This is a genomic window from Rhizobium sp. CF142 (assembly GCF_000281145.1).
Classification (GTDB): Bacteria; Pseudomonadota; Alphaproteobacteria; order Rhizobiales; family Rhizobiaceae; genus Rhizobium.
The window spans coordinates 1-57,671 of the sequence record NZ_AJWE01000102.1 but is presented as its reverse complement, the minus strand read 5'-3'; the positions used below and the strand labels follow the sequence as shown (position 1 = coordinate 57,671).

At 59.1% G+C, this 57,671-nt stretch carries 52 protein-coding genes and 1 pseudogene (1 of these 53 running past the window's edge); 23 read left to right on the top strand and 30 right to left on the bottom strand.

Going from position 1 to position 57,671, the window contains the following annotated elements; genetic code table 11:
• The 7 genes from PMI11_RS23420 to PMI11_RS23390 form a co-directional block, all read left to right on the top strand.
• Positions 1 to 1,482 carry the 3' portion of an arabinosylfuranosidase ArfA gene (locus PMI11_RS23420; RefSeq protein ID WP_007822067.1) on the top strand. The gene continues 27 nt to the left of window position 1, outside the view, so only the last 1,482 of its 1,509 coding nucleotides appear in the window; its start codon lies off the left edge, out of view; the stop codon is at positions 1,480 to 1,482.
• Between the two features lie 196 nt (positions 1,483 to 1,678).
• Positions 1,679 to 3,583, top strand: coding sequence for an ABC transporter substrate-binding protein (locus tag PMI11_RS23415; RefSeq protein WP_007822066.1), 1,905 nt, complete (start codon positions 1,679 to 1,681; stop codon positions 3,581 to 3,583).
• Positions 3,584 to 3,692: 109 nt separating this feature from the next.
• A complete protein-coding gene (locus PMI11_RS23410; protein WP_007822065.1) occupies positions 3,693 to 4,697 on the top strand; it encodes an ABC transporter permease in 1,005 nt (334 codons plus the stop codon).
• A 3-nt stretch (positions 4,698 to 4,700) separates the two neighbouring features.
• Positions 4,701 to 5,558 (top strand): ABC transporter permease, encoded by an 858-nt coding sequence (locus PMI11_RS23405; protein ID WP_007822063.1) that lies wholly within the window; start codon positions 4,701 to 4,703, stop codon positions 5,556 to 5,558.
• Positions 5,559 to 5,560: 2 nt separating this feature from the next.
• The gene (locus PMI11_RS23400) at positions 5,561 to 6,550 is read left to right on the top strand and encodes an ABC transporter ATP-binding protein (RefSeq protein ID WP_007822062.1); all 990 of its coding nucleotides are present in this window, start codon (positions 5,561 to 5,563) and stop codon (positions 6,548 to 6,550) included.
• The gene (locus tag PMI11_RS23395) at positions 6,547 to 7,359 is read left to right on the top strand and encodes an ABC transporter ATP-binding protein (protein WP_007822061.1); all 813 of its coding nucleotides are present in this window, start codon (positions 6,547 to 6,549) and stop codon (positions 7,357 to 7,359) included. Before PMI11_RS23400 ends, PMI11_RS23395 begins: the two co-directional genes overlap by 4 nt.
• 185 nt (positions 7,360 to 7,544) lie before the next feature.
• The gene (locus tag PMI11_RS23390; RefSeq protein WP_007822060.1) at positions 7,545 to 8,801 is read left to right on the top strand and encodes an arsenic transporter; all 1,257 of its coding nucleotides are present in this window, start codon (positions 7,545 to 7,547) and stop codon (positions 8,799 to 8,801) included.
• A 565-nt stretch (positions 8,802 to 9,366) separates the two neighbouring features.
• Here the strand turns inward: PMI11_RS23390 and PMI11_RS23385 are convergent.
• Positions 9,367 to 10,599, bottom strand: coding sequence for a GGDEF domain-containing protein (locus PMI11_RS23385; RefSeq protein WP_007822059.1), 1,233 nt, complete (start codon positions 10,597 to 10,599; stop codon positions 9,367 to 9,369).
• 82 nt (positions 10,600 to 10,681) lie between these two features.
• Positions 10,682 to 11,560: an alpha/beta fold hydrolase gene (locus PMI11_RS23380; RefSeq protein WP_037071986.1), complete on the bottom strand. Its 879-nt coding sequence runs from the start codon at positions 11,558 to 11,560 to the stop codon at positions 10,682 to 10,684.
• Positions 11,561 to 12,337: 777 nt separating this feature from the next.
• Between PMI11_RS23380 and PMI11_RS37430 the strand changes: the two are divergent.
• A pseudogene (locus PMI11_RS37430) lies at positions 12,338 to 12,424 on the top strand (IS21-like element helper ATPase IstB); the annotation flags it as partial.
• 42 nt (positions 12,425 to 12,466) lie between these two features.
• Here the strand turns inward: PMI11_RS37430 and PMI11_RS23370 are convergent.
• The 3 genes from PMI11_RS23370 to PMI11_RS38425 form a co-directional block, all read right to left on the bottom strand.
• Positions 12,467 to 13,381: a phosphotriesterase family protein gene (locus tag PMI11_RS23370; RefSeq protein ID WP_007822056.1), complete on the bottom strand. Its 915-nt coding sequence runs from the start codon at positions 13,379 to 13,381 to the stop codon at positions 12,467 to 12,469.
• 444 nt (positions 13,382 to 13,825) lie between these two features.
• Positions 13,826 to 15,619: an ABC transporter ATP-binding protein gene (locus PMI11_RS23365; RefSeq protein WP_007822055.1), complete on the bottom strand. Its 1,794-nt coding sequence runs from the start codon at positions 15,617 to 15,619 to the stop codon at positions 13,826 to 13,828.
• Positions 15,620 to 16,072: 453 nt separating this feature from the next.
• Positions 16,073 to 17,014 (bottom strand): LysR family transcriptional regulator, encoded by a 942-nt coding sequence (locus PMI11_RS38425; RefSeq protein WP_037071984.1) that lies wholly within the window; start codon positions 17,012 to 17,014, stop codon positions 16,073 to 16,075.
• A 124-nt stretch (positions 17,015 to 17,138) separates the two neighbouring features.
• Between PMI11_RS38425 and PMI11_RS23355 the strand changes: the two genes are divergently transcribed.
• The gene (locus tag PMI11_RS23355) at positions 17,139 to 18,116 is read left to right on the top strand and encodes a zinc-dependent alcohol dehydrogenase family protein (RefSeq protein WP_244430663.1); all 978 of its coding nucleotides are present in this window, start codon (positions 17,139 to 17,141) and stop codon (positions 18,114 to 18,116) included.
• 208 nt (positions 18,117 to 18,324) lie between these two features.
• Here the strand turns inward: PMI11_RS23355 and PMI11_RS23350 are convergent, their stop codons facing one another.
• Positions 18,325 to 19,218, bottom strand: a complete 894-nt coding sequence (locus PMI11_RS23350) for an NAD-dependent epimerase/dehydratase family protein (protein ID WP_007822050.1) — start codon at positions 19,216 to 19,218, stop codon at positions 18,325 to 18,327.
• A gap of 109 nt (positions 19,219 to 19,327) precedes the next feature.
• Between PMI11_RS23350 and PMI11_RS23345 the strand changes: the two genes are divergently transcribed.
• Positions 19,328 to 20,140: a helix-turn-helix domain-containing protein gene (locus PMI11_RS23345; protein ID WP_007822049.1), complete on the top strand. Its 813-nt coding sequence runs from the start codon at positions 19,328 to 19,330 to the stop codon at positions 20,138 to 20,140.
• A 279-nt stretch (positions 20,141 to 20,419) separates the two neighbouring features.
• Complete coding sequence (locus tag PMI11_RS23340) at positions 20,420 to 21,205, top strand: MipA/OmpV family protein (protein WP_348257864.1); 786 nt, start codon at positions 20,420 to 20,422, stop codon at positions 21,203 to 21,205.
• An 18-nt stretch (positions 21,206 to 21,223) separates the two neighbouring features.
• Here the strand turns inward: PMI11_RS23340 and PMI11_RS23335 are convergent, their stop codons facing one another.
• From PMI11_RS23335 to PMI11_RS23275, 13 genes are all read right to left on the bottom strand, one after another.
• Positions 21,224 to 21,580, bottom strand: coding sequence for an EamA family transporter (locus tag PMI11_RS23335; RefSeq protein ID WP_007822046.1), 357 nt, complete (start codon positions 21,578 to 21,580; stop codon positions 21,224 to 21,226).
• A 5-nt stretch (positions 21,581 to 21,585) separates the two neighbouring features.
• Positions 21,586 to 22,689 carry a GNAT family N-acetyltransferase gene (locus PMI11_RS23330; RefSeq protein WP_051034636.1) on the bottom strand — a complete coding sequence of 368 codons (1,104 nt, stop codon included), beginning with the start codon at positions 22,687 to 22,689 and terminating at the stop codon, positions 21,586 to 21,588.
• Between the two features lie 52 nt (positions 22,690 to 22,741).
• Positions 22,742 to 23,557 (bottom strand): alpha/beta hydrolase, encoded by an 816-nt coding sequence (locus tag PMI11_RS23325; RefSeq protein ID WP_007822044.1) that lies wholly within the window; start codon positions 23,555 to 23,557, stop codon positions 22,742 to 22,744.
• A complete protein-coding gene (locus PMI11_RS23320; protein WP_007822043.1) occupies positions 23,547 to 24,422 on the bottom strand; it encodes a fatty acid desaturase family protein in 876 nt (291 codons plus the stop codon). The genes PMI11_RS23325 and PMI11_RS23320 overlap by 11 nt, the downstream gene beginning before the upstream one ends.
• Entirely contained in the window at positions 24,419 to 24,769 is a 351-nt protein-coding gene (locus PMI11_RS23315; protein ID WP_007822042.1) for a hypothetical protein, read from the bottom strand. The genes PMI11_RS23320 and PMI11_RS23315 overlap by 4 nt, the downstream gene beginning before the upstream one ends.
• The gene (locus PMI11_RS23310) at positions 24,766 to 25,719 is read right to left on the bottom strand and encodes an arginase family protein (protein WP_007822041.1); all 954 of its coding nucleotides are present in this window, start codon (positions 25,717 to 25,719) and stop codon (positions 24,766 to 24,768) included. Before PMI11_RS23310 ends, PMI11_RS23315 begins: the two co-directional genes overlap by 4 nt.
• A gap of 4 nt (positions 25,720 to 25,723) precedes the next feature.
• Positions 25,724 to 27,136 (bottom strand): aspartate aminotransferase family protein, encoded by a 1,413-nt coding sequence (locus PMI11_RS23305; RefSeq protein WP_007822027.1) that lies wholly within the window; start codon positions 27,134 to 27,136, stop codon positions 25,724 to 25,726.
• Positions 27,137 to 27,148: 12 nt separating this feature from the next.
• Positions 27,149 to 27,835, bottom strand: a complete 687-nt coding sequence (locus PMI11_RS23300) for an MtnX-like HAD-IB family phosphatase (RefSeq protein ID WP_007822026.1) — start codon at positions 27,833 to 27,835, stop codon at positions 27,149 to 27,151.
• 87 nt (positions 27,836 to 27,922) lie between these two features.
• Positions 27,923 to 29,290 (bottom strand): sensor histidine kinase, encoded by a 1,368-nt coding sequence (locus PMI11_RS23295; RefSeq protein ID WP_007822024.1) that lies wholly within the window; start codon positions 29,288 to 29,290, stop codon positions 27,923 to 27,925.
• Positions 29,287 to 29,949, bottom strand: a complete 663-nt coding sequence (locus PMI11_RS23290; protein WP_007822022.1) for a response regulator transcription factor — start codon at positions 29,947 to 29,949, stop codon at positions 29,287 to 29,289. Before PMI11_RS23290 ends, PMI11_RS23295 begins: the two co-directional genes overlap by 4 nt.
• 328 nt (positions 29,950 to 30,277) lie before the next feature.
• On the bottom strand, positions 30,278 to 31,408 hold the full coding sequence (locus PMI11_RS23285) for an NAD(P)/FAD-dependent oxidoreductase (protein WP_007822020.1): 1,131 nt from the start codon (positions 31,406 to 31,408) through the stop codon (positions 30,278 to 30,280).
• A 195-nt stretch (positions 31,409 to 31,603) separates the two neighbouring features.
• The gene (locus PMI11_RS38420) at positions 31,604 to 33,112 is read right to left on the bottom strand and encodes an amino acid ABC transporter permease/ATP-binding protein (RefSeq protein WP_007822018.1); all 1,509 of its coding nucleotides are present in this window, start codon (positions 33,110 to 33,112) and stop codon (positions 31,604 to 31,606) included.
• Between the two features lie 60 nt (positions 33,113 to 33,172).
• Positions 33,173 to 34,006, bottom strand: coding sequence for an ABC transporter substrate-binding protein (locus PMI11_RS23275; protein ID WP_007822016.1), 834 nt, complete (start codon positions 34,004 to 34,006; stop codon positions 33,173 to 33,175).
• A gap of 227 nt (positions 34,007 to 34,233) precedes the next feature.
• On the opposite strand from PMI11_RS23275, the gene PMI11_RS23270 reads away from it, so the two are divergent.
• Entirely contained in the window at positions 34,234 to 35,313 is a 1,080-nt protein-coding gene (locus PMI11_RS23270; RefSeq protein WP_007822015.1) for a LacI family DNA-binding transcriptional regulator, read from the top strand.
• Positions 35,314 to 35,509: 196 nt separating this feature from the next.
• On the opposite strand, the gene PMI11_RS23265 is transcribed toward PMI11_RS23270, so the two are convergent.
• From PMI11_RS23265 to PMI11_RS23255, 3 genes are read right to left on the bottom strand one after another with little or no spacing between them, the layout of a single operon-like run.
• Positions 35,510 to 36,229, bottom strand: a complete 720-nt coding sequence (locus PMI11_RS23265) for a GntR family transcriptional regulator (protein ID WP_007822014.1) — start codon at positions 36,227 to 36,229, stop codon at positions 35,510 to 35,512.
• 35 nt (positions 36,230 to 36,264) lie between these two features.
• On the bottom strand, positions 36,265 to 37,695 hold the full coding sequence (locus PMI11_RS23260) for an MATE family efflux transporter (protein WP_007822013.1): 1,431 nt from the start codon (positions 37,693 to 37,695) through the stop codon (positions 36,265 to 36,267).
• 11 nt (positions 37,696 to 37,706) lie between these two features.
• Positions 37,707 to 38,342 (bottom strand): cysteine hydrolase family protein, encoded by a 636-nt coding sequence (locus tag PMI11_RS23255; protein WP_007822012.1) that lies wholly within the window; start codon positions 38,340 to 38,342, stop codon positions 37,707 to 37,709.
• Between the two features lie 302 nt (positions 38,343 to 38,644).
• Here PMI11_RS23255 and PMI11_RS23250 point away from each other — a divergent pair, with 302 nt between their 5' ends.
• The 8 genes from PMI11_RS23250 to PMI11_RS23215 all read left to right on the top strand — a co-directional run bounded on the left by PMI11_RS23250 (position 38,645) and on the right by PMI11_RS23215 (position 45,993).
• Positions 38,645 to 39,760: an ABC transporter substrate-binding protein gene (locus PMI11_RS23250; RefSeq protein WP_007822011.1), complete on the top strand. Its 1,116-nt coding sequence runs from the start codon at positions 38,645 to 38,647 to the stop codon at positions 39,758 to 39,760.
• A gap of 83 nt (positions 39,761 to 39,843) precedes the next feature.
• Complete coding sequence (locus PMI11_RS23245; RefSeq protein ID WP_244430659.1) at positions 39,844 to 40,827, top strand: ABC transporter ATP-binding protein; 984 nt, start codon at positions 39,844 to 39,846, stop codon at positions 40,825 to 40,827.
• 2 nt (positions 40,828 to 40,829) lie between these two features.
• The gene (locus tag PMI11_RS23240) at positions 40,830 to 41,702 is read left to right on the top strand and encodes an ABC transporter permease (RefSeq protein ID WP_007822008.1); all 873 of its coding nucleotides are present in this window, start codon (positions 40,830 to 40,832) and stop codon (positions 41,700 to 41,702) included.
• On the top strand, positions 41,699 to 42,499 hold the full coding sequence (locus PMI11_RS23235) for an ABC transporter permease (RefSeq protein ID WP_007822006.1): 801 nt from the start codon (positions 41,699 to 41,701) through the stop codon (positions 42,497 to 42,499). The genes PMI11_RS23240 and PMI11_RS23235 overlap by 4 nt, the downstream gene beginning before the upstream one ends.
• Positions 42,500 to 42,515: 16 nt before the next feature.
• Positions 42,516 to 43,136 (top strand): cysteine hydrolase family protein, encoded by a 621-nt coding sequence (locus PMI11_RS23230; RefSeq protein WP_007822003.1) that lies wholly within the window; start codon positions 42,516 to 42,518, stop codon positions 43,134 to 43,136.
• Positions 43,137 to 43,149: 13 nt separating this feature from the next.
• Complete coding sequence (locus tag PMI11_RS23225) at positions 43,150 to 44,523, top strand: amidohydrolase (RefSeq protein WP_244430658.1); 1,374 nt, start codon at positions 43,150 to 43,152, stop codon at positions 44,521 to 44,523.
• 45 nt (positions 44,524 to 44,568) lie between these two features.
• Entirely contained in the window at positions 44,569 to 45,456 is an 888-nt protein-coding gene (locus PMI11_RS23220) for an MBL fold metallo-hydrolase (protein ID WP_007821996.1), read from the top strand.
• Between the two features lie 207 nt (positions 45,457 to 45,663).
• Positions 45,664 to 45,993 (top strand): helix-turn-helix domain-containing protein, encoded by a 330-nt coding sequence (locus tag PMI11_RS23215; protein WP_157179678.1) that lies wholly within the window; start codon positions 45,664 to 45,666, stop codon positions 45,991 to 45,993.
• Between the two features lie 52 nt (positions 45,994 to 46,045).
• Here the strand turns inward: PMI11_RS23215 and PMI11_RS23210 are convergent, their stop codons facing one another.
• The 5 genes from PMI11_RS23210 to PMI11_RS23190 all read right to left on the bottom strand — a co-directional run bounded on the left by PMI11_RS23210 (position 46,046) and on the right by PMI11_RS23190 (position 50,111).
• A complete protein-coding gene (locus PMI11_RS23210; RefSeq protein ID WP_007821992.1) occupies positions 46,046 to 46,954 on the bottom strand; it encodes a homocysteine S-methyltransferase family protein in 909 nt (302 codons plus the stop codon).
• Between the two features lie 119 nt (positions 46,955 to 47,073).
• Positions 47,074 to 47,763, bottom strand: a complete 690-nt coding sequence (locus tag PMI11_RS23205; RefSeq protein ID WP_007821991.1) for an ABC transporter permease — start codon at positions 47,761 to 47,763, stop codon at positions 47,074 to 47,076.
• Positions 47,764 to 47,775: 12 nt separating this feature from the next.
• Positions 47,776 to 48,501 (bottom strand): ABC transporter permease, encoded by a 726-nt coding sequence (locus PMI11_RS23200; RefSeq protein ID WP_007821989.1) that lies wholly within the window; start codon positions 48,499 to 48,501, stop codon positions 47,776 to 47,778.
• Between the two features lie 12 nt (positions 48,502 to 48,513).
• Positions 48,514 to 49,287 carry a transporter substrate-binding domain-containing protein gene (locus PMI11_RS23195; RefSeq protein WP_007821987.1) on the bottom strand — a complete coding sequence of 258 codons (774 nt, stop codon included), beginning with the start codon at positions 49,285 to 49,287 and terminating at the stop codon, positions 48,514 to 48,516.
• A 44-nt stretch (positions 49,288 to 49,331) separates the two neighbouring features.
• Complete coding sequence (locus tag PMI11_RS23190) at positions 49,332 to 50,111, bottom strand: ABC transporter ATP-binding protein (RefSeq protein ID WP_007821985.1); 780 nt, start codon at positions 50,109 to 50,111, stop codon at positions 49,332 to 49,334.
• A 162-nt stretch (positions 50,112 to 50,273) separates the two neighbouring features.
• Between PMI11_RS23190 and PMI11_RS23185 the strand changes: the two genes are divergently transcribed.
• Positions 50,274 to 50,738: an Lrp/AsnC family transcriptional regulator gene (locus tag PMI11_RS23185; protein ID WP_007821983.1), complete on the top strand. Its 465-nt coding sequence runs from the start codon at positions 50,274 to 50,276 to the stop codon at positions 50,736 to 50,738.
• A gap of 389 nt (positions 50,739 to 51,127) precedes the next feature.
• Here the strand turns inward: PMI11_RS23185 and PMI11_RS23180 are convergent, their stop codons facing one another.
• Positions 51,128 to 51,349, bottom strand: coding sequence for a hypothetical protein (locus PMI11_RS23180; protein ID WP_007821980.1), 222 nt, complete (start codon positions 51,347 to 51,349; stop codon positions 51,128 to 51,130).
• 300 nt (positions 51,350 to 51,649) lie between these two features.
• On the opposite strand from PMI11_RS23180, the gene PMI11_RS23175 reads away from it, so the two are divergent.
• Positions 51,650 to 52,042 carry a YciI family protein gene (locus PMI11_RS23175; RefSeq protein WP_007821979.1) on the top strand — a complete coding sequence of 131 codons (393 nt, stop codon included), beginning with the start codon at positions 51,650 to 51,652 and terminating at the stop codon, positions 52,040 to 52,042.
• Positions 52,043 to 52,073: 31 nt separating this feature from the next.
• The gene (locus tag PMI11_RS23170) at positions 52,074 to 53,345 is read left to right on the top strand and encodes an RNA polymerase sigma factor (RefSeq protein ID WP_007821977.1); all 1,272 of its coding nucleotides are present in this window, start codon (positions 52,074 to 52,076) and stop codon (positions 53,343 to 53,345) included.
• Positions 53,346 to 53,449: 104 nt separating this feature from the next.
• Here the strand turns inward: PMI11_RS23170 and PMI11_RS23165 are convergent, their stop codons facing one another.
• Positions 53,450 to 56,344 (bottom strand): patatin-like phospholipase family protein, encoded by a 2,895-nt coding sequence (locus tag PMI11_RS23165; RefSeq protein ID WP_007821976.1) that lies wholly within the window; start codon positions 56,342 to 56,344, stop codon positions 53,450 to 53,452.
• The coding region (locus PMI11_RS23160) for a GMC family oxidoreductase (RefSeq protein WP_007821975.1) at positions 56,344 to 57,671 on the bottom strand (1,328 nt) is incomplete at its 5' end. The genes PMI11_RS23165 and PMI11_RS23160, both read right to left, overlap by 1 nt.

Below are 57,671 nucleotides of genomic sequence, written 5' to 3'. Positions count from 1 at the left end.
GATTTTCGGGTCGCGAGCATTGATCCCAGACTTTACAGTTCGTTTCTCGAGCACCTCGGGAGAGCCGTTTACGGCGGCATATACGAGCCAGGGCATCCGACAGCCGATGCGGACGGTTTCCGCCGAGACGTCATTGATCTCGTACAGCAACTCGATACTCCCTATTGTCGTTACCCCGGCGGTAATTTCGTTTCCGCCTACGATTGGCAAGATGGCATCGGTCCGCGTTCGGAGCGTCCTGTACGTCTCGACCTTGCCTGGCGCACCCGTGAAAGCAATCAAATCGGCGTCAACGAATTCGTCGACTGGTGCAAGAAGGCGAAGACCGAGCCGATGCTCGCCGTCAACCTGGGCTCCCGCGGGCTGGATTCGGCCCGCAATTTCCTCGAATATTGCAACCATCCCGGCGGCACCTACTGGTCGGACCTGCGTCGCAAGCATGGTTGGGAAGCGCCCCATAACGTGAAATTATGGTGCCTCGGCAACGAAATGGATGGCCCCTGGCAGGTAGGACACAAGTCTGCGCACGAATATGGCCGGCTTGCCGACGAAACGGCAAAGGCCATGCGGAATTTCGACAAATCGCTGGAACTCGTGGTCTGCGGCTCCTCACATTCCGATATGAAGACCTATCCGAACTGGGAAGCGGAGGTCCTCGACGAGTGCTATGACAGCGCCGACTATATTTCGCTGCATATGTATTTCGCAAATCGCGAGAAAAATACGCTCAATTACCTTGCCCGCACGACCAAGCTTGACCGTTACATCACCACGATCGGCGGCGTAATCGACTATATCAAGGCGAAGAAGCGGTCGAAGAAGACGATCGGCATTTCCTTCGACGAGTGGAATGTCTGGTATCATTCCAACCAGCAGGACAAGGATATCCTCGCCAAGAATGAATGGCCTGATGCCCCTCATCTTCTCGAAGACGTCTATAATTTCGAGGACGTGCTGCAGGTCGGCGGTATTCTCAATACTTTCATTCGCCGTTCGGATCGCGTGCGCATTGCCTGCATCGCCCAGCTCGTCAACGTCATTGCTCCGATCATGACCGAGAATGGCGGCCCGGCCTGGCGTCAGACAATCTACTACCCCTTCTATTTCGCATCAAAATACGGCCGTGGATCGGCCCTGCAGCTCATCACCGACGTGCCGACCTATGACTGCGAAGAAGCGGACGACGTCCCCTATCTCGATGCATCAGCGGTCCTTTCCGATGACAGCCAGACGCTGACCTTCTTTGTCGTCAACCGTCATCCGCAAAACGCGCTTGACCTCGACGCTCGGCTGGATGGCTTTGCCAACGCCCGCGTGCTGGAACAGGTGGAGATGACGCATCCGGACCTGCAGGCCGTCAACACGGCGCGGCAGCCGGAGACAATCGCCCCCGTCAAAGTCGAGAACGCGAAAATCGAGGATGGCAGATTGCGCGCAACGCTAAAGCCCCAGTCTTACAGCGTCATCCGGCTGTCGGTCTGACACCTTCCCGGCCATCACACTCGTGCTGGCCTGGAGAATATCCGCTCGCTGCGAGGAGGCAGCCGAGCCGGAGGAATGGTTCGCAGACGCATCGGACCTGACAAGTGCAAGTCCCAATGCTGCTATGAACCCAAAACCGCGACGTCTCATGCGTCCATTGCGGCCGCGCGCTCGTCGCATTCAAAGGGAGGAGATTATGCAGCATTGGAAGAAGCTTGCATTCGGCGTCGCCTTGGCAACGCTCGGCCTGATGGCCGCGGCTAAGGCTGATGACTATAAGTCCTTGCCTCGCAAGGACACCCTCATCGTCGAAAATCCGGAAGGCACGATCAAGAATCCCGGCTGGTTCAATATTTGGGTCAACGGCGGCGGCGGCGTTTCAACCGGCCTGCAGCAGTTGACCATGGACACGCTCTGGTACATCGATCCGGAAAAAGGCCTCGGCGGCTCGACCTGGGACAATTCCCTTGCCGCCGACAAACCGCAATATAATGCCGACTTCACCGAGATGACGGTGAAGCTGCGCAAAGGGCTCTATTGGAGCGACGGCGTGGAATTCACCGCCGACGACCTCGTCTATACGGTCAAGACGCAGATGGACCATCCCGGCATGGTCTGGAGTGCTGCCTTTTCCGTGCAGGTGGCTAGCGTCGAAGCGACCGATCCCTATACGGTCGTCTTCAAGCTGAAGAAGCCCAATTCGCGCTTCCACGCCATTTTCACCGTGCGCTGGAACGGTGCCTGGATCATGCCCAAGCACGTCTTCGAAAAGGTGGCCGATCCGCTTCGCTATGATTTCGCCAATCCGGTCTCACTCGGCGCCTACAAGCTCAAGGCCTACGACCCTCAGGGCCAATGGTATACCTGGGAGAAGCGTGACGACTGGCAGCGAACATCGCTTGCACGCTTCGGCGAGCCGGCCCCGAAATACGTGACCTATGTCGATCCCGGCCCGCCGGATAAACGCACCATCGCGCAGCTCGAGCATAATCTCGATATCATTCACGACAACACGCCCGAGGGCATGTTCACCCTCAAGGAGAAGTCCAAGTCGGTCGAGACCTGGTTCCCGGGCTTTCCTTTCGCCCATCCGGATCCGACACTTCCGGCGGTGATCTTCAACACCCAGGATCCGGCCTTTGCCAATCCCGATGTACGCTGGGCGCTTGCCCTTTTGATCGACATCAAGGCCGTAGACATGGCGAGCTACCGCGGCGCTGCCACGCTGTCGGCGCTCGGCGTACCGCCCACGGCGGGCACCATGAAAGACTACCAGGCGCCGATGCAGGATTGGCTGAAGAATTTCGAGGTCGATACCGGCAAACGGAAGATCAAACCCTATGATCCGACAGTCGGACAACAGGTTGCCGATATCCTGCGCAAACAGCCGAAGTTCAAGGACCAGATCCCGACCGATCCGGCAGCGATCAGCACGGCATTCGGCTACGGCTGGTGGAAACCGGATCCGCAGGCAGCAGCCGAACTTCTGGAAAAAGCCGGCTTCAAGAAAACCGGCGGCAAATGGATGACGCCGGATGGCCAGCCGTTCAAAATCCGGATGACGGTTGAGGGCGACACGCGCTCCGTCTTCACCCGGGCAGGCACCCTGATCGCGCAGCAATGGGCCTCTTTCGGCATCGACGCCAAAGCCGTGCCTGCCGCGAAACTGTGGCAGGTTGCACTGCAGCCCGGCGATTTCCAGGTAGCGATTGCCTGGAGCGTCGAAACCTGGGGCGGCGATCCCGACCTGTCGTTCTTCCTCGACAGCTGGCACTCGCAATTCGTGGCAAAGAAGGGTGACAATCAGCCGCCGCGCAACTGGCAGCGTTGGAGCAATCCGGAGCTCGATAAGATCATCGAAAGCATCCGCGGCATCAGCGCCGACGATCCGAAGGGCATCGAGCTCGGCAACGATTATCTGAAGCTGGTCGCCCGCGAAATGCCGACGATCCCGCTGATGTCCTATAACGTCTTCACCTCGATGGATACGACGTATTGGACCGGTTATCCGACGATATCAGACCCCTATACCGACCCGGTTCCGAATTGGGCGAATTCCAGGCTCATGATGGTCAAATTGAAGCCGGCACAACCGAAATAATCCTCCCAACGCCGGCGCGATCATGTCGCGCCGGCCCCCTATTGACGGGCATGCGCCCCATGTCCGTCAATCCTTTCGAAAAAGGGAACCAGAGAGGAACCACTGCTCTATGACGTCCTATCTGATCTTTGTGCTGAAGCGGTTCGGTCAGTTTCTGCTCGTCGTATTTCTTGGCGTGACCATAACATTCTTCGTCACCCACCTGACCCCGATCGATCCGGTCGAAGAAAGCATAGGTGCCATCACGCAGATGGGGCAATCCGATCCAAATGCGATTGAACTGATGCGTCAGTCGCTGCGAGAGCTCTACGGAATGGAGGGGTCGATCTGGCAGCAATATCTGCACTTTTGGCTGCGGCTTGCGACCGGTGATCTCGGCCCCTCGCTCTCGGCTTTTCCCACACCTGTTTCCACCATCATTCTGCGGTCCCTGCCCTGGACCATCGGGCTGATGACAGTTTCCACCCTGATCACCTTCGTGCTCGGAAATGCGATAGGCGCGCTCGCCGGCTACTACAGGAAGGATATGGTGCTGAAGGCCGTCAGCCTCGTCTTCATCGCCCTGCTTCCCATTCCCTATTACATTCTTGCCTTCGTGCTTCTCATTGTGTTCGGCTATCTCTGGCCGGTACTGCCGATCAATGGCGGTTACGAGATGAACGCCAATCTGGACCTCTCCTTCGCGCTCGTCCTGGATATCCTGAAGCACTCGATCCTGCCGGCAGTGTCGCTGATCATGGTCGGAGCCGGCAGCTGGCTGATTGGGATGCGCGCGCTTGTTTCCAACATCATCACCGATGATTACGTCGTCTTCGCCGAGCTCGGCGGCGTTCCGAAGCGAAAAATTCTCCGCTCCTACATCGCCCGCAATGCCATGGTGCCGCAATTCACCGGGCTTGCCATGTCACTCGGTGGAATCTTCAACGGCACCGTCATCACGGAGATCGTCTTCGGCTATCCGGGAATCGGAAACCTGCTGATTTCGGCGGTGCATGCCGGCGACTACAGCCTGGTGCTCGGCCTCAGCGCATTGTCGATCGTCGGTGTTGCCGCCGCCGTCTTCATCATCGACATTCTGAGCCCGCTGATCGATCCGCGCATCAAGGTGGAATAGAGCATGTTTACGATCATCCGTGACCTCGCACGTCAGAACATGGAGTTCCTCTGTGGCCTGCTGCTCTTTGCCGTCATCGTCGGATTGGTAATCGTGTCCTATTTCTCGCCCTACGGCGCCACGGACATCTATCTTCTACCGCCTGACATGCCACCAGACGGCGATTATTGGCTGGGCACGACATCGCGTGGCCAGGACGTTTTCTGGCAGTTGACGACGGCCCTTCGCAACACCTTGTTTTTCGGCATCGGCGTCGCCTTCCTTTCGCGCATCATATCGCTGGTCGTCGGTCTCGTCGCCGGTTATGCCGGCGGCACGGTCGACCGGGTGCTAATGGCTATCAATGACAGCGTCATGGTCATCCCGCAGTTCCCTCTGTTGATCCTGTTCTATTTCGTGCTGAAGGACAGCATGACCTGGACTGCGCTGATCGTCATCATGGCCTCGCTCGGCTGGTCATACGACGCCCGCCTCATCCGTTCGGTCGCGATCGGTCTGAAGACGAGACCCTTCACCACCCAGAGCGTTTATTCCGGCATGAGCATGCGCAAGATCCTCGTCCAGGAGCACCTGCCCTATGTTTTGCCGATCGTCTTCGCCACCACGATGAACAACATGATCTGGTCGATCGGCATGGAGATCACCCTGTCGGTGCTGGGCTTTACCGATATCGAGACGCCGACCATGGGCATGATGATCTACTGGGCGAATGCCCATTCGGCACTGATAGCGGGAATATGGTGGTGGGTGGCTGCACCCGTTGCCGTCATCGTCGTTCTCTTCCTGGCGCTGTTTCTCCTGTCCATGTCGATGAACGAATACAACGATCCGCGCAGCCGGCTGAACCGGATGGGAGGTTAGCCATGGATGCCTTGGTCGAAGTCCAGAACCTGAAAGCCTATTACCGCGCCTTCCTTTACGGCGTCGATCGCGAGGTGCGCGCCGTCGACGACATCACCCTGACGATCGGGCGCGGCGAAATCTATGGGATCGCCGGCGAATCCAGCAGTGGCAAGACAACCTTGATCAAGACGATTGCCGGCGCCATCCGGCCACCGCTCAAGGTCGTATCGGGCAAGGTGGTATTCCATTTTGCCGGTGGCACGCAGGACATGTACGCCATGACGGCAGACGAGCGTATGGCGCTTCGCTGGCTGTACCTATCCTATATCATGCAGGCGTCGATGAATGTGCTGAACCCGGTTCGGCGCATCCACCACTCCTTCACCGATTTCGCCTTCCGGCACATGAAGGTCGGCAAGAATGAGTTCTTCACAAAAGTCGGCTCGCATCTCCAAAAATTGAAACTTGATCCGCATCTGCTCCAGGCCTATCCGCACGAACTCTCCGGTGGCATGCGCCAACGCATGACGATCGCGCTCGCAACGATCCTGACACCCGAATTCATCATCGCCGACGAGCCAACGACGGCGCTCGACGTCATCGTCCAGCGCGACGTGCTGTCGATGATCCGCGAAATCCAGCGTGAGATAGGCTCCTCCTTCTTGTTCGTCACGCACGACATGGGCGTGCATGCAACGGTTTCTGACCGCGTGGGCATCGTCTACGCCGGTCGCCTTGTCGAGGAAGCGCCGACCCGCAAGCTCTTCGCCCTGCCGCTGCACCCTTACACGCAGCATCTGGTCGGCAGCCTGCCGCGTATCGGCGATGCGAAGGCCCGGCCTTCGCTCGAGGGACGTCCGCCGAACCTTGCCATGCCGCCCGAGGGCTGTCGGTTCCACCCGCGCTGTCCGAAGCGGATGGACATCTGCTCGCAGAAGGTCCCGCCGATGATCACGGTTGAGCCAGATCGGCGAGTGGCTTGCTTTGCGGTTACGGGAGATCAGGCTTGAGCGCTCTTCTCACTCTCTCTCATGTCACGAAGATCTATCGTCAGGGTGGCATGCTTGGCCGGCGGCAGATTGTCGCGGTCAACGATGTCAGCTTCGAGATCGGCAGCGAGCCAGAGATTCTTTCCATCGTCGGAGAATCCGGTTCCGGAAAATCAACGATTGCAGCGATGATCCTCGGACAGACGGCGCCCACGCAGGGCGAACTCCAATTTCGCGAGAAAGCGGTGGCCCTTCACGGCAAGGCCGAGCGTCGCGCCTTCATGAGAGAAGTGCAGCCAGTCCTGCAGAACCCCTTCGAAGCCTTCAACCCGCTCAAGCGCGTAGATCGCTACCTTTTCGAAACGGCGCGGAACTTCTCAGCTGGCGCAGGCAAGCCGGATCGGCAGCAGATCGAACGATTGGCCGACGAGGCTCTCGGCCATGTGGGCCTCAGTCTTGCGGAAGTGAAGGGTCGGTTTCCGCACGAGCTGTCCGGAGGCCAGCTCCAGCGCACCGCAATTGCCCGTGCACTGATCCCGCAGCCACGCCTGCTCATCGCCGACGAGCCGGTATCGATGGTCGATGCGTCGCTGCGGATGGCAATCGTCAATCTCTTCGAACAACTGAAGCACGAGCTCGGGCTTTCCATCGTCTACATCACCCATGATCTCGCCACCGCCTACTACATCAGCGACCGCATCATCATCATGCGCAAAGGCGAGATCGTCGAGCAGGGCGAGGCGCGCAAGGTCCTCGACAATCCTCAGCACTCCTACTCGCGTGCGCTGAAGGAGGCCGTGCTGAGTGCAGATTTCGCTCCGACGGCCTAACAACTTGAACGGCGGCGCCGTCGAATTGACGACGGCGCTCCATAGTGTCGAGGCTCGCGAGCCACGGCGGCGGCCTTCTCGCTTGGTGCTTGCGATTGGCTTCAGCAAACCTCCCCGAGATAATTTTCTTGCGCCTGCCGTGACGGCTGATAAAAGCCGGCCTGCCAATTGAAAACAGCGACTGAATGACAGAACACGCCATTACCTGGAGCATTGCCGGCTTGACCGCTATGGGTGTGGTCGTTCGTCCATTCCGATGGCCGGAAGCGGTCTGGGCCATGTTTGGCGCCTTGCTGCTCTTTGCCTTTCGCCTGATTGGACCACAAGATGTCATCGCGGGGGTCTCGAAAGGCGGCGACGTATACCTCTTTCTGATCGGGATGATGCTTTTATCGGAACTCGCTCGCCGGGAAGGCCTGTTCGACTGGATTGCAGCGATCGCCACAACGCACTCCAGTGGCTCCCCAAGACGCCTGTTTCTACTTGTCTATCTGGTTGGTGTTGTCGTGACGGTCTTTCTTTCAAATGATGCGACGGCCGTCGTTCTTACCCCAGCCGTCTTTGCGGCCTGCCGGGCTGCTCGCGTCCGGGACCCGATGCCCTACCTCCTGACCTGCGCCTTCATCGCCAATGCCGCGAGCTTTGTCCTCCCGATCTCCAATCCCGCCAATCTGGTAATCTTTGCTGGCGGCGAGATGCCTCCCCTGGCGCGCTGGATGTCGACATTCATGCTTCCGTCGATCGTTTCGATCGTGGTTACATTTGGCTGCCTTTACTGGACCCAGCGCCGGGCTCTCGCCTCAGACAGCGTTGCCGAAAATGTGCCGAGGCCGATCCTTTCGGCGAGCGCTCGGCTGGCCGGGTGGGGAATTGTCCTGACGGCCATCATTCTTATCGCAGCATCGGCGATGCATATTGATTTGGGTCTGCCGACTTTTCTCGCCGGCACAATTACCTCCGTACTCGTTCTTGCGCTGACCCGGCAAAGTCCAATCGAGACCTTCAAGGGTGTCAGTTGGAGCGTCCTACCTCTGGTCGCAGGCTTGTTCGTCGTCGTGGAAGCCCTGGATCGCACCGGTCTGACGACCATGCTCTCAGACCAACTGGCCTTGCTCGCTGCAACATCGGAAACACAGGCGGTCGGCATTGCAGGCGTGCTTGTTGCGATTATCTGCAACCTTGTTAACAATCTTCCGGCAGGCCTGGTCGCGGGAAGCGCGGTGCAGGCGGCGCATGTCTCCGACAAGATCGCCGGAGCGGTGCTGATCGCAGTCGATCTCGGCCCCAATCTTTCCGTCACCGGATCCCTGGCGACAATATTGTGGTTGTCGGCCCTTCGCCGCGAGGGACTGTACGTCAGCGCGTGGCAGTTTCTGAAGCTCGGAACTGTCGTCATGTTTCCGGCACTGATTTTGTCTTTGCTGTCGCTCGTTCTTTTCTGAGACTTCTGACCGGCAACGTCTCGCGAAGTAGGCGTGAAAAATCCATCGCATGCCGACACATCCGCGCGAGCCGCAAACGAGAGCCTGAAGCTCCCGTCATCAAGCGGACCAGTTTTGGGAAAAATCCAAAACTGTCCATCAATGTCCCGCTCGCCTCCATGCTGCGACGCTGCAGGAAGCCGATTACGTCAACGCTATAGCCTTAGCTGCGTCTCCGCATCGAAGAGACTGACGCTCGATGGGTCCACAGCAAAGGCAGCAGGCTTTCCCCTTTTCCCAGCAAAACGTGGTTCCACCCGAGCGATAACGGTTTGGCGGCCGATGACAGTCGTCATAACCGTATCTGGTCGCGTCGGCTCGAGAAGCATAACCGGCAGAATGCTGAGGATGCATCCGGGGCCAGAACGCCTCATGGAAGCTGGAATTCACCGACGATCAACTGGAGCCCGACAAGTCACGTGCGTGATCCCTGCCCGGTGGTCAGCATGAGGGCGAAAATGAACTCGTTTCAGGCGGCGAGGATACGGGAACGCCGCCAACAGAGCCGGCTGCCTGATAATTGCAGCTAAGCGGCAAGCTCCCCCAGGGGATGTTCGGGTCCGCTCGAATGCTGGGTTACGGTCGTTGCCGTCGCGCTTGAAGAGAGTTCTTCCATGCTTTGTGGATTTGCATATAGCTCGACTCGGTCACGGCCGCCTCGCTTCGCAAGGTAGAGTGCCTGGTCTGCCTGATCCCGCAGCTTCTGTGCATTGCAATCGCCTCTCCAAACGGCAACGCCCGCGCTCACACTCGGCACTATCGTCTCCGCGCCAGATGCGAATGCCAAAGCATTGACCGTCCTGCGGATTTGATCCGCCTTGGCAACAGCAGTTTCTTCGGTTTGATCACGCAGAAACAGCGCAAACTCCTCGCCACCAAGACGGCCGAGCGTGACCTTGCGTCCAGCGGTCGTGGAGATGGCTTGCGCTACACCGACAAGAACCACATCGCCAGTTTCATGGCCGTAGCGGTCGTTGACACTCTTGAAGTGGTCGATGTCTATCATGATGAAGGCGTCGCCTCCCCTGAGATCGCTCGGAAGGGATGCCAGGAAGTGCTGCCGATTTGGGATTCCCGTCAGTGCGTCGGTGTATGCTAGACGTTTGAGCTGAGCTTCCGCTCGTTCCTGGACCAGGACAACCACGAAGAGCGCGACGGAGAAATGGCAAATGATAAGCATGAAAAAGGCATAGCGGGGTTCGACCGGCCCATACTGTGGAAAGATCATTCCGACAGCGACCAGCGTCGAAAAGCTCATCGCAGCTGCGAGTGATGCAAGCAGACCCCATCTCGCGGGCAAGCGGTCGAGGAAAAAATCCCTTAAGATGACAGCGCAGGAGACGCCAAGGAAAACCGCGGTGTTCGCATTGAATATTGCAGCACGCGTTGGGTTGTCGGCGTACCAATGCATAGAGCCAACAACGACCGACAAGGTCAGGGCCACAACGAGCAGAAGACAGTCCGTACGCTTTCGCCGGCGGCCGCTCAACTGGACAAGTCCCATCGCCATCAGTGAATAACCTGTGACGCCGATGGAAAAGCTTCCAAAAGTCCAAACCTCATGGGGCAGTATGCCCTGCTCTCCCACTCCGGCAAGGGTGGATGCAAAAGCAAGAAGGCCGTCGCCGATTGCCAGAAAATCGAGGCCTGGCTCCCTGGAGCGCCACCTGACGTAAAAGAAGCAGATCGCGCCGACTATGAACGAGCACTTGTGAAGAAGAAGAACTGTAGCAAGATCCATCGTCAAACCGAAAAACAACCGAGGCTGCCGATGCCTATAATCTCCGAGAGCTACTTTTGAATGAATCTTCTCCCGCTGGGACGGCGAATTAGGGACGACTTCATCGCGAGACCAGCTTATGAGCTTCAAAAAATGCGAGGACTGCGCTTAAAAATTCTTCCGGCTGTTCTAAGTGCGCGAAATGGCCGCTTTGGGCGAAATGTACCAGCTCCGAATTCGAACAGCTGTCATGCAGGTTCTTCCCCCATTTCGGGCCGCATATAAAATCGTGATCTCCGACGAGAACAAGCACCGGCATGGAAAGGCCCTGAAGTTTCGATCGAACATCAAACGGCTCGTTGTTACCTATGAGAATTGTCGCCTTTACCCGTGAGCGCAACGCTTTAAGATCAAGCTTCTCACGAACACCGTCGGCAAAGTAAGCGGGAAGCAGGTCGCGCATTATCTTGGTATAGTCGTCGTCGCTCGACATGTTCGGAACCGACTGCCAGGCTCGGAGTACCGCTGGCCCCTCCGCCTGATAGCGATCAGCAAAGCTCTGAACGCCGTTTGCAGCCGCCGCCATGAAGTCACTCCCCGTCACAGCCGACGACGAGTACAAAATCATTGCCGATACCCGATCCGGGTGCTCGATCGTATGTTGCTGGATGACGAACCCTCCGTGGGAATGACCAAGAAGAACGACCTCGGACAGGTCGAGTGTCTCGAGGAACCTGCCAAGCTGTTTCGCGAAGCGTTCGACGGTATAGCCATGGGGGTGCTCGGCAAGCCGGCCTGAACCACCTGTACCGATTGGTTCAAGATACAGCATGGTAAAATGACGCTCCAAAAAACCCATGCGAAGATATTGCCAGTGGATCCCTGGGCCGCCGGGGTGAACCAGTATAATCGGCCCTTGGCCCGCGACATGAAAGCTTTGCTGAATTCCGTCGATATCGACGACATGATGTCCGGAGCTGAGGGTATTTCGCGTTGACATTGATTGGGTCTTATATCGCTTGAAAGCACGCTCGTACTCGAACCGCGCTAGGCAAATGGATTGAGTTCGGGGATCTGCGGACGCAGACGTCGCTGGCTTGTCGAAGGACGTCGAGCTCTTCAAGTCATCGAAGCTTCGCTTGCATTCAAGACGATACCCTTGGCCTAAACTCCAGGGATCGCCGGTGCCGCAGCGTTGCACGAAGAAAGCTGCGGCGGCGTTTGAACCAGAAGATCACGTTCGGTCGACTGCTGGTTTTGGTTCGTGCCAGTCACCGTCTCGTCAGAAAGACCTTATGTTTCGCATCGACTAGTAGCATACCTCGGTTCTGACTGGATGCCCGGAGCGCTCATCGTTCCATTGCCAATAGCAGCGATCATAGTCATCGTTGCTACCCAGGAAGATAGGACTGCGGTCCCTGAACCGTCCATCGAAGCGGTCGTGGGCAAAAAACGCACCGCGGTTTCCCTCCCTGTCGAAATGGCCCATACCAAATCCTCCCATGTGCCCCCCTTCCGCGTGGCCTCCCCCTCCATGACCTCCTCCCCCGTTGTGAGCCAGTGCGGGCGTTACTGTTGCGATGGAGCCAACTGCGAGGGTCAGAGAGATTAGACCCGTTGCGGCGATCTTACGAAGCATAGACATGGTAGTTTTCCTAAAAAGCGGCTCTGTGTAGCCGCCATCTGGATATGTTCATTGAAATTGGCGAACACTTGCCACAATTTAGGGATTTTGCTCACATGTTGTCACATCTTCTCACCACAACCCGTAACGCCCGTGATCGCCGGCGGCACGGGAACGGGAAAGCGTAATCTGGCCATTGCGATTGCCCGTGCTCTCATCCGCAACGGGACACGCGGCCGTCTCTCTCGCCGCGGCATCCAAAAGCGAGAATCGCGCCTTGCTTCAGCGTGCAAATGCCTCGAACGGATTGACTTCGGTAAGTTGCCGGACCGTGTCCTGGTTCACACCCGCGATTCTGAGCGACGGCAGAAGGCTCTCGACAAGGTGCGCGTAAGGTCTCGGGGTTCCACCACCGGGCTGCGCTGGATCATACCAGCCGAGATCGTGGCTTATGAGCAGTTGCTTGCCCAGCCCGTTTTCGAGGGCACGCACTATCATTGCGACCACCTCCTCGTCGGGGGCCCTTCCGACATGGTCGTATTCGATCCACGCACCGCGCTCCACCAATGCCCGGTGAAGCCCGAAGTCCCTTTCCTCCTGGGTATGAATGGATATGAAGCGTTCTGGGGCGCAGCCTTCTGACTGAAGAATGTCCAACTGCTCCATCACAACCCTTCCCCGGATTGTATGCGAGCCGATTACCGCATTGGTCCGCACGGATGCTCTTGCCGCCGCACGGAGGATACGGGCTTCGAGCGGCGTTATCCCATCGTCGCCAGCGCTGAGCTTGATCCATCCCGCCAGCACACCAGTGTCCTCGATTCCCTCGGTAAGCTCACTTACCATCCATTGTTCAAGATCACTCTCACTAGCCTCGGCTATCCAAGCCGGTATCCATGGTTCGCGATAGTTGCCGGTCGGGACGACGATCGGAAAGTCGGCTGCCTTCGACACAGCGAGATCTATGTCAGCACGTCTTCCAACGCCACCCGTCGTACACTCGACGAGCAGCGTAATGCCTTGTCTTTTGATCGCCTCAATCTGCGGGACCATCAGTGCCACAACGGCGTCTGTCTCCGCCTCGGCATAGCCGGGCTGATCAGGCGTTCTAAGGTCGACGAACACATGCTCGTGCGGGAGAATCATCCCGAGTTCGTCGCGGCGCTTCGGTCCCAGAGTCGTGTAGATCTGCTTCATCGCCAAGGCCCCCCTCTCACAATTGATAGAACGTCAGAACTTTGAATGCATCTAATCCATCTGGTCCATAGAATAGTAGGATCAGTCGTCTACGGGACATTCGATGACATCTCGCTGACTGTGGAAGATCCCTGCGTTGCCATGTTACCGGACGCCTTAAGCGTGTGATGTCCCTTGTATCTGCGCAGCCGTGATTTTGTGCGATTGAGCCGGTGGCCGCCAGGCAAAAGGCGTAGTGGCGTCGCCCGTACCCTGATGCACCGTGGATTAGCGGGCCGACTACCCCACGACCCTCGGTCCGTCTCAAGGCAACGCTCGCCAAAAGTCGCGACCTCATATTCGACGGCACCGTCATCGCTGGATACCAGACCCCGGCAGATTATGCCGGGATCATCGACGCAAGCGAGATGAATGCTTCGCGTTTCCGCCGGTTGCTCACCGCGGTCATGAGGCCACCAAACCCTTGGTCAACTCCAGCGCCTGCCGCTCGAACAGCCGGCGATAGATGCCTTCATTGAACCGGATCAGCGCCTGGTGGTCGCCCTCTTCAACAATCTTTCCTTTGTCGAAGACCAGCAGTCGGTCCAGCGCTCGCACCGTGGACAGCCGGTGCGCGATGACAAGCGTCGTGCGACCGTCCATCAGACGTTCCATGGCCTGTTGGATCTGCACTTCACTCTCGCTGTCAAGGCTCGATGTCGCCTCGTCCAGAATCAACAGGGGCGCATCAGCCAGGAACGCCCGGGCAATGGCGACACGCTGCCGCTCCCCGCCCGACAACTTGACGCCACGTTCCCCCACCAACGTCTCATAACCCTTGGGAAGGTCTATGATGAAGTCGTGCGCATTGGCCTGTTTCGCCGCCTGCTCGATTTCGCGTCGTGAGGCGTTCGGCCGACCATAGGCGATGTTTTCCGCCAATGTGCGATGGAACAGAATGGGCTCCTGCTGCACGATGGCGATCTGGCCGCGCAGGCTTGACTGTTTGACTTGGGCAATATCCTGCCCGTCGATGCGGATCGAGCCCGACTTCACGTCATAGAGACGCTGGATGAGCTTGACGAAGGTCGTTTTGCCCGAGCCCGAATGACCCACCAGTCCCACGCGCTCGCCCGGCTTGATGGTGACCGAAAAATCCTCATAAAGCGGGTTGGGATGAGCGCCGTATTGGAAGGTTACTCGGTCGAAGACAATCTCACCCCTGCCAATCTTGATCGGCGCGGCGCGCGGTTTGTCCTCGATGCCCAGCGGCAGCTTGTCGAGCAGCACCAATTCTTCCATGTCGTTGACGGCCCGCTGCAGATTACGGATGTGCTGGCCTACATCGCGCAGATAGCCCTGCAGGACGAAGAACATTGCCAGCACGAAGGTAATGTCGCCAGGTGTCGCCAGCCCCTGCTGCCACATAACCAAGCCCGTTCCCAAAATACCGGCCTGCATGGAAACCATCATGAAGCCCTGGATCGTGCCGCTCGATGTTCCGCGCTTCCATGTTCGCCGCGTGCGGCTGTCCCATTTGGCGAGCACGCGGACCAGTAGCGTCTCTTCGCGGCTCTCGGCGCCGAAGGCCTTGACTACTGAGTTGCAACTGATGGCATCCGCCAGCGCACCACCAAGCTTGGTGTCCCAAGCATTGGCAAGCCTTGCCGCCGGCGACACGAAGCCCATGGAAAGCGCCACAGTCACACCAATATAGATGAGCGACCCCGCACTCACGACCAAGCCCATGATCGGCCAGTAGCTTCCGAGCACGATGCTGGCGCCGACCAGCATGACGATGGACGGCAACAAGGCTACCAGCAGCAAGTCATTGAGCGAGTCGAGCGCCCACATGCCGCGGGTGATCTTGCGCACCGTCGAACCGGCAAAGCTGTTGGCGTGCCAGTCGGTTGAGAAACGCTGCACCTTTTGAAAGCCGCTATTGACCACATCTGCCATGGTGCGCAGCGTCAGCCGGATAATGCCATTGAAGATGAACCAGCGCAGTGCCACGCTGGTCAGGGCCAGGGCCACGACGATGACAAAGGCGCGCAAAGCACCATCAGCCCCATTGCCGCCTGCAATGGCATCGACGATTTTACCCGAAAACATCGGCACCATGACTTCGGCCAACGTGCTTAGGATCACCAGCACGATGATGCCGCCGACCAACAAAGGCCGATGGGTCCAATGATGGAAAACAAAGCCGAGCACGTGGCGATAGGCATCGGCGCGAAAATCGAGCTTCTTGCGAGTCATTTTAACCAGCCCGGTCCGTATCTCGGTAACCGGTCCTCAAAATCGAGAGCTAAAAGGCACAGCCCGTGCGGGAGACGAAGTAATCCCGTCAGATCAATCAGGCTATGAAGGGAGATAAACCGCGTGTCGCGCGCTCAAGGCGGACCACGAATGGAAATGACCTAGTGTCGGGACATTCCACACAGGAAGGTTTCGATGATTGCTGGTCTCATGCAACGCCTCCCTTATGTTCGATCTGAAGCGGTCAGCGTTTTGTACCGAACCAATTCGCCATTGCCAACCGGTTTTTTACAACCTTATGGAAAGTGATGCGAAAATGACACAATTTAGCAACTTGCAGCTTTGTATTTTGTCATGTTGGCCCAGAGCCTCTGATCCTATGTTGGATTCGGCGAGCCCTACCTTGAGCTGAAGAAGATCGTTGCCGCCTGAGCGGCTGAGACGGCGGCGGCGTCACGACGTTTGTCGCAACTGCCAAGAAAGGGGCTGCGAAAATCGCTGAGTGATCCAGTCAGCGAAGGCGCGCGTCTTGTTTGGGATGTGCTGCGTGGATGGATGAACGACGTAGATGCCACCCTCGTCGGGGATTGGGAATCGATCCAGGATGCCGACCAGACGACCATCGGCAAGCTCGCGGCCGACGAGCCAGTCCGTCGCATAGAGCAAACCATGTCCTGCGACCGCGGCGTGCACCAGCGCTTCCGCATCATCCGACGCGAAGCGGCCGGTGACCGGGATGGAAAGCTGACCTCCCCGCGGCGCTGTAAATTCCCAGGCGGTGGGATTGGCCTTTCCCGTGAAGATCAGGCAATCGTGCGCCAAAATATCCTGTGGCGTCGCCGGCGTGCCTCGCTTGGAGAGATAGCCCGGTGAAGCGACAATCATTCGCTTCCGATCGGCAAGCTTACGGCTCACCAACCGCGAGTCCGGCAAAACGCCCAGACGAATTGCGAGATCGAAGTTTTCACCGATCAAATCCACGAAGCGATTTGAGAAAGAAACGTCGAGTGACACCGCCGCAAACGTCTCGCGAAACTCGACAAGAAGGGACATCAACCACATTCGGCCAAAGCTGCCAGGCAAAGCCAGCCTGAGCCTCCCGCGCGGTTCACCGTCCGAAAATCGCTCGGTTTCTTGGCCCGCAGCAATCAGTTCCTGTAGCAGCGGGCGAACCCTGTGAAGATAGGCCTCCCCTGCCTCCGTAAGCGCCGTCCGACGTGTCGAACGCTCCAGAAGCCTCACACCAAGGATCTCCTCAAGTGAGTTTACCCGTCGGGACACTACTGTTGCATCCCGGTGCAGCCGCTGTCCCGCCGCGTTAAACGATCCGGCCTCTGCTACGGCCACAAACGCAGTCAGACATTCGATATCAGGGAGATGGAGAGATTGCTGCATATTTTGCAGTTATAACCTGTTGATTATCCATATTCCAGTTCTTTCTTGCAGCATCATAATCGTCCCTGCTGAAACTCAAACGAGGCAAACTACGATGTTAGCAATATCACTCGGCGGCCCGTCGTTGGACCAGTTGAAAAGAATAGACCTTCCCGATCCGCCACCGCCCAGCCATGGGCAAGTGCTCGTCCGCATGCACGCAGCGAGCCTCAATTTCCTCGACCTTGCCGTCGCGTTCGGGCAATATCCTGGCATTGTCTATCCGCTGGTGCCTGTGGCGGATGGCGTCGGCGAAATTATCGCGATCGGTGACGGCACCACCGGCGTCGCTCTCGGTGACCGGGTGGCACTACATCCCAAAGCGACGTGGCTCTCTGGCCGAGGATCAGTGGAAAAGGCTGGTATCACCCGCGGCGTTACGCTTCCTGGATCCTTGATGGAGATCGCGACAGTAGATGCCCAGTCAGTCGTTAAACTCGCTGACCACCTCTCGTGGGAGCAAGGAGCAGCACTGCCAATCGCGGCAACAACCGCCTGGAACGCTCTTTCCTGCGCCAATATCGTTCCGGGCTCAAACGTTGCGCTTCTGGGAACCGGTGGCGTCTCCATGATTGCTCTTCAACTTGCCAAGGCTCGAGGCGCCCGCGTGATCGTGACGTCCTCATCCGATGCAAAGCTTGCGTTTGCACGCGAAATCGGCGCCGACGAAACAATCAATTACACGGCCTCCCCCAATTGGGATCAGGACGTCGTCGCGTTGACGAACGGTCTTGGCGCAGACCTCGTCCTCGATACCGTGGGAACGGCAACCTTCCCCCGATCTCTGTCCGCGGCGCGCTATGGAGGGGTCGTCTTTACAATTGGATTCGTCACCGGCACCGCTTTGGAAATCGACCTGATGCCCATCATCGTTAAAGGGCTCAGGGTACAGGGCAACAATACGGGCTCTGTCGAAGATTTTGCCAAGGCCATGCAGGCGATACGGGCATCGCGGATCGAACCCGTCCTCGCCAAGACGTTCGGGATCGGAGAAGTGGCGGAAGCGTATCATGCGCAGTCCCACGGCCCCGTCGGCAAAATTGCAATTCGGTTGGATTGGTAGCGACTTCGCGATGAGCTGGGTCGACGGTAACGTCGGCATCATTTCTGAGCCGCAAACGTTCTGCTCGCAAGTCTTAAATTGGCGCAGAGCATCGCAGAAGAGCGCCTATAACAAAGCCGCCCGCCTCATGGGAACTAGCGAAGCGAGCGGCGACGATGCAGATATCAATCCCACGGTTTTCTCGGAAGGAATTGCGAATGAAGGAAAGCTATCTTCGGCGCTCCTCAATCGTATCCGCGATCATCACGTCAATCTCCTGCGCTTTCACGCCGAGGAGAGACTCTGTGTCCGAGGCATCTAGCAGCAGCGGCCTTTCGAAGAGATAACTCATCTCCACAAGCTCGTGCATGCCAAACTCTTCCATCTGCGCGTATGAGTACGTTCCGAGAGCGGGCGGCTCTTGACCGAGGAAAGCCGCGGCTCTCAGGATCAACTCGCGCGGCGAGATATGTTGTGAAGGAACATGGAACGCGCGATCCCATGCGCCCGCATATCCTGCAGCGGCCACCAACGTGCGTGCTACGTCCTTGGTGAATGACCAGGCATGCTTCGCGTCCAGGTCGCCTAGGAATGTGACGGGCTTCGACGCCAGAAGTGACGGCAGCGCCAATAGCGAGAAATATGTGACTGCCCCCTGACCGAGGTAATCGCTCGCCCGGACCTCAATGGCGGGAACACTGGCCCGTAATGCTCGCTGCCACATGATGGTACGCACAGTGCCCTTGCGAGAGCTGGGGTCGAGCGGTTGGTCGGGTCTGAGCAGTCCCTCAGGATTCGACCCGTAGCCATAAAGATTTCCGAGGATAATCAATTTTGCGCCGACATTCTCAGCGGTGCGAGTGACGCCATCCACGATCAGGAAAAAATCCGTCGGCCAGCGATCATATGCCGCCATCGCGCACATGAAGATCGCATCTGCCCCCTTACATATCTGCGTGAAAGCTTCCGGGTCGGTAGCGTCCGCCCGGACACTCCTTACGTTTGTCCGATTCTCCGAATTGACGCCTCGGCTTGTGATAATAACATCATGACCTGCATCACCAAGTAGCCTCGCCGTTTCAACTCCAACCGGACCGGCTCCAACAACAACATAAGCGCTCATATCAACCTCTGCTCACCATTGCGATGAACACAGTTTGCAAAAGAGCCGATTGAAAATCGCGCTGTAATCGCCAAATTTTGAGCACGTTCCGCCAATCATGGAGGGCACCGTGAACCTGCATTCCAACGCGTATCGGTCGGGTAGCGTATCGATCGCGTCTCTCAAGATTGGGGCCGGAAGCTTTCTTCTTCCGGAGGCGGATCGGCACCGCGTTGTCGTCCACGCGAGCACCGCGACACGCTCGTATTGTGGTCAGGTGGGTAAACACTTCGTGCGTCGTGCAGGGGACATAGATGTGCTGGCTGCGGGAGAGCTTGGCGGATTCGATGCTGAGTCCGCTTTCGACACGATCGTACTGAGCCTTCCCAAATCGCTCCTCCAGGACGTCGCTGACAGTGCTGGTGTACAAGGATCCGGTCGGCTCCAGACGCGCCACCTCCTCCGAGACGAGCAGATCGAGCACCTGACACGCGCAATCCAGGCAGATTACGAAGCTGGTTCGCCAAGCGGAGTATTGTACGCGGAGAGCATTGGCATCGCGATAGCAGTGCGCCTATTGGGCCTTGAATGCTCGACTCCCGCCATGGCGCGTCGGCTGTCTGATGCTCAGTTAAAGCGGGTGATGGACTTCATCGAGGAACAGATTCAAACCAGCTTGAGCCTCGACACTCTGAGCAGAGTCGCGGGTGTCAGCAATTCGCACCTACGTACCTGGTTCAAGGCCGCAACCGGTTTGACAGTGCATCGCTATGTGCTGCGTCGTCGAATAGAAAAGGCTCGTGCGTTGTTGGTCTCGACAGACCTCAGCATCAGCGAGATTGCCCATCGAACAGGCTTTGCACATCAATCCCACCTCGCCCATTGGATGCGACGCGAGATCGGTCAAACCCCGTTCGGGTTGAGGCGAGCCAGCGCGATGTAAGGTTTGGAGGAATGTCAAACAAATCGAGGAAAGCGGATGTCGGATATGATCGGCAATTTCGAAACAGTCCGCATCGTCTCAATGGCCACCGATGGAACGATGGTCACGCAGGGATCACTACCCCGGCATGCCCCTCGCGCAGGTGACCTATTGACTAGCCTCGCCTTGCCGGCCATTTTTCGGCTGCATCGCGGCGCCTAGGGGCGATGCTTTATCCGGAGAGCAATCTCGTTGAGAATGAGAGCCAAGAGGTTTACGCTTTTTTCTGTCGCCTTGGGGGTGCTGTTGACCGCGTCACTGGCGGGTGCCGCTGAGAGCGGAAACGCGCCCAGCCAGCCCGATTCCGGCACCTGGATCGTGACATTGGGTGCAAGTGTCGAGTACGGCCCGAAGTTTCCGGGATCGAAGCATGATGGCTTCAGCGCCTTGCCCTCTTTCGATATCAGGCGTTTCGACGAACCGGATGAGCACAGCGCGCCGGACGACAATATCGATTATGGCCTTATTGACTTCGGCGGCTTCGAAGCGGGTCCGGTCGTCGGCATTCGCGACAGCCGTTCGCAATCCGATGATAGCCGCTTGAAAGGCATCCACTCGGTGGATTGGGACATCGATGCCGGTGTTTTTGCACAATATTGGGCGATCCCCAATCAGCTTCGATTCCGCTCCGAAATCCGGCAGGCCGTATCGAACGGCAGCGGTCTCGTCATCGATATCGGCGCCGATTGGTTCCAGCGGCTCGGTGACAGATGGCTGCTCTCTGCAGGCCCCCGCGCCTCGTTCGGCAACGGCGCTTATATGCGAGAGTATTTCGGTATTTCGTCAAGTGAAGCATTGCAGAATGGCGCCCTACCCGCCTTCGATGCAAAGAGCGGCTTGAAGTCAGTAGGCTTTACGGTCTCCGCCGCCTATGATGTCACCCCGACTTTAACGCTGCAGGTTTATGATCGCTTCGATCGCCTGACCGGAGATGCTGCCGACAGCCCGATCACATCGAAGCTCGGCAGCGAGAACCAGAATGTAATCGGCATCTCGCTCGCCAAGGCGTTCAGCGTCAGTTTCTGAAATCCGCAGTTCAACCGGTCAGCCGGCAGGTCTCGACGCCGTTGCGATCAGCCAGACGCCGGCCAGGATCAGAAGGCTGCCTGCGAGCCGAAGCAGCGGCAATGGCTCGCCAAAGACGATCCAGGCAACGCCCATGATGAGAACATAGCTGATGGCCGAGAGCGGGAATGCCTTGCTGAGATCGAGCTCGGAGAGCACGCTCATCCAGATGGCAAAGCAGACGATCTCTGCGACAATCGCCGCCAGGAACCAGTGTGACGACAGAATATCGACCAGCCAAGCTCCGCCCGCCCTGCTCGCATCGACCGCGCTCTGCTTCAGCAATATTTGTTGCGCCGTGTTCAGGAGCGGCACCATCAGCCAGATCGGGCGCATCGTTCTCACCCTTGCACCTCGCCACCATCGTCTGCGGCAAAAAGCGGTGAGATCGTCTTGAGGATGAATTGCAGCAGCGAATTGGAATGGCGGAAATACATCGCATTTGCCGTCAAGCAGCTTCCAAGCCGAACCTTGTTGCGATAGTAGGCCTGCCCGCTCTGATAGCGGCCCATGCTATGGCTCAGGCAATATTCGATATTGGCGCACCAGCTGAGATAATAGAGATTGTAGGATCTGCCCTTCTGACCGTCCATGCAGAAGAACTTGTCGACCAATCTGTCCTCGTCGTGGATCAGCAGATTGGCAGCAAGCAGTTCGTCGCCCACGAAATACATTGCGCAGAAAGATCGGCCCGGCATGCCTTTCAGCACCCCTTCGAAATAGGCCGGCGTCAGTTCTTCGAACTGTAATCCGCTCCGCTCGCGCGTCTCACGATAGAGCTGCATGACGCGCGGCAGGAGATCACCGAATTCCGTGCGGTATTCGACCCGAACCTCCTGCCGGCTCCGCAGTTTCCGACGCATATCCTTGCGGGTCGCCGTAGACAGCGTGGCAAAATAGGCTTCGATCGTGCCGAACCTGATGTCCGTCCATGCTGTCGGCAGTCCGCCGATCTCAGCGTAACCTCTCACCGACAAGACCGGTTCGACGCCTGACGGAATGGGATAGGGCAGATCCTTCAGCGCCGTCAGCGAGCAGCCTTCCAGGCGCGCATGCGCCTCGAAAGCGTCGAGGAGTTCGGCAAAAAGCGCTGGCCGGCGGGCCTGGGCAATATCGGGATGAAAGCCGATGGAGGCAGTCTCCGTGCAGGGCGAGCCAAGGCAGGCGAGACGGAGCGTCAGGAACCCGCTGAAGATGCGGCGGATGCCTTCCACCGTTCTGCGGAAGCGGCCAGCTTCCAGGGTCGTCTCAAGGGCATAGCGGCAAAGGAATGCCGGCATGGCGGCGACAATATCGTCGCCTTCTCGCATGATCGCGTAGCGCCACTCGAAGCCGTCGATACCGGCTTCCTCGACCGCAAGCAGATAGTCGTAGGTCTCGATCTCCCCGGGGAAGCAGGCGTTCCAGGCATCGCGGTCAAGCATGCGGATGCTCGGGAGGATCATCGCGGCAGCCGATGTCGGATCGCGTGAGACCTGCGTTTCAGGTGACCGTACTTTAAGCGCTTGCTGCTGCATATTCTGCCTCGAAGAATTCCGCCGTCATGTCAGCTACCCGCCTGTGCTGCCGATCGAGATGGATCATGTGATAGCTGTCGTCGAGCCAGCGCAGTTCCCGGCGGCCGCCGATATGCGATGCGATATACTGGGCATGCGAGGGGCCACTGAGATCGTCTTCGCGCGAATGTAGGATCAAGGTCGGTGTCTTGATCTCGGGAAGCCGGGCTTTCAACGTCCGGCCAAGCTCATGCATTTCGATCAGGCCACGGCCCGGAAAGGTTTCGAGCATGCCCTCGCCCGTCATGCCGGCCACCATGCGGCGCATGCGCTCGTCCTTGATGCCGAGGGAAGTCGTCTCCCGAAAATTCAGCCGGTCGATGAATGGGATAAGCGAGATCCAGCGAATGTGCGGCGAAAACAGCGAATAATAGCGGGGCACGTCCCATCCATCGTAGTGGAAACAGGGCGAATACACAGCGACGGCGCGGATCGACAGGGGATTACGATCGGCTGCCATCATCGCCAGCTTGCCGCCAACGCAAATTCCGGCGGCAAAGACCGTGTCGCTGCGCTCGCTGAGCCAGCCAGCTGCGGCTTCGACGCTGTCGAGCCAGTCCTCCCAGCGCGAGCGGCGGAGCGTCGCTTCGTTTTCGCCGTGGCCGGCCAGCAGGGGAGCATAGACGCTGAAGCCGCGGCGATGGAATTGCCTTGCCACAAGCCGCATTTCTGCCGGCGCTCCCGTCAGCCCATGAACAAGGATGACGCCCTTGCCGTTCGTGCCCTCGAGAAAGAAGGAGAGATTGTCAGCCGGCATGCGGGAATTCTCCCTGCTGGCGGTTCTCCTTCGCCATGAAACCCAGCGCATGGCAGGTGCTGATCACATGCGTGCCTGCCGCCTCCTGCTCCTGCTTGATCTGCTCATGAAAGGTACTGAGCTTCGTCCAGTGCATCTTGGGGCGGTAGTGATGCTCGGCGTGATAGCCGTTGCCGAACCAGAGCCAGTTGTAGAAGCCGTTATGGCTGCTGACGCCCCAGGCGATTGGAACATCGGGGTCGCCGTTCAGATGCTCATAATAGCCGTTGAGGGAGGACAGGCAGTTCCCCAAATAATAAAACGGCAGGAAAAAGAACGTCGCTCTCCAGTCATAGATAAGAGCGAGGAAGACGAAGGCGAAGAACGATACGAGTTCAATGCGCGCCCATCTCGCATCGAACGGCCTTTTCTTCGCAATCGCCCGATGGATGTCGCCGAGATCATCGCGGAAGAAGCTGAGAAACGTGTAGGAGAAGACGTTTTCCGGCTCGCCGTTCTTGCCGTGCTTGTAGATCGACAGGAGGTCCACCGTCTCGCCGTTTTCATTGGGACGGTCGCTGTTGCCGGAATGATGGCGCATATGCACCCAGTGATAATAGACCTGCGAAAAGCCGATCGCTACGGATTCTAGCAGGCTGAATGCATAGTTCATCCACTTCGGCTTGAAATACGGCGTGTGGATGAAGTTGTGCGAGATGCTGTTGATGTTCCACGATATCGACACGGCATAGACCGCGCCGAGCACGGCCGACAGCCAGAGTGGCCGGCTTGAGAAGCCGGCAATCAGATAGATGTTGAATGCCAGATGCGCTGTTGCCGCAAGCACCGGCATGAGATCCCATTTCGTGTGCGCGAAGATTTTCATAGTCCCGTCGCTCCGACACAGACCACGCCGGCCGTCACCAGGACGATGCCGAGAGCGTGGCGAAGGTTGATGGTTTCCTTGAAGATGGCGGCGCCTGCAAAAGCGATCGCCGCATAGCTCAGCGCCATCAGTGGAAAGGCCACCGACAACGCCACCTGTTCCAGCACGCGCGTCCACATCACCAGTTCGACCGCCCAGAACACGATCCCGAGCCAGATGACCGGTTTCTGCAGGGTTTCGAGTAGCGCGCTTGCAGCGCCGTGCTTGAAGCAAAGCTCACGGCCGGTTTCGGCAAGAACGCAAAAGGCAATGATGGCGAACGTCCATGCTGTAAGTCCCGTCGTCATGCCATGAACTCCGACAGGACTTCGAGTAGCGCGTGGTTTGCCGCACTGTTGATGTTGCGGGCAGCCTTCATGTCGTGATGACGGAAGGGCTGGTCGATCAGCACCTCTGCCTTCTTGATCGTCCGCGTGTAGAGATCGCCGCCGTAATACGGCGTCGAATAATCGCCGGTCACGTCCGCTCCGATGACATGGTACCGTTCACCGATTTCGCTGAGCAGCCAAAGGACATAGGGTAGCCGCATACGGCCCTGATCCCAGTTGGTCACAGCATCGGCGTCGGAGAGAGCGTCCTTGTCGATCGTGACGTAGACCGCTTCGGTTTGGATGCGGCCGAGAAGCCGGTCGAGGAAATTGCTCTCGCCGAGTTCCGATATCGATTGCCAGTGCAGGGCTCCGTCGATCTGGCTGAAACTCGGGCCGGAACCGTAGTGCGATTTCACTTTGCTCGGCGGGTGCTTATAGGGATAAAGTTCAAGGCGGCCTTCGGATAGCGGCACCAGATTGGCGCCCTTGCGCTCCGGTGACCTGAGGTCGCGGCTGCAAACGCCGAGGGTTATCACCTTTTTGACCAGGGGCTGTTCGAGCGCCTTGTTGACCCACGAACCGCAATGCATGCCGGGATCGAAATGCACCCAATCGGGGTGATTGTCGATATGGATGACGGTGACGGCTTTGCGGCTATTCTCGAGGGCCTGCGACAGAAGAAGAGCCGTCACATGGTGGAAGTCGCCCGATCCCATGAAACAAAGGCGGGCGCCTTCACCGGTTGAGGGCCGGGCCTTCGCCAGGTTGCGCCAGACGGTATCAAGGTCCGGCCGGCGCCCCCACAGCCTGATGGCGCGGCCGCTATCCTTGGCCTCGACTTCGCGCGCCCCTGCCATCCGGCAGGAATGCACGAAGTCGGGCTGCAACTCCAACGCATCATCAAGATGGAGAAGGAGGAGCTGCAAGGTCCTATCTCCGCTCGGCCCGCGTCAGAAGCTGGTCGAGCAGCAAGATAGCAAGCTCGATCTCCTCGCGGCTGATCATCAGGTTCGGTGCAAGGGTGATGACGTTCTTGTGGTATCCGCCGACGTCGAGCACCAATCCATATTTCCTGCCATCGACCGCAAGATCCCCCTTCATGCCTTCGTCGGACATCCAGTCGAGCGTCGCCTTGTCGGGAGTGAACCCGTCAGGCCCGCAGATTTCCATCCGAAGTGCAAGGCCGAGGCCGTCGACATCGCCGACGATAGGATGCCGCGACTGTAGCTCCTTCAGGCCTTCTAGGAAGAGTGCGCCTCTTTCCATCACACTCGCGCCGAAGTCGGTTTCAGACACCATCCTCAGCGTTTCGAGAGCGACGGCCGTGCCCATCGGGTTGCTGGCAAAGGTCGAATGCGTGGAGCCTGGCGGGAAGATCGTCGGGTTGATCATCTCTTCTTTGGCCCAGATGCCCGAGAGCGGATTGAGACCATTGGTGATCGCCTTGCCGAAGACAAGTACATCTGGCGAGACGCCGAAATGTTCGATCGACCAGAGCTTTCCGGTCCGATAGACGCCCATCTGGATCTCGTCGACGACAAGCAGGATGCCGTGATCGTCGAGGACCTTCTTGAGCTCCTTGAAGAAATTCATCGGCGGAATGACATAGCCGCCAGTGCCTTGGATGGGTTCGATGTAGAAGGCGGCATATTCCGATTTTCCGGCCTTCGGGTCCCAGACGCCGTTGTACTCACTTTCAAACAGCCGCGCGAATTTCTGGACGCAATAGTGCCCGTATTCTTCCTTCGACATGCCCTTCGGCCCGCGAAAGTGATAGGGGAATTCGATGAACTGGGCACGCTCGCCGAAATGGCCGTAACGCCGGCGATAGCGGTAGCTCGAGGTGATCGACGTCGCACCGAGCGTTCGCCCATGGTATCCGCCCTCGAAGGCGAACATCAGGCTCTTGCCGCCGGTATAGTTGCGAACGAGCTTCAAGGAATCCTCGACGGCCTGCGAGCCGCCGACATTGAAGTGAACGCGACCTTTCGAACCGAATTTATGTTCGGCATCCCGGGCGATAAGCGTTGCGAGTTCGACCTTTTCGCGATGAAGATATTGCGAAGCGACCTGCGGCAATCGATCCAGCTGCCGATGCGCGGCATTGTTCAAACGCTCGTTGCGATAACCGAAATTGACGGCGGAATACCACATCTGGAGATCGAGAAATGGTGTCTCGGCTGCGTCAAAGACGAATGAACCATCGCAGCTTTCGAAGAATTTCGGCTTCTGCGAATAGTGAACCGTATCGCCATGGGAGCAATAGGTCTCTTCGAGCCGTCGCAGCTCGTCTTCGGAAGCGATGGGGTGCATGCTTGCAGCAAGTTTCAGGTTGGAACGCATGAAGTCCTCTTCTCACGCAGTTTTTACCACGGGCAGCACAACAGGCTGCCGTGACGGGCTGGAAAGGATGGCTGCGACACTCGCCTGGATTTCGGCGAAACCGCTATAGGGGATGAAAGGAAGGCAATTCGTGCGGCAGTAATCCGCAAGCTTGGCCTTGGCGAAGACAAGCAGCGCCGCGTGGGAGACGCAGAAGTCGCTGCGGCCGTCGCCGATATAGATATGGTTGGCGGATGGCCTCACCTGGGCGCATTTGCACACGCCGGCGCCGGCAGCGCAGGCTGCGCTCCTGAACGGAAAGCCAAGATCAAAATCGGGCATAGTACAAGCGTGCGGGCGAGAAATCAGCTTGTTTGCGATGATCTGAATGTCTTCAAGACCATGCCTGGCAAGGACCCGTCTGATAAAATGATCGACACCGTCGCTGACGATGATGAGGCCTAGCCCGTTCTTTTCACAGAATGCCTTGAAAGCCCCGAAGGCGCTGTCGATTTCGATCGTGTCCAGGAATGCGTCGATGTCTTCGTGTTTTGCCTGAAGCAGCTGGATCTGGCGGCGCATGCATTGGGCGGCTGTGATCCTGCCGTCGGTCCACTGATCTTCGATCTCGCGCCACTCTGGACGCGCGAAACGGTCCAGAACCAGATCGGTCACGTCTTCTTTCGATATGGTTCCGTCGAAATCGCAAAACACCTGCATCGCATGCTCCTTCAATGTGACGAAGCATTTAGCGTCGCGAACTGAAGGCGAGATGAGGCGAATGTGAAGCGAAACTGAATTGACCGCTTACGCGGCAGGAATATCGAGATCCACCTTCAGGCCGGATCCCCAGGCAGGCGTGCTGAGGCTGATCCCAATATCGAGACGGTTGCCGATATCGGCGACGATCGGCAATCCCAATCCCGCGCCCTCTCCGGCTCGCGCGTCAAGGCGGTTGAATCGCTGAAATGCGGCCTCCCGCTGCTCGGGTGGGATACCGGGGCCGCTGTCTTCAATGGAGAGGCGAAAGCCGCGCGAGCTGGGTTCGATGCGTACCTCGATCCGACCGCCGGCAGGCGAATATTTGATCGCATTGTCGAGGAGATTATCGATCATGACACGCAGGAGGGCGCGGTCGGTCAGGACCTGCGGGTCTTGCGTTCCGACGAGCCCGGCATAGAAACCGCGGCGATTGAGTATGACCCCAAAATCCGCCAGGGCTGCCGCCGCGATCTGGCGCAGCGGCAGCGCCTCCAGCTGCAGCGGCTGATGGCTGACGCGTGCAAGCCGCAACAGCTGTTCTATGAGATGCATGGCACGCTCGTTGCTGACAACAAGGTCCTTCAGCAGGGCGGTGCGCTCCTCGTCGGAATCGGCACGATGGAACATTTGCAGAAGCAGTTTGATGCCGGCCTGCGGTGTTCGCAGTTGATGGGCGGCAAGATCGGAAAAGCGCCGCTCCATCGTCAGCGAGTGGCCTAGCTTTCTCAAAAGGTTGTTGAGCGAGTGGACAAGCGGCGTCAGATCCCGCGGCAATCTTCCCGTCGCAATCATCGACAGATCATCCGGCGTGCGGGCCCGGATCTGCGAGACCAGCCCCCGGACATTCGCGAGCCCGTTATTGATGGCAAGCCAGATGATGATGGCACTGACGGGCACAAGGATGAGCAGCGGAAAGGCGAGATTGAGAAGGATGTTATCGACGAGGCCTTCCCGAAGGATGATCTTTTCGGCGACCTCAATGGTCACGTCACTATTCGGGATCGGCAGAGAGTAGATCCGCCAGAGCTCGTTCTTATAGGTCACATCGGAGAAACCGGCAGAGAAGCGCTTGACCTCGTCTGGAAAGGCGTTGCTGCTGGCAAAGGCCAGCGCCGGCCCCTTCCAGGCGCGAAACGAATGGGCGTCGGCATAGTCGTCCGCGTCCTCGTTGAGGGCAAGCTGGTTGTCCATATTGAAATCAAGATCCGGAACTTGCACCGTCGGTCTTGCCGTCAATCTTGTGAGGGGATGCTTCATCAACGACCAGAGTACATTGGCGTCATTGATCAACTGCGCATCGTAGATATTGTCGATCTCGCGCGTAGCACTGCGATAGGCGAAGATGCCAACGATGGCGATCGTGATGATCAGGGTCGGGAGAATGCGGAGGAAAAGGCGTTGGCTGAGTGTCACTGCTGGCGCTCGACCATGTAGCCGACGCCGCGGATCGATCGGATGAAATCGGTACCGAGCTTCTTGCGCAGATTATAGACAGTCACTTCGATCGTGTTGCTCTCGACCGAAACATCCGTGTCGTAGAGCGCATATTCGATATCGTTCTTCGTGACGTAACGTCCGCTCCGCTCCATCAAGAGCCGCAACAGATGGAACTCCTTGGCGGGGATGTGAAGCTGTACGCCATTTCGACGCGCCACCATCGCCGAAGGGTCGAGCTCAACGTCGGCGCATCGAATGATGGTTTCGGTGCGGCCCTGCCGCCGCCGGATCAGCGCACGCAGTCGGGCGAGCAGTTCGTCAAGGTCAAAGGGCTTGACGAGGTAATCATCCGCACCCTCGTCCAGGCCGTTGACGCGATCGCGCACGCTGTCGAGCGCGGTCAGCATCAGGATCGGGACGTCATTGCCTCCGCTCCTCAGCGAACGGACCACCTCGAAGCCGCTTGCCTTGGGAAGATTGACATCGAGGATCACGCATCCAAATTGGCTGTCGCGCAGCGCATCAAGCGCCGTCTCGGCATCGCGGAACCAATCTACGCCATAAGCGTGTTTCTCGAATGCACGTTTCAGCGAGGAGCCGAGAATGTAATCATCTTCGACCAGGAGTATGCGCACGTCCGCGTCCTTGCGATTTCAACTCTCAACTTGCTTCTTCGATCTCGATTGAGGCCGAAATCCGGCAAAGGTTTCCGCGGGCTGTCCGAAGCCCTTCCACGCTACCACTCGGCATAACGGCTCGAAGCAGCGAGGACCGCCTCGTTGTTCAATGCCTTGACGCTGCCACGCCGCGGAGGAAACGCAAACTGTCCCAGCCAGCGGACTGCGGCTCGGCACTGTATCAAATCAATGGAATCACCCCGCCGTTCACCTTGGCGCGACAATTGCGCTGAGGGTCCCGCTGTATCTCGTGGCGGGACCAAATGCAAAAACCACGCGCGCCCAACTAATGCGCAGCAAACCGTTCAGGTCGGAACGAAGCAAGCATAGGATGCTCTCTCCCAGTGGCGATTTCGAAAGCTTGCAGCTCGCCTACGATGAGGCCGAGCGTTGCGCCACTATGACTGAAGGCAACATGGTAGCCTGCAATGGCTTTGAATGCACCGAGGACCGGTTCTCCATCGGCGGGGATTGGCTTGCCGCCGACGCCGACGGAAGCAACCTCGAGTTTTGGATTGCCCTCCAGTACCTTCGACGCTTCTTCAAGCAAAGCCGCAACGACCGAGTGGTCGATTTCATAGCTGCCATCCGGATTGATCTTCACGCCTTGATCTGCCGCCCAGTCGGCATCGAGCGAAAGGGTTCCGTATGGCGCCGGACGCACCGCGACACGCGGCGTGTTCAAGACGGCCTTGAGGGGATGGTCAAGCCGTTTGGTCTGCACCAGAAGTGCAATCGGCGTCCCATCGCCAATCGTCTGCCCAGAGTGGGCCGCCATTTCCGGTACTGCAGGGCCAGTGGCAAGAAGGACGGAATCCGCCTTGAAACGGGTACCGGATGTCGTTTCGACCCCGATGGCCCGCCCGCCCTCAATCACGACCCTGGCTTTGCCCTGATCCGTAATGAGCACGCCGCCCAGCGTAAGAAACTCCTCTAGCAAATGGCCGATCAATCGCGGCAAATCGACCCAACCCTCCCCTGGATTGAAAATGGCGCCCGGCGACGTGACGGACCTGGCATCAACGCCCGGGGTCACACTCGCGATCTGGTCGGCCGAAAGATGCCGAGCGTCATAGCCAATCGAGGTCTCGTAGTCGAAGGCGCGAACGATCTCGTTCCCCTCGCCCTCGGCGTCCCAGGTCAAGCCACCCTCGAAGCGCAGCCAGTCCGCATCGGGGTTACGTGCAGCCAGCGTGCGATAACGGTCGATCCCTGCCATGCGCAGCAAATGATAGGGTCTGGAACGCATGCGCGCAGAATTGAGCCAGGAGAGCGAACGGCCCGAAGCACCGTTGGCCGGCGGACCGTCATTGATGATGGTCACCCGGATGCCGCGCCGGGCCAGTTGCAGACCGGTGGAAACGCCGAAGATGCCGGCTCCGATGATGGCCGTTGAGCTGATGATGTTGTCGTTCATTTTCGTGTCTTTCAATGGTTGTGCGTAATGATCGGGAGAGAGATCAGAAGGCTTCCCAGCCGCCGGTCGTCGCTGAGCGAATGAGAACGTCAATCGCCTTTCATGTTGGCGATGGCATCATCCAGCCCTGACAAGAGCGGTTCCCCGTTGAAACGGTTGAGGCAAGTATCATTGTCATCTCCATGCGCCTGGTCGTCAGAGCACTTCCGCGAGGAAGCGCTGGAGGCGCGGGCTTTCGGGATTGTCGAAGATCGCCTCGGGCGTCCCCGCCTCGACCACGCGGCCCTCGTCCATGAACACGACCTGATCGGCGGCCCGACGGGCAAAGCCCATCTCGTGGGTGACGACGACCATGGTCATTCCCTGCTTTCCAAGATCGGCCATAAGGTTGAGCACACCCTTGACCAGCTCGGGATCGAGCGCGCTTGTCACCTCGTCGAACAGGATGACCTCAGGCTCCATCGCCAACGCGCGGGCGATCGCAACACGCTGCTGTTGACCACCCGAAAGACCGCCGGGACGGTGATGCTGGCGGCTTGCAAGGCCGACATCAGCAAGCCGCGCCTTGGCAATGCGTTCGGCTTCAGCCTTCGGCAGGCCCTTGATCTTCGTCAGCGACAGCATGACGTTTTCGAGCGCCGTGTGATCGGGGAAGAGGTTGAAGTGCTGGAAGACCATGCCGACACGCCGGCGCAACCGCTCCGGTTTCATGGCGAGAATGCTTTGCCCGTCGACAAGGATATCCCCGCTCTTCGGCTCGACCAATCGGTTGAGGCAGCGCAAGAGAGTGGATTTGCCCGAGCCGGACGGACCAATGATACAGGTGACGCTACCAGCTTTCACCGTAAAATCGACGCCCTTCAGCACATCGAGTTCGCCATAGGCCATGCCGAGCCGGCACACATCGAGGCTGCCACCCTTGAATTTAGGTTGAGATATGCTGCCAGTGCCGTCGAGTTCGTTGATCTCCTCCAGCCCACTGGTGATGATCGCAGGGCGCTGCTTGCCAAGTCTCAAGCGATTGTCGATCGCGTTGACGACATGGGTCAGCGGCACGGTGACGATGAGATAGAAAATGCCTGCGAGCAGCAGCGGCGAAAGATTACCGGTTACGACCGCCTGGTCCTGCCCCACGCGAAAAATCTCGCGCTCCGATGCAAGCAGGCCGAGGAAGTAGACAAGACTCGAATCCTTCACATTGCCGATGAACTGGTTGACAAGCGCCGGCAACACGCGGCGCACGCCTTGGGGCACGACAATCAGCCGCATGCCCTGACCGTAACTCATACTCAGCGCCCGACACGCCTCCATCTGGCCGCGATCGACACTCTGAATGCCTGAGCGGAAGATTTCGCCGATATAGGCACCGGCAATCAGACTGAGCGCCAGGATGCCAAGGGGGTAGGGCGACGGGCCGAAGAGTTCGCGTCCTATACGCGCAAAGCCCTGGCCAATCAGAAGAATGGTGACGATGGCCGGCAGACCGCGGAAGACATCCGTATAGACGCGGGCGGGAACGCGCAGCCAAGGTGAGCGAGAGATGCCCATGATGGCAAGCACCATGCCAATGACGACGCCAAGCACGGTCGAAGCTGCGGCCAGGATCAATGTGTTCTTCAGGCCGACCGTGATCATGGTCGGCAGAACTTCGGCCATCGCATTCCAGTCAAGGAAGCTGCGACGCAGATTTTCAAGCCAGTTCATCAAATGGTCCCTTGCAAGAAAGGCCGGCCCGACCAACAGAGGTCGGACCGGAAGGTGGCATCACTGCTTGGGAAGATAGGCGTCTGGCATAGGGGTGCCGGGGAACCATTTCTCGTGGAGCTTCTTCCAGGTTCCGTCCTGCATGGCGGCATGAAGACCCTTGCTCAGAGCTTCGCGCAATGCGTCGTTGCCCTTGCGGACGACGAAGCCGGCCGGTGCATCAAAACTCGGGATGTTGATCGCCACCTTCAGCACCGGGTAACGCGCCGAATAGTCCTTGGCAGCCTCGTAGTCGAGGAAATGCGCATCGACCGTTCCGTTGTTGAGGGCCGACACAGCGGAATTGTTGTCCGGAAATTTCACGAGATCGGCACTCGTGAAGTTCTTCTGTGCATAGATTTCCTGCAGCGTTCCCTGCACGACGCCGAGCCGCTTGCCCTTGAGGCCCGCAACGTCGGTAATGCCGGCATCCGACGTCAACACGGTGAGGTAACCCGCAAGGTAGCCATCAGAGAAATCGACCGTCTCCTTGCGCTTTGCGATGGTACCGATCGCTGCGGCCGCAACGTCGAAGCGGCTATTGGCGACCGATGGCATAAGGGCCGAGAATTCCTGGCCAGTGAAGACCACCCGTTCCTTTTTGAAGCCCATGCGCTCGGCGACATTGAGAAAAAGTTCGATGTCAAAGCCGGTGAAATTGCCGTCAGCGGTCGTGAAAGCGTAGGGCTTGGCGTCACCCATCGTGCCAACGCTGATAACACCCGGATCGATCAGGCCATAAGGATTATCTTCGGCAGAGGCCGGCGCTGCACCTGCTGAAAGGCCAAGGGCGATTGCAAAAAGGGCGACGCGAATTCTGGCGAAGGGGGACGTGACAATCTCGGGAAATTTCATCGTTTCATTCTCCTCTGGTGGTATCGTTTGCGATTTTCCACGACGCAGGGGTCCCATCCGGGCGACGGCAGAAACCGCACGTCCGGCCCATGCGATCGCATGTCGGATTTCGATAGATTTTTATATGAGACCGGTCTCTTTTTAAATTGAGACCGGTCTCACTGGCTTTTATCAATTGTTATCTTCGCATTTGCTAGTCGTCAATATCTCTTGTAAGGCTAGTTTTCATGGATCCGAACTCACCTCAAACCGCCTCCGTTACGGTGGCCGATGTCGCGCGCAAGGCGGGCGTATCAAAGGCAACCGCTGCGCGCGTGCTCGGCGGCTATGGAACCGTCAGCGATCGGGTGCGCGATGCCGTCACCGCCGCCGCCCGCGCGCTCGACTATCGGCCCAACGAACTTGCACGCAGTATGACGACGGGACGTTCCGGCACGATCGGCGTGGTCGTGGGCGATATTGAAAACCCCTTCTTCAGCCTCGCGATGCGCGGGATCACAGACGTCGCCCGGCAAGCCGGCTTTACCGTCATCCTTATCAATTCAGGGGAAGACGTATCGGCAGAAAAAGCCGCGATCCGGACGCTGATTGCCAAGCGGGTAGACGGCCTGATCGTCTCTCCGGCCAAGGAGACCGACGTTGAGCATCTTCGGGAGGTTGTCGGTTCAGGACGGCCACTGGCGTTGCTGGACCGCGGCATCAATGCTTTCGAGGTTGATACGGTCATTGCCGACGACCGGCAGGCAGCCGAGGGTGTCACACGCCAGCTTATCGCGTTGGGACACCGCCATATCGCCTATCTCACGGCCTGCGACACACCCGATCACCTTTTCCGAACGCCTGGTGACATCAATACCGGTTCTGTCCGCAGACGAATTGAGGGGTTTCTTAGCACCTGTCGCGAGGCCGGTCTTGGCCCGGTCGAACACTGGATTCACATGGGCGCCGTGATCCCCGAGCAAACGCGTCAGATCGCCGAGCGGCTGCTCGAGGCAAAGGATCGTCCAACGGCAATCATCGCCTCCGACAGCGTGATCGGGCTGGAAGTGTTCAAGACAAGCCGCACGATCGGGCTGGCAATTCCAGATGATCTGTCACTCATCTCATTTCATGATGCCGACTGGACCGCGGTCACCTCTCCTCCCGTAACGGTCGTGCGCCAACCGGTCTATCAACTTGGTGAAATGGCTGCGCGTCTTCTCGTCGAGCGCTTGAACGGGTTTGCGGGGCCAGGACGCGAAGTCGTCCTTCAGACAGAATTCGTTGAACGTGCGTCTATCTCCAGCGCTCCGAGCCTACCGCGATAGCCCTCCACGCGATCCGGACGGTACTGTCCTTGCGCCCATCATGACGGCACATCTACTGAATCAGCAAAACGCGCTCGAAACCATCAGCAAATGCGCGTCAGCGCCCTTTTCGGGCGGCCCAGACGACCAATCCCGCCGAATCGCACTGGTCACAATCGTCCTATTTTGCGATCGACAAGAGCTCTAAGCACCGCCGCTACAGAGAAACGGACGGGGCTTTTAAGCCGGCATATTCCTCGTAGGAATCCTCGACGGTGAGGATATGGCTTCGCATCGTATCGGCGGCAAGTTCGCGGTTGCCCTGCAGGATGGCGACGAGGATCGCGTCATGTTCTTTGTACGATTTCGCCAAACGTCCTGTGGTCAGAAACTGTGCGCGACGAAACGGCGATAGCCGCCGACGTGTCGCGAGCGTGATCTCCACAAGGTAGGCGTTGTGGCTGCCGGCATAGATCGCCGCATGAAACTTCTCGTTGAGCACATGGTAATGGCTCGGATCGTTTTCCTTGAGAATCTGGGCAAGGCCTTCGTGAATGGTCTCGAGATTGCGCCGTTCCGAAAGGGTCATGCTGGCGGCGGCAAGGCTTGCGCAAAGCGCTTCAAGCTCCGCCATTACGTGAAACATCTGCCGCAGATGTTCCGGCGAAGGACGGGTGACGATTGCGCTACGATGCGGCCGCGTCTCAACGAGGCCCATGGCTGCCAGGTCCCGGATGGCTTCCCGCAAGGGGGTTCGCGAAACGCCGTAGCTTGCGGCAATCTCGGTCTCGTCGAGCGGCATTCCCGGCGAGAGCTTGCCATCGACGATATCGTCTGCAAGGCGCGTGCGCACTTCTTCGGCACGCGTCAGCTTCCGCCGCGATCCGGCTTCCTTGATCAAGGAATTGTCTTCGCCCCGGCGGGGTCTAGTCTTCATTATGTTGTCCAAAGCGGCCATCTTTGCGAGTATTCTTATGTCGGACTGGTGAGCTTGCGCAACATGCTTCGACCTCGGCGTGTATTGGACGGACCCGTCACCGATATAACCGCGCTATCGGCAAGCCTCCTCCAGCGCAGGAGAAGCGTGCAGGCGACGCTTGTAATGCCCACCAATACGCCGAACCAGATGCCGACGGCGCCGAGACCGAGTCCGAAGGCGAGAAAGATTGCGATTGGCATGCCGAGCAGCCAATAACCGCAGAGACCAATGATCATCGGCACTCTCGTGTCCTTCAAACCGCGCAGGGCGCCATTGGCTGCCGACTGTATGCCATCGAAGATGAGAAACGCCGCGAGGATCATGATCAGCTTTTGCGCCAGCGCCTGGATCGCCGAAAAATCGGCGGCCTCTTCAGCGAGGAACGTGCCGGTGATGTCTTCTGACGCCACCAGCAGGATCGCGCCGAACAGCGCCATCAGGCCGGCTGCGGCGATCAGTGAGATATTGCCAGCTAGCCGGGCGGCCGCGTCTCTGCCGGCACCCAGATGGTAGGCGACGCGGACGGTTGCCGCCTGGCCAATCGCAACGATCGGGTTGAAGGCGATGTTATTCAGCGTATAGGCAATCTGGTTGGCAACGATTGCAACCGTCCCCAAGCCGCTGGTAATCAGTGTCAGCACCAGCGTCATACCGAGCTCCGCCGCATAGATCAGCGCGATTGGCCAGCCGATCGACCAGACATCCCTCGCCGCCTTTGCCGCCGTCGGAAAGGCGCTGCGGAACGTCGAAAGCGGCAAATGTCCTCGTGCAATTGCATAGGCCGTCAAACCACCGGCGATCAGCCACCAGGCGATCACATAGGCGAGGCCGGCACCCGCAATCCCATGGCCGGGATCGCCGAAGGCACCAAAGGTGAGAACCGATAGAAGCGGTACATAACAGAGCGCCCCAAGCCCGACCGATACCATGATCAGCCAGGATTTTCCCGATACCGAGCAATAGAGACGGATCGGAGCGATCCACAGGATAGCTGGCAGCGCCCAGGCCGCCCGACTGATGAACTGCTCTACATCGCCAAGAATTTCGGACGCGACACCGAACGGCGCAAGTACGGACGGCAGATTGAGGAGGATTGTCATCGATAGGAGCGAAAAAACGAGGCCGACCAGCACGGCCCCGCCGTAGGCATAGGCTGCGCCATCCTCCTCAACCGTCCCCGTTTCGCTTCTTCCTTTTGCGGCCGCCATCAGCGGGTGCGCGCCGGCGATCACACCCTGGGAGACGACCGTCAGCGCCTGGATGAAGATGGCGCAGAGGCCACCGGCCGCGAGCGCCGAGCCGCTGAGGCGGCCGAGCATGACGCTCGCCGCCAAGCTCATAACGAGCTGGCTCGCCTGGGTCACCGCCAGGGGAGCTGCGATGCCTGCCTGCGAGCGCAGTTCATTCCATGTCGTACGGCTCATGCTTGTCCCGATCAGGCTGCGACGACCTGACCGGCGAAGGCATCAATGACCTCCTGGGCGCTGCGGCGGGCACCGGCCTGCAGATATTCCATGGCGACCAGCGCCGCATCATGTGCAGCCTGCCCGGAACCGGATACGCAATCCTCGATGACGCGGCAGTAATAATCGCCCTGGTGCGCATCGACGAAGCTGTAATGGATGCAGACATCGGTGAAGCCGCCGACGAAGAACAGGGTCTCGGCTTTGACGGCTTTCAGCAGGATTTCCATTTCGGTGCCGTAGAAGACCGAATAGCGGCGCTTGGTAATGCGCAGGTCGTCCGAACGCATCTCCATTTCCTCGACCGGGAATGGCGTGCCCGGCGAGCTTTCGAGGCAATGGATGCTTTCCGAACCATCCAGCTCGCGCCCGAAGTCGATCAGGTTATCGCGATGGGCTTCCTGCACGAAGATGACGGGAATGCCGGCCTTGCGGGCCGCATCCACCACCGACTTCGCACGCCAGTTGCGCTCGATATGATCGCCCATGAATTCCAGACGCGACGTCTTCGGACGCGGCATGAAGCCCGATTTTTGAATATCGACAACGATCAGGGCGGCACGCCCAACGATCATAGGCTTCGGCACGATCGGATTTCCAGACGTCATTTTCACTCGCTCGCTTTGAATAAACACCAAGGCCATCGCTCGCCTTTGCCCATTAAAAGGCGTGAGAAACGGCTTTCACGGCGAGGATTATACACGACGAATTTCAGTATGCAATATTGCATACAATGCGCATATTATTTGGGCATATGCCTATTTCCCTTCAAGATTTAAGCTGCAATAAAAGTAATAAAAACCGTCATTTTTTCTGTAATTATATGCTTTCAAACGATTATTTTAATTTGGCACAGGCGTTGCATAGCAATTGGTCATCCGCTCAAGAGGACAGTTAAGGAGAACATAGCATGGCATCCAGAAAGCCCTCCTCGCCTTCCGGCCAGGACAGCAACTCGGCGATATCGCGCAGATCGGTCCTGAAGGCCGCCGGCGGCCTTGCCGCAGCGTCGATCCTTTCGGCGCCCTTCGTGCGACCCTCCTATGCCGCAGCGACGCTCAGGGTCTCGAACTTCGGCGGCTTCTTCGAGGAAGCTTTCGCGAAGAGCGTCTATCCGGCCTTCACCAAGCAGACCGGCATCGCGGTCCAGTCGATCCCGCAATCCGGCAGCTCGCAGTTCCTGGTCCAGCTCGGCCAGGCGATCCAGGCAGGCTCGGCCCCCATGGATATCTGCTGCGCCGGCCAGGCGGACGTCATCCGCGGCCGCCAGCGTGGCCTCTGGGCAACGGTCGAAGGCTCGAAGCTGAAGAACCTCGGCAACCTGATGGACGGCTTCGTCTATAGCGAAGACGGCAAGGTCGACGGTGTCGGCGCCATGGCCTGGTATATTACCCTGATCGCCAATCCATCCGAATTCGAAAAGCTACCCGACAGCTGGACGGAACTCTGGAAGCCGCGTGCTTCGGCCTGGGGCCTGCAGGGCGGCGGCAACAGCGTGCTGCTCGACATCGTCGCTTCCGTCTATTTCGGCGGCCCCTCGACGCTTGATACCCAGGAAGGCATCGACAAGGTCATCGCCAAGATCGCCGAACTGAAGCCCAATGCAAAGCTCTGGTGGACCGACGAAGGCTCGATGCAGAGCGCCTACCAGAACGACGAGGTCGTCGGCGGTCTCTATTTCCACGACGTTTCGATGATCATGAAGAAGGAAGGCACCGACGTCGCCTCGATCTTCCCGAAGGAAGGCGCCGTGCTCGGCTACAACGCATGGTGCGTTCCGAAGGTCTCTCAAGTGAGCGACGCGACGATCGCCTTCCTCGACTGGAGCGCCACGCCGGAGTGCCACGAGCTGATCGCACGCAATGTCGGCGCCGCTCCGCTGATCGAGCGTTCGAAGCTCACGCTCACGGACGACGAATTCAACGCGGTTTCCTTCACTGGAAAACCGATTGTCGTCGCTTCCGCCGCAAAGGTGAAGAACGCCGACTACATCTCGACGCAGATGCTCAAGATGCTCGGTCAGTAAGTCTGGACGGAATGATGCAAGGCCTGGAAATTTCACACCTCACGAAGTCCTTCAGTGCAAACACGGTCGTCTCCGACGTCTCATTGAGTATCGAACAGGGTAAGTTCGTCTGCTTTCTCGGTCCGTCCGGCTGCGGCAAGACGACCCTGATGCGCATCATCGCCGGTCTGGAGCAGCCCAGCAGCGGCACGGTGCGCCTCGACGGTCGCGACATCACCGGAGTTCCGACGAACGAACGAAACTTCGGAATGGTGTTCCAGGCCCTTGCTTTGTTCCCGCATCTCGATGTGGCCGGCAATATCGGCTATAGCCTTCGTTATCGCACGATGGCAAAGCACCACAAGCAGGAACGGATCGACGAGCTTCTGAGGCTGGTCGATCTGCCTGGAATGCAGTCGAGGCGGGTTGATCAGCTCTCCGGCGGCCAGCGCCAGCGCGTCGCGATTGCCCGCGCGTTGGCCCAGGAGCCGCTTCTCTTCCTGATGGACGAACCACTCTCGGCGCTCGATGCGAAGCTGCGCGACCATATGCAGGTCGAATTGCGGCAGTTGCAGCAAAAGCTCAAGATCACCACGATCTTCGTCACACACGACCAGCGCGAGGCGATGACCATTGCCGACCAGATCGTCGTCATGGCGCATGGCAAGGTGCAGCAGGTCGGCAGCCCGGTCGATATCTACCGCAAGCCGGTCAACCGGTTCGTCGCCGACTTCATCGGCCAGAGCAATCTTGCCGACGGCATTCTCATCGATCGCGAGCATGTACGGATCGGCGAAAGCGTCGTCACCACCAGCCCCGCTTCCGCCCCACTGAAGACGGGGGATCGCGTGACGGTCTGCGCCCGGCCGGAAAGCACTCTCATCAGCCGGCCGTCCGCCGGTAGCGCCGGCCCCTTCGGAACGGCCACCTTCGTGCGCGACCTCGGCTCGAGCGTCGAAGTCTTTCTCGAAAGCGGTGGCCGCCAAGTGGTCGCCTCGCTCGCCCCCGCCGCCTGGGCTGAGCTCGAAGGCGCAAGCGAATTTTCCATCTCCTTCGCACCGGGATCGGTGACCGTGCTGGAGGATTGACCATGTCGCTCGTATCCGGACAAGACGGCATGAACCGGCAGCGTCTGTCGGTGGCGCTCGGCCTGCTCTGGCCGTTCTTCATGATCGTCGCCTTTTTCGGCGTGCCCTTCGTGCTTTTACTGCGCGTCAGTGTCGCCCGCGTCGATCCCGCTTATTACCAGGGCAGCGGCTGGTCGCTCGAAGCGATGGCAAGCCTGTTCCAGCCCATGGTGATGAATGGGCTGACCTTCTCGCTCGGGCTGGCGCTGACGGTCGCCACGCTCAGCATGATCATCGCCTTTCCGGCGACCTATTTCATCACCCGGATGAGCCGCAAGGCGCAGATCGTCTGGCTGATCGGCTTGCTGACGACGCTTGCCCTGTCCGAGGTGCTGATCACCTTTTCCTGGCAGATCATTCTCTCCAAGCGGGTCGGCATATCGAACATCGCCGTCTTCCTCGGCTTCCTCGACAAGCCGGTATCGCTGACCCCGAGCTTTTATGCCGTCGTCAGCTGCCTGATCTATGTCGTCATCCCCTTTAACGTGATGACCATCTATCCCGGCCTGTCGCGCATGGATGCTTCCTATATGGAAGCGGCGTCCACCATGGGCGCGCCCCCGATCCGAGCCTTCTTCAACGTGCTTCTGCCCCTCATGCGTAAACCGATCGCCACCGCCTATCTGACGACTGTGGTGATGACGATCGGTGCCTATGTCGCACCGCTCGTGCTCGGCGGCCCGAGCAATTGGACGATCGGCGTCATCATCAGCGAAGTCGCCAATTCCGCCCAGAACCTGCCGCAGGCCTCGGCAATCGCAGTCTTCCTGATGATGGTCACCGGCGCGATGATCCTGGTGATCAGCCGCATCGGCGGCAAAGGATACACGTCATGAGCCGGTTTGTTCTCAAATTCGTGCGCCAGTTCTTCCTCCTCTGCCTGGCCTTCTTCCTGGCGGCGCCGCTCATTATCGTTGCAGGCGTCAGCTTCAACACCACAGCGCAGATGACTTTTCCGCCGCAGAATATCAGCCTGCGCTGGTATTGGACCTTCATGGAAGATCCGGCATGGACCTCGGCCTTCCTGCGCTCCGTCATCATCGCGATCGCCTCTTCGCTTCTGACGATCACTGTCGCTTTTCCGATCGCCTATATCCAGTGGAAGACCGATTCGCGCTTTGCAAAGCTGCTGGCCGGAATGGCGGGCGTTCCCTTCATCCTGCCGCCCGTCGTCATCGCCGTCCTGTTCCTGTTGTTCTGGGGTACGGTCCGGCATGTCGGCCAGATCGAGAATATCGTCATCAGCCATGCCGTGACCTTCATCGCCGTGCCGCTGGTGATGATCTCGCTCGGCTTTTCGGGGATCGACAAGTCGCTTGTCGAGGCCGCCCGGACGATGGGCGCGCGCGAAAACGATATCCTCAGAACTGTCGCCATACCGATGGTCCTGCCTTTCGTCGTCTCGAGCTTTATTTTCGTCGCGATCTTCAGCCTCAACGAATATGTGATCGCCTTCATGGTGGCGGGTTTCACCGCCGAGACGATGCCGGTCAAGATCTTTTCCAACATGCGCACCGGCTTCTCGCCAACCATGTGCGTCGGCGCCGTCCTGTTCATGCTGATTGGTCTGTTCGGCTTCATCACCGTTGCTCGCCTGGGCAATCTTCCGAAACTTCTCGGTGCACGTTTCTAGATCGAAGGAGCATCCCATGCCAAAGAAGCAAAACCCCATGATCGTCGGCCAGCCGGTCCTGATCGTCGTCGACATCCAGAAAGTCGGTTTCGACGATGATGGCTCGATCCCCCTGATGCCGGGCATAATCGAGCGCATGCGCAAGGCGCGTACCGTCATCGATGCCGCCCGCGAAGGCGGCGTGCCGATCATCTTCCTGCAGGAAAGCCACCGCAGGAGCGGCGTCGATTACGGCCGCGAAATGGATGGCGACGAAGACATGCACCTGCGCGAAGACTGGGAGGGCACCAAGATCGCCGCCGAGGAAGTCGGCCTGCGCGACGACGATTACGTGATCGTCAAGCGCCGTTATTCCGGCTTTATCGGTACCGACCTGCAGATCCTGCTGCGTGGCCTGAAAGCTGAGACGCTGATCCTCGTCGGCGGCCTCACGAATATCTGCGTCCATTATACCTTCGCGGACGGCCACCAGTCCGACTACCATTGCCGCGTCGTCGAGGATTGCGTCGCGGGATCCTCGATCGAGGCGCATGACGCCGCGCTCGCCAATATGGAATATCTGCAGCATGGCGCCCGCCGCACCGCCGCAGAAATCAACCAAGCATTCCTCGCCTTCAAACAGGGGAAGGCTGCCTGACATGCAGGATCGCATGAAGACGGAAACACGCCGCATCTGGTCGGGGCTTGCCGCAGAAATAGAGCAACTGTTTGCGGAGATGTGGAACGTGCCGGAACTGCCGGCGCTGGAATACAAGTCGCAGGCGATCCTCTGCGGCTTCATCGAACGGCACGGTTTTTCGGTCGAGCGCGGCGTCGGCGGCGTGCCGACCTCTTTCATCGCCCGCATCGCCAAAGGCGACGGCCCGAAAGTCGGCATCCTGATCGAATACGATGCGCTGCCGAGCCTCTACAATGACGCGGTTCCCTACCGGCAGGGCAATCGTCGCCTGCCCGGCCATGGCTGCGGCCACAATCACATCGGCCCGGCCAATACCGGCGCCGGCATCGCCGCCGCAAAGGCGATGATCGAACTCGGCCTGCCTGGCGAGATCGTCATCGTCGGTTGCCCGGCCGAGGAGATCGGTTGGGGCAAGCTTGCGCTGCAGGCAGCCGGCGTGTTTGACGGGCTCGACCTCGTCCTGACCTCGCACGGCGACTACCAGAACGGCTCGCTTGCCCGGCCATGCCATGCCATGGCGAGCGGCGAATTCAAATTCATCGGCGAAAGCGCCCATGGCGGCAAGACTGCCACCCGCAACGCACTGCTAGCCGCAGAAGCTGCCTACGCGGAATTCGACAGCCTCCGCAAGGAGGTTCCCGGCCTCCAACTGAAGCACGTCTATCGCTTCGCGGGCATTACACCCGGCGTGACGCCCGAGGAAGTGCGCCTCTGGTCCTCCGTTCGGCATCATGACTTCGACATAGTGCAGCAAGGTTACCAGCTGATGCTCGACACCTACAGCCGGATCGCTGCCGAACAAGGCGTCGAACTGGTGGCCGAACAGATCGCCAATTGCCGCGGTTATCTCGGCAATGACACCGTCGGACGCGTACTGGATACGTGCCTGAGGGAAATCGGTCCGCCGCGCTGGACCGAAACCGATATCGAATGGATGGAGCAGCTTTCCGCCGCCTGTGATCCCGGCAAACCTTTCAAGCTGCATCGTGAACTCGAATATTTCGACACTGGCATCGATTATTACGGCCAGGATGACGGCGACATCAGTTGGCATATCCCGCTCGGACGGGTTAACTGGGCCTATCCAGACAATGTGCCGATCCATCACTGGGCATGGACAGCGCTGTCAGGACATTCGTCGAGCAGTCCGGGGCCGCTGATGGCGTCGGAAGCGCTTGCCATGGGCGCGATCACATTGCTGGCATCGCCGGAAACGATCGCTACCGCCAAGGCGGAACTTAGCAAACGCACCGGCGGCAAGCGTATTCCCGAACCGGCACCGACGATTTCCGACGTGCTGGCAAAGGATCCGCAGTCCTTCTGGGACGCGACCTGGGCGCGCTGAAGCGCCGCTCATCATGGTATAAAGGCTGATACCCGGGAGGAACGAATGAAGGGCATGCTTGACGACTTCCGCATATTCGAACCCTATCCAGGCATATTCGCCTATTATGACGGGCGCATCGCCGGCAAGCGGCTCTATTCGGAAGGGCCCAACTGGCTCGACGACGGCGCCTTCAGCCTCGGCATCGCATCCTATGCGATCGTCGATGGCAATGAGGCGCTCGTCTACGACACTCACATAAGCCTAGACCATGCCCGCGCCATCCGCGCCCATCTGGAAGCGCGAGACATATCGAAGATCACGGTCGTCCTCAGCCATTTCCACAACGACCATATCGCCGGCAACGAGGTATTTGCCGATTGCATCATCGTCGCGAATGGCGCGACCGCCCGGCTTCTCGAAGCGGAAAAACCGCGCATCGCTGCCCGCCTGCCGAAGATCGATCCTGTCATCATGCCAAGCAGCCTGTTCGACGGCAACCGGTCGATCACGGTCGGAAGCCGCGCGATTGAACTCCACGAGTTCAACATCCACAGTCCCGATGCGACGATCCTATGGCTGCCTGAGGAGCGGCTTCTGTTTGCCGGCGACACACTCGAAGACACCGTCACCTACATAACGGATGCTGCCGCCCTGCCGCAGCATCTGGAAGAACTGAAACGTCTGCGTTCCTTTCCCATCGCCCGTATCCTCCCCTGCCATGGCGATCCGGATCGTATTTTAGCAGGCGGCTACGAGCCTTCCTTCATCGACGCGACGATCCGGTATGTCGAGGCGATGAGTGACGAGGCGCCAGAACCGGAGATCTGGCGCAAGCCTCTGGCCGAAGCGGTCAGTGAGGATGTGAAAAGCGGCGCGCTGATCTACATCCCCGCCTATGAAGATGTGCATGCCTCTAATATCGCATTGCTGAAGACCTTCCGAGAAAGGTGAGGCGTTTACGAACGCTCTCCAACGACATCCACTACCCTGACGGACCCGGCCTGGGCGATGAACCGGATTTATGGAGCGTCCTTGAACAAGCGGCACGTGGGATCAGACTGAAGTTTCGGGTTCATGCAGGCTATGCCGGTCTGCAATCTCATGCTGATGTGCAATCCGATCGAGCCTCTGCCCCGACCCCCTCGCATGATGGTCTTGATGAGATTCGAACTGCCAGACTGGGAACTTCCGACAACATTATCGTTCACCTCGAAGCAAGATCGGGTGACTGCATCGACGCTCGAAAACGTGGCCGAGGACATGGGAATGCTGCCGCTACCTCTGGCAACAGACAAAGCCCTGGCGGCCGTTCTGGCGCAGACAATCGAGCGAGGTGGCTTCGCTATCGATGATCTCAACCGCCAGATCTACCAGATGACCATCCGGCAAGCAGATGGCAACGTAGCACGGGCAGCCCGTATGCTGGGGCTCAGTCGGGCCCAGTTCGCCTATCGGCTGGGTCAGATCAGCAACGGAAGGAGCCGCTGAAGCAATGCTGCCGCTGCCAATTCCCAAGCTATGAGCGATTTCGGCGGGTGCTTCAATCCAAAAACGTCTTCCTCAAGCGATGAATATGAGCAGCACCGATGCCGCAGCAGCCACCGATTATTGTCGCACCCGCTTCGACCCAGGAGCAGGCATAACGCGAATAGGCATCGTCATTCAGATCGTTGCGGGTGTCGTGCAGGCCTTCATTGGCGGCTGCGTCGCCCTGTTCCCCTTCGAAGGCATTGGCATAGACGCCGATTTCGAGGTGAGCGTCCATCTTCCGGAACACGCGCGCTGCCGTCTCCACGGCCGACTGCATGACCTCGGGCTTGCTGCAGTTGAACAGGAGGGCTTCAGCACCCGTTGACGCCGCCCAGAATGCCGCGTCCTCGACCCTTTCTTCAGAGCGGAGCTTCGGTTCTCCGCCCTTTATGGCTGCCTCGTCATCCGCCACCGTGAAGGAAATCCAGAACGGCTTGCCTGATGTCGCTACCGCCTTACAGACAGCCTCTGCCTCGGCAATCAGGCTCAACGTCTCGCCGAGCCATATATCGACGAAGGGGCCGAGGTTTTCGACAAGCACCTCGAGATAATCCTGCACCCGCGAAGGCTGAAAATTCTGCGGCTCGTACGAGCCGAAGATCGGCGGCAGCGAACCGGCAACCAGCACCTTCCGATCCGTAACGGCATCGGCTGCCTCGCGCGCCAGGCGACCTGCGAGACGGATCAGCGCCGGCCCTTCCTTCCAAAACCGGTCCTCGCCGATGTGAAAGGGCACGAGCGCATAGCTGTTTGTCGTAACGACCTCAGACCCGGCGGCGATGAATTCCTGGTGTACGTTGCGGACGATATCCGGCGAGTTGATCAGCGCCAATGCCGACCATTCCGGTTGTTTCAGTTCCGCGCCTAGCCGCAGCAGCTCGCGGCTCATGCCGCCATCGAGAATTCGGGTCGTGCTCACGAAGAGGTCTCCATTCAGTCTGTCGCACCGTGACCGGCGGCGATCTTTTCATAACAAAGTGGGCGAGGTGCAGATGGTTCGTGTGTAGGCGAGGTCATGGCCAGTCCTTTTCCATCGGCCTAGCGACGAACCGGCACCTGTGCTTCGAAACCTCGAAAGATGCGGGCGATCACTGCGGTCAGGGCGAGATAGAAGAGGGTGACGACCAGCAGCGGTTCATAGACGAGCAGCGTGTCCTGCCGAACCTTGTTCGCCACAGCATAGAGATCCATCACCGTCACCGTAAAAGCGAGCGGCGTCGCCTTGAGCTGCATGACGATCTCTCCCGCAATGGTCGGCAGGGCGATGCGAATGGCGCGCGGCAGCCAGATGCGACGGGTCAGCATCCAGGGCGACAGGCCGAAGGCTCGGCCGGCTTCGAGTTCCCCCTTGGGAACGGCAAGCAGCGCGCCGCGCAACACCTCGGCCTCATAGGCGGCATAGTTCAGCGTGAAACTGACGGCGGCAAAGAAGAAGCCCTCGCGCAAGACCGGCCAGAACAGGCTCTGGCGGATGCCGGGGATCATGGGGAGCAGCGAGCCCACCCCATAGTAGAGAAGCCACAGCTGTATCAATAAAGGTGTGCCGCGGAAGAAGGTGCAGTAGCTGCTGGCAAGCATCCGTGTCAGCCCGCCGCCGCTGACCTGCGCGAAGGCGAGACCGATGGCGATGACGAAGCCGAACACCACTGATATCACCAGCAGGCAAACCGTCTGCCAGGCGCCCGTCAGAAGCAGCGGCCAATAGGAAGAGATCCAGGTGAAACTCATAGGGCGCTTTCTTCAGGCAAGGCGCGGCTGCCCTCGCCGTACCCGTCCCTCGATCAGTTTGACGACGACGTTGGAAACGAGCGTGATGGCGAGATAGAGAAGGGCCGAAGCGAGGAAAAAGATGAAGTAGTGCTTGGTGCTTGCCCCTGCAAGACGGGTGGCGAGCGCCAGTTCCTGATAGCCGACGACCGCGACCAGCGCGCTGTCCTTGGTGACCGACATCCACAGATTGGCAAGACCCGGCAGGGCGTTTGGCAGGAGCGCCGGCAGCAAGACCCGGCGGAACCTCAGCATCGGTCCCATGCCGAAGGCCTTGGCGGCATCGATCTGGCCGACAGGAATGGCGAGGATCGCGCCGCGCAGCACCTCGGTCATGTAGGCACCCTGAACGAAACCCAGCACTGTGACGGCCGCGACGAAGCCGTTCACATTGACCGGTGGCAGGTCCAAGGCAGCTAGGAGCCGGTTCAGGCCATCGGTGCCGGCATAATAAAGCCCGACGATCAGGATCAGCTCCGGAACGGCGCGGATCAGCGTGGTGTAGAAATCGAGCAGCAAGCGGAGCGCGCGATTGCCCGAGAGCTTTCCAAGCGCACCACCCGTGCCGAGCAGCAGGCCGATCGTGAAGGCGCAAGCCGAGATGGCGACCGTGGAAACCGCACCTGCCAGAAGAACGCCGCCCCATCCCGGAGGATAGGGAGACAGCAGGTCCAGAATACCTTGTTGCGCGGTCGCCATTATTAGGACTGCTTACTTTGCGCCGTAGATGTCGAAATCGAAGTATTTCTTGGTGATGGTGTCATACTGGCCGCTTGCCCGGACTGCCGATATCGCCGCGTTCAGCTTGGCTTTCAGCTCCGTGTCTTCCTTGCGCAGGCCACCCGAAACGCCGGCGCCGAGAATTTCCTTGTCATCGGCGACGTCACCCATCTTGGCGCAGCAATCCTTGCCACCATCGCTCTTGAGGAAAGCGTCAAGCGCCAGCGAATCGCCAAAGACATAGTCGATACGGCCGGAGGCGAGATCCTGAAAAGCCTCGTCGAGCGTCTGGTAGGTTTTTTCCTCAGCAGCCTCGGCGAAATACTTCTTGTAATATTCCGACTGGATCGTCGACACCTGGATGCCGATGGTCTTGCCCTTCACGTCCTCGGCAGTGGCGCCCGGCTTCTGGTCCTTGGGACCGATCAAGGTGCTCGGCGTGTTGTAATATTTGTCGGTGAAGTCGATCACCTTCGAGCGTTCCGCGGTGTTCGACATCGATGACCAGATCACGTCGAACTTTTTGCTCTGGAGAGCCGGAATGAGGCCATCCCAGGAAATGTCGACGATCGAGCATTTCTCCTTCATCTCTTCGCATACGGCATTCATCAGGTCGATTTCCCATCCCTGCCATTGGCCCGACGCGTCCTTGGCGAAGAAGGGGGGATAGGATTCGTTCATGACTCCAAAGCGGACTTCGGCCTGTGCGGTGACGGCGGAAAGCACGAGTGCCGCGCCGGCGAAAAGCGTGGGGAGCAGTTTCATTCGCAGGATTCTCCTGATTTGTGTTGTCGATGAGAGTTCGCGCATCAGTTGGCGCTGAGACCGGTAAATTCCCGGCAGCGGGCGCTCACCGGCGCCCCGAATATCTGCTCCGGCGGACCTTCTTCCTCGATCCGTCCCTGATGCAGGAAGAGAACACGGCTCGAGACATCCCTGGCGAAGCGCATTTCATGCGTGACGATCAGCATGGTCCGGCCTTCTTCCGCGAGATCACGGATGACCTTCAGAACTTCTCCGACCAGCTCCGGATCAAGCGCCGATGTCGGCTCGTCAAACAGCATGACATCAGGGTCCACGCAGAGTGCTCTTGCAATCGCCGCGCGTTGCTGCTGACCGCCGGAAAGGAAAGCGGGATAGGCGTGGCGTTTGTCGAAGAGCCCGACCTTGTGGAGCAGTGCCTCGGCCTTTTCGACAGCCTCACGCCGCGAAATGCCCATGACGTGTACCGGCGCCTCGATGACGTTTTCCAGCACCGTCCGATGGGCCCAGAGATTGAAACTCTGGAAGACCATTCCGAGCCCGGTCCGCAGCCGCTCGATCTGCCGCCAGCTGCGCGGCTGCAGCCGTCCGCCCCGACCAGTCTTCAGCACAATCTCCTGGCCGTTGACCGCAATCCGGCCACGATCCGGCATTTCCAGGAAATTGATGCATCTGAGGAAGGTGCTCTTGCCGGAGCCCGACGAACCGATGATCGAAATCACATCGGACTTGTGGGCCTCAGTCGAAATACCCTTGAGAACCTCTTGCGAGCCGAAGCTTTTATGAAGATCTTCGACGCGAAGAGCAGGAAAGGGTTGATCCGACATGCATGGTTCCGGCTGAACTGAATTTGCGAAGGATAATGATAAAATAACGCGGTTTTTTCGCGCAATTTTCATCCATTCTGCATATTTTATGCAAAATAATCTTCCTCACGCGGCAAATGCGGCAGAACGCCTGAAGTGCTACGGCAAGAATTGGACTGGACAATGGAACAACTGGATCGCTTTGACCGTGACATTCTCGATATCGTTCAGCGCGACTGCCAGCTGAAAGCCGAAACGATTGCCGAACGGGTCGGGCTATCGGTCTCGGCCGTGCAGAGGCGGTTGAAGCGCCTGCGCGAGGAGGGGATCATCAAGGCGGAGGTGGCCGTCGTCGACCGCAAGGCCACGGGGACATCGATGGTGTTCATCGTCGGAATGGAGATCGAGCGGGATAATTACGACGCGCTGGCGAAGTTCCGCCTCTGGGCAGAGAAGCAGGATCACATACAGCAGGTCTATTACGTCACAGGCGCGGTCGATCTGATCGCGATCGTCACCGCCCGCGACGTCGAACACTATGACGACATCGCGGCCCTGATCATGGCGGAAAACCCGCAGATCCGCCGCATGCACACGAATGTCGTGCTGCGAGACGTCAAGCTCGGGCTCTTCGTTCCCCTTGAATAACGCGCAAGCAATGGTCCCACCATCATTGGTTTGGGCCGCGGAGGGGTCCCAGCAGGCTCTAACGGCGGCGTCAGTTTCCGCTGTGAGGTTTCTGTGCCTGTGTATCTATATCGCCGATAGAGCGCTCCAGATCGATTGGACACCAATGCGATCCTCCGCGTCAGCATTCGGACGTGCTTCAAATCTTGGCAGGCGGCCGTCGTTTTGAGGATCTATCTGCGCAGATTGATGTTTCACGCAGCCTGAGACGAATTCCCAATTCACCCCAGCGGGATCGGCCGGGCCGATCAGGTCCGAGCGTGCTTCCAGGAGCCTCCGGGGCTGGGACGAGCCTGTTGGGATCAGCCATTTATTGGGTGGCAATCAAGGCCCAACCGAACCTTGACGGTTCATTCCTCAGGTACGCCCTCAAGAAGGCCATCATAGACATCCATGAGCGCGTTGGTGATCGCCTGACCCAGGGCGTTTCCGGCTTGGCGAACATCGTCATCGGTGCCGTCCCGTGCTGCCCTTGCAAGCTCGAAGCCCTGGTCGCCGACGATCTGCTTGGCCATTTCGATTGCCCATTGTCCGAAATCGCCGCGGTTGTCGATCTTGATTGTGTCGTTCATGCGCTGGGCTCCTGTGATCAGCAGCGAGGATTTACCCACTCGCGCGGGGAAAGGCCAGCCTCCGACGTGGCTTGATCTGTCCAGGATCGAACGTTCTTGTGAACTGCGACACTTATTCGGCCGTCTGGATATGATTTCAAATCGAGAACCAAGCTGCGGATGCGGGATTTGCCGGCGCTCTACTCTAATCCGATTTTTTCAAGATTATTGTCGATTTGCGAAAGGCTGCTTCGTTGTCAATATGAGCGGGCTTGTTCAGCGGCAATGGTGCCAGCGTCTCGCTACCGGAGGAATCTTCCCATGCGTTTCATGTCTATCGTCACGTCCACCGATTCGATGCATCCGACGCCCGAGCTTATCGAGGCTATCGGCAAGCTTGCCGATCGGGAAATCAAGGCCGGCCGCATGCTCGACACCGCAGGGCTGATGCCGCTTGCGACTGGTGCCCGCGTCACGATCCGTGAGGGCAAGCTGGATGTTATCGACGGACCTTTCGTCGAGGCCAAGGAGGTCGTCGGCGGTTATGCGATCTTCGAACTGCAAAGCAAGGAGGAGGCCGTGGCGCTGGCAGTCGAGTTCATGCAGCTGCACAAGGATTTCATGCCCGGCTGGGAAGGCACGTGTGAAGTGCGTGCCTATTTTGAACCGGGTGCGGAGGGGATCTGCGATCCGCTCGCCGAAGCAAGGGCATGACCCTTTCGACCCGTAATCGGGACGGATGGCCGTGACGGTCGCCGGCACCCATCAAACGATCCTGGCGGTCTGGCGGATCGAACAGCCGCGGCTTATCACCAGCCTGGCACGATTGCTGCGCGACGTGCCGCTGGCCGAGGATCTTACGCAGGAAACGCTGATTGTAGCCCTGGAACGATGGCCGAAGACGGGAATCCCCGAGCGGCCCGGCGCATGGCTCATGACCACTGCCAAGCGTCGGGCGCTCGATCATCTGCGGCATCGCCGGATGCTGAAACAGAAGCACGAGATGATCGTCCGGGAAATGGAGGCAGAAGAGCAGATCATGCCCGATCTAGACACTCCTCTGGATGACGATATCGGCGATGAAATGTTGCGCCTGATATTCACGGCGTGCCATCCGCTGATCTCGCGCGAGGCGCGTGTGGCTCTGGCCTTGCGGATGATCTGCGGCCTGACGACATCAGAAATCGCTCGGGCATTTCTGGTGACGGAAGCGGCGATCGCCCAACGCATCGTCCGCGCCAAGAAGGCATTGTCGGACTCGGGGCTGGGCTATGAGACGCCGCGTGGCGAGCAGCTGTCGCAGCGTCTCGCCTCGGTACTGGAAGTCATCTACCTGATCTTCAACGAGGGTTACACTGCCGCCCGCGGTGACAACTGGTTTCGGCTGCAATTGTGCAATGACGCACTGCGGCTGGGCCGGATCCTAACGTCAGTGGCGCCGCGGGAGCCGGAGGCGCACGCTTTGCTGGCTTTGATGGAGCTAAACGCGTCCCGTGCTGCGGCGCGCACGGATGCTGCCGGCAATCCGATCCTGCTGCTCGAACAAAATCGCGGCCGCTGGGATCAGTTGCAGATTCAGCGCGGGTTGAAGGCATTGATGCGGGCACAAGAGCTTGACGGCGCCGGCGGGATCTATGCCCTGCAGGCCGCGATCATCGCATGTCACGCAAAAGCGATGAGCGCCGATGAAACCGATTGGAGGCGGATCGCTGATCTCTATGCGGAACTTGCCGGGCTTCTGCGTTCGCCGATCGTCGAACTCAATCGAGCCGTGGCCATCGGCATGGTCGAAGGCCCCGAGGCGGCACTGGACATCATTGAAAGCCTGCGCGATGAGCCTGCATTGAAGAACTATCATCTTCTGCCCAGCGTCCGCGGCGATCTTCTTTATAAGCTTGGCCGATACGACGAAGCACGGCGAGCCTTTGAAGCGGCAGCCGCGCTTGCCGAAAATAACAGGGAGCGTGATTTCCTCATGCGCCGTGCTGGCGAAGCTGCCGCAGCAGCAAAGGGTTGATCCGGCTGAGAAGCAACTCTTTTGCTTTAAGCTATTCATAGTCTGAAGGCGGCCCCAATCGGCCTCCGCCGTTTATCACGGCCAGCGACACCGGCTTGCCTCTTCTATTGCCCCGTCATTCCTGCCTGAATGTCCAGGCAACCGTGCTTGCCTCCTGCTCCCGCGAGACCAGCCAGAAGATCCCTCCACCGCTCGTCATGCTTTGCGACGTCATCCTGCTGAGCCCAGAGCTCGACTTTCTTTGCTGCGGCCTCGTCCTGATAGGTTTCCGCGACATCGCTGTGCAGCGCCAAAACCAGCGTTTCGACGTCTCGGGCAGACAGGATCTCGGTCTCCGACAAGCTCTTGGGATTGGTGAATGAGAGCGAATTGGGAAGCAGCCAATGCGTCCCGATTCCGCCATCCCGGAAAACGCGCGGCATGGTGATCTCGTGGATGCTGACTCCAGAATTGTGATCGCAATAGAGCTTTTCGATCGCGGAACGAAGCTCCGTCTCGAGGCCGAGGCCCAACTGGCCCCCGGCACCGAGCACCGAGCCAAAACCGAAGCTCTCGCTATAGCGGCCGGCAGGCGCCGAAACATCGGCGATGACGACGTGCAGCGGCGGCAGTGCCTGCGGTGGTTGCGGCGCTGAGCGGAACGCATCGCGGATGGCGTAGTAGAGCGTCATGGCGCCACGGTTTTCGACCGCTCCGCCATCGGTCACCCAGTATCGTGTCCTTGCTTCGCCGGATGCTTCGATGTCGATTGCAGCATCGGGAAAGACCGGCGGAAAGTTTGCGCTCAGGGCTGCGGCGCGCGCAATCGACATGTCCGCATTGTCGAGTGTGACGAGCTGCATGTGCAGCGATCCGTCGTCCGGCGGAGACGCAGGCGCGGCAAGATTGGTGAGCACCAGCCGTCCGCCCGCCTGGGCAGCATCCAGAAATTGGCGGCAGCGTGTCGCTCTCTCGGGAAGCGAAAGGCTCCGATCGGCCTGACAGGAGGGGCTGTCATCGGAAAAAGATCCGACGATCGCAGTGTTGAGCATCAGGCCGAAGGACGGCGCTTCCATCGTCCCGGCACCCATATGACAGACGAAGGATTCAGCGAGAATCGCGCCCAGCCTCGAGCGTGCGGGTATCCAGCCTGTCACGTCTTCATCCGGCCGTTGAGCTTCGCGGCAGGCCGAGGGCGCCCAATGCCAGCGCCCGAAGGCGAAGCGCATGTCGCTCGCGCCATCGATTACCTGTTCGATGAAGGGCAGCGCCATGGCTTGCGAAAAATCATCCCATGCCTTGACGTCCATGCTGTCGCGCGGCCGGCGAAGTTCCTGCTCGTGAAGCGCGAAATAGCCGAGCGCGGCACTGCCGCCCGAGACGCCGCTGACCAGGACGACATTGCAGATCTGGTCGCGCTCGGCCAGCCCCCTGAGAAGCGAGGCTGTGTAGATCGCCGCACGCGTGCCGCCACCGGAGGCGACGACTGCAATTCTCGGCGTTGTGGGCTGGAGCGGACCGCAGCCGCCATTGGGTTGACCGCTTTCGAACAGGAATGATGCCGGCGGCTTGCCCACATGCCGTTCGGAGCGGATCGCAAGTTCCGGCGGCTGGATCGCCCTGAGGAAGCTGAAGACGGCGGGACCGCCGATGAGGCCGTAGGCCAGGGCGCCGACGAGGGCGGGATAGACGAGCGTCGAGCGCTGGAAATTGCGCAGGCTCGCAAGCAGGTCCCCGGCCGGAACCTCTTCGGCGGGCAGGCGCTCCAGCTGCGCGCGAAACTGCGCGAGCACTTCCGCCGGCGTCATGAACTGAATCGCCCGGTCAGACGCGGCCTTGGTCCGCTGCTGGTACTGATCCTCGTAGCGGCCCTCGATCTTCAGGCGCCCCGCGCCGTGCAGCGCGATTGTCCGGCCTTGGTTGCGGACCGTGCTCAAGGTCTCGCTGCCTTCATAGTCGTAAGCGATTTCGACAGGAGTGATCGTCTGCCGCTCCCTGTCCATGAGACGCATGAGCCGGCGCGCGACGAAGTGATCGCACCAGAAGGCATAGTACCAGGCGACGGCATAGGCGAAGGCGATATAGCGCATCAGCGTCGTATTGCCGTAGCCTTCGGAGCCGGCGTTGAAGAGATAGGTGATGTAATGGACGTCAGCGAGGCGAAGCACTGCGACGACAATGACGAGAACGCTGATGACCCGCTGCGGGCCAATGAAGAAAAGACGCCCGATCGTCTGCAGGATTTCCATCAACCGGTCGAACAGGATGCCGAGGAAAAGGGCGATCCATGCGGCAATACCGGTCACCACGAAAGCGTACCAGAGATAGTGATCGGGCACGAACAGGGTCAGCAGCGATCCAGGCAGAAGCAGCTCGACCGGATAGCGGATTGGGGCGATGACAAGGGCCGACACCAGCGCGGCAATCGGTCCGCGGCCCATGAAATCGTAGCGATTCTTGGGCAGGAAAAGCTCCACTTTCGGCAGGCTGTCGGCAAGCCCGCCACCTGCATTGGAGCGGAATAGGCACCGCGAGAGCAGCCAGGCCGCCGGCAGCGCAAGCACGAGTGCGCAGACGATCACGGCGCCGATATGCAGGCGGGGCCGTGCCGTCATCATGCCGTAGGTTTCCGGGCGAGAATTGATGATGAGAAGCGCGGCAAGGACCGCAAGGATCACCAGCTGTCCGGCGAGTAGGTACTGGTTGAAGATCGCTTGCCGGCCAGCAGCCGCATGCAGCAGGAAAAGAAGCGCGAACCCGATCGCAAACAGACCGAGATTGCCCCAGCGCATCTCGACGGTCGGACCGAGCGCCATGGCGAGGGTCAGAATGCCCGCGAGCAGCGGCACGAACCAGGCATAGCCGTCGGGGGCGAGCCATCGCCACGCGAGGCGCCGCCCCTTCGGCAGCGGCTGGTTGAGCCAGGCATCAAACGTTCGCCATAAGCGAACGAAACCTCGGACATGTTCGCCGAGCCAGTTGTAGATGCTCGCTTCCCGATGGGGATGGGGTTCGTCCATCAGCGTGTTTCCAGTTGGCTATCGCAGAGAATGACGTCGGCCGCTTTCTCGGCGACCATGTAGACGGCAGTGGCAAGGAAGTAGCCGGGAATGCGGGGAAAGACCGAAGCATCAACGACGCGTAGGCCTTCGATGCCGTGCACCCTGAAGCGGCTGTCGAGCACGCTGCCATCTTCGCGGGAGCCGATGGCGCAGGTGCCGCAGGCATGATGGCCCCAGGCGTTTTCGGCGACATAGCGGCGAAGCGCCTCGTCGCTCTCGTTCTGCCGGCCGGGTTCCTCTTCGCTTGCGATGAGATCGTCCATCGCATCGTTGACCTTCCTGACGAAACGGATGGCATGGACGACGGCATCGAGATCGAGATCAGAATTGCCGGTTCCCTCGAAGAAGGAATGAAACACGACCGCAGGCAGGGCCGCGGGATCGGTGCTTTTCAGCCGCACCGTTCCGCCCTGGTTTTCGGTATAGGCCTTGAGGATCGCCCAGGTCATGTAATCCGGCTTGCGGATGCGCTCGGAATAACGAGGATAATAGCCGCGGAAATCAGCCAGTAGCGAAAAGCAATGCAGGTCCGGTTCGCTCAGCGTGTCGCGGGATTTAAGCGTCAGCGAAAACATGACGCCGTTGCTCGTATAGTTGCCGATACGAAATCTGCGCCACCGCCGGAAATGGGCATCGCGCGTCGTATAGGTGGCACCCTTGAGGGCCGACCAGGGTTCGTTTATCCGGCTGACGACACCGATCTCGTAGCGGTCCTGCAGGTTCCGCCCGACGCCTGGAAGCGCCTCGACGACGGTAATCCCGTGCTCGTTGAGATGGCCGGGATCGCCGATACCGGAGAGCATCAAAAGCTGGGGCGAGGCGAAGGCGCCACCGGCCAGGATGATCTCACGGCCGGCCCGAATGACTTCCTCGCGCCCCTCCCCGTTTATGCAGCGAACCGCGACCGCGCGCTTGCCGTCAAATTCGATGCGCGTGACCATGGTGTTCAGGCGAAGCGACAGGCGGTCGGGGTGCCGCTTCATCACGTCGAGCAATCGCTCACGCGGCCCGTGCCTGGTGTGGCGGCGCGTCGAAAGCGGTGTGACACGCACGCCGCAGGCGCCGACGTTCCAGTTACGGCGATCGTTTGGGTCGATCTCGGTCGTCTCCCAATCGGAACCCCGCTTGCCGAAGGCATCGGCCGCCGCGCCGACGCAGCGCAAGAGCGCCCGCCACAGCGGCCAGTCGCGCAAGGCCCGCAGCGGCAGCGCCCGCTCCGTCGTCATCCACCCCCACCATCCGTGTCCCGTCGGATTGAGGCCCGTTGCGGCGGCGAGCCACCGCC

Coding starts and splice junctions, on each gene's coding strand:
- PMI11_RS23190 (WP_007821985.1), bottom strand. CDS start 50,111: ATGTCGGATCAACCCTTTCCTGCTCTTCGCGTCGAAGATCTTCATAAA.
- PMI11_RS23230 (WP_007822003.1), top strand. CDS start 42,516: ATGCCAAAGAAGCAAAACCCCATGATCGTCGGCCAGCCGGTCCTGATC.
- PMI11_RS23305 (WP_007822027.1), bottom strand. CDS start 27,136: ATGCGTTCCAACCTGAAACTTGCTGCAAGCATGCACCCCATCGCTTCC.
- PMI11_RS23415 (WP_007822066.1), top strand. CDS start 1,679: ATGCAGCATTGGAAGAAGCTTGCATTCGGCGTCGCCTTGGCAACGCTC.
- PMI11_RS23255 (WP_007822012.1), bottom strand. CDS start 38,342: ATGACGTCTGGAAATCCGATCGTGCCGAAGCCTATGATCGTTGGGCGT.
- PMI11_RS23270 (WP_007822015.1), top strand. CDS start 34,234: ATGGATCCGAACTCACCTCAAACCGCCTCCGTTACGGTGGCCGATGTC.
- PMI11_RS23320 (WP_007822043.1), bottom strand. CDS start 24,422: ATGAAAATCTTCGCGCACACGAAATGGGATCTCATGCCGGTGCTTGCG.
- PMI11_RS23180 (WP_007821980.1), bottom strand. CDS start 51,349: ATGAACGACACAATCAAGATCGACAACCGCGGCGATTTCGGACAATGG.
- PMI11_RS23235 (WP_007822006.1), top strand. CDS start 41,699: ATGAGCCGGTTTGTTCTCAAATTCGTGCGCCAGTTCTTCCTCCTCTGC.
- PMI11_RS23390 (WP_007822060.1), top strand. CDS start 7,545: ATGACAGAACACGCCATTACCTGGAGCATTGCCGGCTTGACCGCTATG.
- PMI11_RS23275 (WP_007822016.1), bottom strand. CDS start 34,006: ATGAAATTTCCCGAGATTGTCACGTCCCCCTTCGCCAGAATTCGCGTC.
- PMI11_RS23365 (WP_007822055.1), bottom strand. CDS start 15,619: ATGACTCGCAAGAAGCTCGATTTTCGCGCCGATGCCTATCGCCACGTG.
- PMI11_RS23300 (WP_007822026.1), bottom strand. CDS start 27,835: ATGCAGGTGTTTTGCGATTTCGACGGAACCATATCGAAAGAAGACGTG.
- PMI11_RS23410 (WP_007822065.1), top strand. CDS start 3,693: ATGACGTCCTATCTGATCTTTGTGCTGAAGCGGTTCGGTCAGTTTCTG.
- PMI11_RS23240 (WP_007822008.1), top strand. CDS start 40,830: ATGTCGCTCGTATCCGGACAAGACGGCATGAACCGGCAGCGTCTGTCG.
- PMI11_RS23350 (WP_007822050.1), bottom strand. CDS start 19,218: ATGAGCGCTTATGTTGTTGTTGGAGCCGGTCCGGTTGGAGTTGAAACG.
- PMI11_RS23325 (WP_007822044.1), bottom strand. CDS start 23,557: ATGCCGGCTGACAATCTCTCCTTCTTTCTCGAGGGCACGAACGGCAAG.
- PMI11_RS23260 (WP_007822013.1), bottom strand. CDS start 37,695: ATGAGCCGTACGACATGGAATGAACTGCGCTCGCAGGCAGGCATCGCA.
- PMI11_RS23335 (WP_007822046.1), bottom strand. CDS start 21,580: ATGCGCCCGATCTGGCTGATGGTGCCGCTCCTGAACACGGCGCAACAA.
- PMI11_RS23205 (WP_007821991.1), bottom strand. CDS start 47,763: ATGAGTTTCACCTGGATCTCTTCCTATTGGCCGCTGCTTCTGACGGGC.
- PMI11_RS23330 (WP_051034636.1), bottom strand. CDS start 22,689: ATGATCCTCCCGAGCATCCGCATGCTTGACCGCGATGCCTGGAACGCC.
- PMI11_RS23285 (WP_007822020.1), bottom strand. CDS start 31,408: ATGAACGACAACATCATCAGCTCAACGGCCATCATCGGAGCCGGCATC.
- PMI11_RS23200 (WP_007821989.1), bottom strand. CDS start 48,501: ATGGCGACCGCGCAACAAGGTATTCTGGACCTGCTGTCTCCCTATCCT.
- PMI11_RS23175 (WP_007821979.1), top strand. CDS start 51,650: ATGCGTTTCATGTCTATCGTCACGTCCACCGATTCGATGCATCCGACG.
- PMI11_RS38425 (WP_037071984.1), bottom strand. CDS start 17,014: ATGCAGCAATCTCTCCATCTCCCTGATATCGAATGTCTGACTGCGTTT.
- PMI11_RS23370 (WP_007822056.1), bottom strand. CDS start 13,381: ATGAAGCAGATCTACACGACTCTGGGACCGAAGCGCCGCGACGAACTC.
- PMI11_RS23250 (WP_007822011.1), top strand. CDS start 38,645: ATGGCATCCAGAAAGCCCTCCTCGCCTTCCGGCCAGGACAGCAACTCG.
- PMI11_RS23265 (WP_007822014.1), bottom strand. CDS start 36,229: ATGAAGACTAGACCCCGCCGGGGCGAAGACAATTCCTTGATCAAGGAA.
- PMI11_RS23400 (WP_007822062.1), top strand. CDS start 5,561: ATGGATGCCTTGGTCGAAGTCCAGAACCTGAAAGCCTATTACCGCGCC.
- PMI11_RS23165 (WP_007821976.1), bottom strand. CDS start 56,344: ATGGACGAACCCCATCCCCATCGGGAAGCGAGCATCTACAACTGGCTC.
- PMI11_RS23220 (WP_007821996.1), top strand. CDS start 44,569: ATGAAGGGCATGCTTGACGACTTCCGCATATTCGAACCCTATCCAGGC.
- PMI11_RS23195 (WP_007821987.1), bottom strand. CDS start 49,287: ATGAAACTGCTCCCCACGCTTTTCGCCGGCGCGGCACTCGTGCTTTCC.
- PMI11_RS23315 (WP_007822042.1), bottom strand. CDS start 24,769: ATGACGACGGGACTTACAGCATGGACGTTCGCCATCATTGCCTTTTGC.
- PMI11_RS23215 (WP_157179678.1), top strand. CDS start 45,664: ATGAGATTCGAACTGCCAGACTGGGAACTTCCGACAACATTATCGTTC.
- PMI11_RS23405 (WP_007822063.1), top strand. CDS start 4,701: ATGTTTACGATCATCCGTGACCTCGCACGTCAGAACATGGAGTTCCTC.
- PMI11_RS38420 (WP_007822018.1), bottom strand. CDS start 33,112: ATGAACTGGCTTGAAAATCTGCGTCGCAGCTTCCTTGACTGGAATGCG.
- PMI11_RS23225 (WP_244430658.1), top strand. CDS start 43,150: ATGAAGACGGAAACACGCCGCATCTGGTCGGGGCTTGCCGCAGAAATA.
- PMI11_RS23380 (WP_037071986.1), bottom strand. CDS start 11,560: ATGTCAACGCGAAATACCCTCAGCTCCGGACATCATGTCGTCGATATC.
- PMI11_RS23185 (WP_007821983.1), top strand. CDS start 50,274: ATGGAACAACTGGATCGCTTTGACCGTGACATTCTCGATATCGTTCAG.